The sequence below is a fragment of the Actinomadura sp. NPDC048955 genome (genome assembly GCF_040649435.1).
Classification (GTDB): domain Bacteria; phylum Actinomycetota; class Actinomycetes; order Streptosporangiales; family Streptosporangiaceae; genus Spirillospora; species Spirillospora luteofluorescens.
Genome location: NZ_JBEZJI010000003.1, coordinates 281,032 through 337,513, shown reverse-complemented (window position 1 = coordinate 337,513; position 56,482 = coordinate 281,032). Strand labels below are relative to the sequence as shown.

Below are 56,482 nucleotides of genomic sequence, written 5' to 3'. Positions count from 1 at the left end.
TGCCGGTGTCAGTGCCCGTAGTTGACGGACGCGCCGCCCTTGCAGTGAGCGCTCGCGCCGCCGAGGACGGCGACGGCGTTGCCGCAGACGTCCACCGGCACCGAGATCGGAGCGATCACCTGGGTCCCGTTCAGGATCCCGAAGTTCCCGCTGGTGCTGTTGTGGCTGAACCAGTCCTCGTCATGACCCTTGCCGTGGTGGCCCTTGTCATGGTGACCCTTGCCATGGTGGCCGTGGTCGTCCCCTCCGCCGCCGAGGGCGGCGGCGTACGCGGGCGTCGCGGCGAGGGCGGAGCCGGCGACGGCGAAGCCGAGGATGCCGGTGGCGGCAAGCTTCTTGAACACGAGAGTCCTCCCGTACGTGGGCTTAGCAGTGCCCGAAGATGACAGTGCCGACGTCGCCCGCTAAGACGGCGTCGCGTACGGTAGTTACCCGGCTACGTTAAGGAAGATCGAATGCGCGCCCCAGGATGGCGCCAAATGATGATCACGGAGTGATCAAGGCATTACGCGGATGAGCCGGTTTGACCGCTTTTCACCAGACCCGTCTCGTAAGCGAACACGACCGCCTGCACCCGGTCGCGCAGACCGAGCTTCATCAGGATCCGCCCCATATGGGTCTTCACCGTCGCCTCCGAGACGTAGAGCCGCCCGGCGATCTCCGCGTTCGACATCCCGCGCGCGACGAGCCGCAGCACCTCGTTCTCCCGGTCGGTCAGGCTCTCCAGCGCCCCGACCGCCTTCTGCTCGGCGTCCGGCAGATGCACCGCGAACCGGTCCAGCAGCCGCTTGGTCGTGCTCGGCGCCACCACCGCGTCCCCCGAGTGCACCGCCTTGATCGCCTCGATGAGCTGCGCCGGGCCCGCGTCCTTCAGCAGGAACCCGCCCGCGCCCGCCTTGATCGCGGCGAACGCGTACTCGTCCAGGTCGAACGTGGTCAGGATGACGACCTTCGGCCCGGACCTCGCCACCACCTGCCGCGTCGCCTCGATCCCGTCCATCCGCGGCATCCGGACGTCCATCAGCACCACGTCCGCCCGCGTGCCCCGCAGGAGCTCCAGCGCCTGGATCCCGTCCCCGGCCTCTCCGGCGACCTCGATGTCGGGCTGCGCGTCCAGCACCATCCTGAACCCGGCCCGCACCAGCTCCTGATCGTCCACGAGCACCACCCGGATGGGCGCCTCCACGTCCGTCATGCCACCTCCCTGTCCGCGAGCCCCCACGCGCCCGGCGAGGGGTGCCGCAAGCTCTGATCCCGCTCGCCGCGGCCGGTCACGCGGCGACCTCCTCGCGAACCGGCAGGCTCGCGACCACTTCGAACCCGCCGCCGGGACGCGGGCCGGAGACGACCGTCCCGCCGTAGACGGCGACGCGTTCGCGCATCCCCGCCAGCCCGTGGCCGCGACCGTCGTCGGGGGCCGCCGCACCTCGGCCGTCGTCGACCACCCGGATCTCCAGCGCGTCGTCCGAGTAGCACAGCCGCACCGACACGCTCACCCGCGGGCCACCATGCTTGAGCGTGTTGGTCAGCGCCTCCTGGACGATCCGGTAGACCGTGAGCTGGCGTCCCTCCGACATGGCCGCCGCGGTTCCGTCCATCTCGAACTCCACCGCCAGCCCGGCCGCGCGGACCTGTTCGACCAGCTCGTCCAGCTGCGCCACCCCCGGCTGCGGCGCGTACACCCCGGCGTCGTCGCTCTCGCGCAGCACGCCGAGGAGACGCCGCATCTCCGCCAGCGCCAGCCTCCCCGTCGAAGCGATCGTGTCGAGCGCCTGCCGGGCCCGCCCCACGTCGGTGTCGATGGCGTAGGACGCGCCGTCCGCCTGCACCACGATCACGCTGACGTTGTGGGCCACCACGTCGTGCAGCTCGCGGGCGATGCGGGCCCGCTCGGCCGCCATCGCCACCTTCACCTCGTTGTCGCGCTCGCGCTCCAGCCGCTCGGCCCGCTCCTCCACCGAACGCAGGTACGCCCGGCGCGTGCGCATGTGCAGACCGAGCACGTACACACCCGCCACCAGCACCGTCATCATGACGAACGTGAACTTCCGGTCGTTGGCCCCGGACGGGTAGCGGTAGGTCACCATGACCGAGCCCACCTCGCCGACCAGCGCCGCCGCGAGCCCCCAGCGGAACGTGCACCCGGCCGCGACCGTGTAGAGCCCCATCAGGACCGCCACGTTCGCCGGGACCGGGATCTCCCCCAGCACGCACTGGACGCAGGAGACCAGCGCGACGAAGGCGAAGACCGTCCGGGGGAACGTCCGGCGCAGCACCAGCGGCCCGGTCAGCGCGACGGTCAGCAGCACGTAGGGCCCCGGGCCGATCCCGCTCGGCCCCGCCAGCAGCGACGGCACCGAGAAGAACAGGACCGGCAGCGCGAAGAAGGCGTCGACGAGGGGCTTCTTGCCCCGCAGCCACTCCCATGCGCTCGCCACCATGCCGACAGCGTACGTAGCCGCTGGTCACTCCGGGATCAGCCGCAGGTCGGACCCGTGTCCGCCGCAGGGATGGCACGTCCAGGCCCGCCACCCACGGTAACGTCGCAGTCGTGGAGTCGCTGGTTTCCGGATGGCTGACGTGGCGCACCGCGATGGAGCGGGCCCTCTACGGGGAGGACGGTTTCTACCGGCGTGAACGCCCCGCCGAGCACTTCCGCACCTCGGTGCACGCCTCCCCGCGGTTCGCCGCCGCCATCGCCCGCCTGCTGGTCGAGGTCGACGCCCTGCTCGGCCATCCCGACCGGCTGGACGTGGTCGACATCGGCGCCGGGTCCGGCCGCCTGCTGGCCAACATCCTGGCCCGCGTACCGCCCGACCTGGACGCCCGGCTCGCCCCGACGGCGGTCGAGCTCGCGCCGCGCCCCGCCGACGTCCCGTCCCGGATCACCTGGCGCCCCGACCTGCCCGCCGCCATCACCGGCCTCGCCGTCGCGAACGAGTGGCTCGACAACGTGCCGCTGGACGTGGTGGAACGCACTCCCGAGGGCGTCCGGACCGTGCTGGTCGACCCGGTCAGCGGCACCGAGCGGCCGGGGCCGCCGCCGTCCGATGAAGACCACGGCTGGCTGGAGCAGTGGTGGCCGCTGTCCGAACCGGGCGACCGCGCCGAGATCGGGCATCCACGCTGCGCCGCCTGGGCCGCCGTGATCGGCCGCCTCTCCGCCGGCCTCGCGCTCGCCGTCGACTACTCGCACTCCCGGGAGTCCCGCCCCGTGTACGGGACGCTGACCGGCTACCGCGACGGCGCGACCGTCCCCGCCGTCCCGGACGGGTCGTGCGACGTCACCGCCCACGTAGCGCTCGACGCCTGCCTCGTCGCCGGACGCCGCGCCGGTGCGACGTCCAGCCTCCTGACGACCCAGCGCGACGCCCTGCGCGCCCTGGGCCTCTCAGGAACCCGCCCGCCCCTCGACCTGGCCCACCAAGACCCCCGCGCCTACGTGGCCGCCCTGTGCCACGCGGGCGAGGACGCCGAACTGACCGACCCCACAGGCCTGGGCGGCTTCGGCTGGCTGACCCAAACCGTCGCCCTCCCCCTCCCCACCTGCCTAACCCGAACGAACTAACGCCCCGACACCACCCAGCCAAGGCACCAGACGGTCCCAATCGCTCGTAGCGGAGCCAGTACGGCCAGACAACCCAAAGCGTCGATCAACCCACGACCACGCCGCCCAGCGCGCTATGCCGACCCGATCGCTCGGGACCGACCCGCAGCGCGGGGATCACATCAATGCCGTGATCGGGACCACTGGTCGGCCAGCGTTCTATGCCCGCCCGGTCGCCTGCGCGCGGGCCTGCAACGGAGGGATCGTGTGAAGGCGCGGATCAGCGCCTTGGTCGAGGTGAGTGGTTGGTCAGCGTTCTACTTGGAGGGCGGTTAGGCCGCGTAGGACGTAGCCGGGCTTCCATTCTGGTTCGGTGGTGAGGCGCAGGGCGGGGGCTGCGCGCAGGAGAGCGCCGAACGACTCGGTGAGTTCGATGCGGGCCAGGGGCGCGCCCAGGCAGTAGTGGATGCCGAGACCGAAGGTGATGTGGGGGTTCGGGTCGCGGCCCAGGTCGAGCCGGTTCGGGTCGGCGAACACCTCCGGGTCGCGGTTGGCGGACGCGAACTGGAGCGCCACCTCGGCGCCGCGGGGGATGTCGACGCCGGCGACCCTGATGTCCTCCAGCACCCAGCGTTCGAACATGGGCGCCGGGGTGTCGTAGCGCAGCAGTTCCTCGACGGCGGTGGGGACGAGCGACGGGTCGGAGCGGAGCCGCTCCAGCTGGCCGGGGTGGCGGAACAGCGTCCACCAGCCGTTGCCCGTCGCGTTCACCGTGGCCTCGTGGCCCGCGTTGAGGAGCAGGACGCAGGTGCCGATCAGCTCGTCCTCGGTGAGCCGGTCGCCCTCGTCCACGACGTGGGCCAGCGCGGTGATGAGGTCGTCACCCGGCTCGGCCCGCCGGGCGCGGGCCAGATCCCGCAGGTAGTCGGAGAACTCCACGGCCGCGCGGACGGCGGTCCGCTGGACCTCCTCGGGCGGGTTCAGCTCGTACATGCCGCAGATGTCGGCCGACCAGGGGCGCAGCAGGTGCCGGTCCTCGACGGGGACGCCCAGCATCTCGGCGATCACGTTCACCGGGAGCGGCTCGGCGATCTCGGCGAGCAGGTCGCCGCCGCCCCTGTCGGCGAGCCCCGACGCGAACTCCTCGGCGAGGCGCCGGATCGTCGGGCGCAGGCCCTCCACCATGCGCGCCGTGAACGCCTTGGACACCAGACGTCGCAACCGGGTGTGGGTGGGCGGTTCCACGTCGAGCATCCCGGCACGGATCAGGTCCCAGAACGGTCTGAGGAAGTCGGGCTCCGGTTCCTGCCCGAACTCCTCGTGGCTCGCGATGTGGAGGTAGGACCGCCCGAGGCGCCGGTCGCGCAGCAGCACGTCGACGTCCTCGTAGCGGCTGATCACCCACTGGCCGGTGGGTTCGTGGAAGAACACCGGACGCTCGGCGCGGAGCCGCTCGAACACCGGATACGGGTCCGCCACGAACGCGGTGGACCAGGGGTCGTAGGCCAGGTCGCTCATGCCCTGACGATATGCGCCCCTCACAGCCGGCCGGGAGCGGAGCCGAGCCGTCGAACCCGGCCGGCGGACTTCCACGGCGCGCGTCTGGGCTCAGCCCCCTACGGGTGCTCGCGGATCTCCGGCGAATCTGCGCGGTGACGCGGGCCCTCGCCCGGCAGGATCGTCTCGCCCCACATGACATCCCCATCGGCGATGCCTCCTTCCACCTGATCGCGTCCGTCCCTTGGCGGGGTCGGCCCGCCCTCCCCCCTCGGGCGGGCCGACGTGTTCCATCGTCGAGGGACGCCGAGGGGCGCGGAAGGAGAACGCGAACCTGTGGATAAGTCGTCAGCGGGCCCAGTGGGTGGGGTCGCCGCCGCCCGCGCGGCGGGCGGCGAGGGCTCGGCGGGCGGTGGACTCGACGATCGCGCGGGCCTCCCCCAGTTCGCGATCCGCCGCGGCCACCTGGACCGGCCCCGGAGGCGCGTCCACGTGGACGGTGGCCAGGCCCAGCAGCCGCTGGAAGGGGTTCGCGGTCAGCCTGACGCTCTGCGCGCGCGCGTGGGCGATGACGTCCGTGCGGCGGCAGGGCCATCCGTGCCGGGTCACGAAGACCACGTCGTCGGTGCCGGCGCCTTCCGCGTGCTCGATCGACACGGTCTTGGAGGACGCCGGGACGAGGGTGACGGCGTCCACCTGCGTCCCCGGGAAGACCTGCGAGACGAGGTGCATGGCGACGTGGCGGGGCGCGACGGGGAGCAGGGTCGACGAGAGCGCCTGGCGCTCGCCCGCGTATCCGGCGACGGTGACGTCGACGCGGGCCCAGCCCAGGCTGCGCCAGATCACCGGTTCGACGATGCTGACGGCCTGGACGCGGCCCGGCGGCAGCGTCTGCATCCGGGTCTCCAGGAGGCCGTAGCGCAGGCGGATCCCGTCCGGTGACATCGCGACCGTGAAGTTGGCGTACATGACCAGCGGCGCGATCACGGCCCGGATGAGGCCCAGAAGGACCGGGATGGTGACGGCCAGGATGCCGCCTTCCGCGTACATCACGAGGAAGATGAGGGACGCGAGGAAGAGCAGCGCCGTCCCCAGGACGGGGAGCCGCACGACGAGCGACCCGAGCAGAGAGCCGAACGGGACGCGCCACAGGTGCCGTTCGGGAGCTTCCGGGGTCTGGCCCGGGAGCCCGGCAGCGCGGGCGAGGAGTTCGGCACGCAACTGTTGCGCCGACTGCCGTCCCAGGTAGCGGAGGGAGATCTCGCTCTGCTCGCCCCCCGCCAGTTCCACGCGAACTTCGGAGAGCGCGAATACCCGCGTCACCAGCGGACGCACGACGTCGATCGCCTGGATCCGCGAGAGCGGGATGCGGCGAGCGTTCTTACGCAGGATGCCGGTTTCGACGACGAGATCGTCGTTGTCCACTCGGAAACGCACTGCGAGCCAAGCCCACAGGCCCGTTCCTACCGCGACCAGCCCCATGGGGATGGTCACGAGGATGAACCGCAGGATCACCTCCGGCGTGAGCGCCAAGGTGATGCCGCTGTCCGTCTGCGTCAGAAGCAGAGGGAAGCCGAGTAGGACGAAGTAGATGATGAGGAAGACGAACGCGCGGAGCGGAGCCGTCGCCCAGTGGAGCCGGTGCGTGCCCTCGGAAAACCGGACGGGCGGACGTTGCGGCTGCGGCGGCCCATACGCATACGGCGGCCGAGGCGGGCCGTACCCGGGACGCGACGGCGGGTAGGGCGGTCCCGCGGGGCGACCGTAAGGGCCCGGCTGACCGGGCGGACCTGGCGGCCCGGGCGGTCCAGGCGGTCCGGGTCGTCCCTGTGGGCCATACGGGCCGTAGGGACCGCTCATAGGCCCATGCTCCGTTCCTCGCCCTTCTGCGCGAGACGGTCACGCAGGAGCGCGGCCTCCGCAGTGGGCAGTCCCGGAATCGTCGCGTCCGTCGCCGCCGCGGCGGTATGCATCCGGACGGTGGCGACGCCCATCCATCGCTCAAGAAGCCCCGCAGTGACGTCCACGAACTGCATCCGCCCGTACGGAACCACGATGAGCCGCCGGACGAGGACGCCATGGGTCACGATGAGGTCGTCGCCACGCTCGACATAGCCGTAGGCCCTGCGGTCCAGCTCCGCGACCACCCAGGTGAGGATGACCCCGAGCACTACAGCGGCGACCCACATGGAGGCCGCGACCACGGTGCCGTTCCTCCAGACGATGAAAGCGCCCACTCCACCCACGGGAATCGCCCACAGGACAGCAGTGAGAAGCCTGTGCAGGGCATGGCGCTTGGAAATGGGCGACCAGCGAAGGCCGGCCCCAGGCGCGAAGGCCTGATCCGCCTGGTAGACGGGCGGCCCCTGCCGCGGCGGGTAGGGTGCCCCTACCTGTCCTTGACCAGGGTGCTGACCGCCGTGGCCCGGTCCGGACGGCGCGGGCGGACGCGCCGCGCCCTGCGGTCCAGGATGCGCGGCGGGATCGAACGGCGGTTCGCCGTGGCTCGCGTTCATTGCCCCCTAGTCAATCGGATAACGACTACCGCTCGCCATGGGACCATGAAGCAGTGATCGGAGTGGCGGAGGCGCGACCATGACCACCGAACGGATCGTCGGGATCGGTGCGGGCGCCAAGGAGCTCGCCACCGAGGACATGACCCTGAACATCGGCCCCCAGCACCCCTCCACGCACGGTGTGCTCCGGCTGAAGCTCACCTTGGACGGCGAACGCATCTCGGCGGCCGAGCCCATCGTCGGCTACATGCACCGGGGAGCGGAGAAGCTGTTCGAGGTCCGCGACTTCCGGCAGATCATCGTCCTGGCGAACCGGCACGACTGGCTGTCGGCGTTCTCCAGCGAACTCGGCGTCGTCCTCGCCGTCGAACGCATGCTCGGCATGGAGGTCCCCGTCCGCGCCGTGTGGGCGAGGACGCTCCTGGCAGAGCTGAACCGGGTTCTCAACCACCTGATGTTCCTCGGCTCCTACCCGCTGGAAGTGGGTGCCATCACCCCCATCTTCTACGCGTTCCGAGAGCGCGAGGTCCTGCAGCGGGTCATGGAGGAGATCTCCGGTGGACGCATGCACTACATGTTCAACCGAGTCGGCGGGCTGAAAGAGGAGCTCCCCGCCGGTTGGACGGCGCGCGCGCGGGCGGCGGTCTCCGAGGTCCGTGCCCGCATGAGTGACATCGACGACCTCATCATGGGAAACGAAATCTTCCGCGCCCGTACCAGGGGGGTCGGTGTCCTCACGCAGGAGCAGATCCTGCAGTACGGGGTGTCCGGCCCCATCGCGCGCGCATCGGGTTTGGATTTCGACCTGCGCCGGGACGAGCCCTACCTGGCCTACGGCGAGTTGGACGTCCGCGTCGTCACTCGTTCTGAGGGCGACTGCCTAGCCCGGTTCGAGTGTCTGCTCGACCAGGTGCACGCGTCCCTCGACCTGGCGGACGCCTGCCTCGACCACATCGCCGAGCTTCCGCCAGGCCCCATCAACCAGCGGCTGCCGAAGGTCCTGAAAGTCCCTGAGGGGCACACCTACGCCTGGACGGAGAACCCGCTGGGCCTCAACGGCTACTACCTGGTGTCGCGCGGCGAGAAGACCCCATGGCGGATGAAGCTGCGGTCCGCGTCGTACAACAACGTCCAGGTGCTCGCGGAGCTGCTCCCCGGCAACCTGGTCGCCGACATGATCGCCATTCTCGGCTCGATGTTCTTCGTCGTCGGCGACATCGACAAGTAGCCCGGCACCGCACGTCGCCCTACATCGGCCCGGCCTGGGCGGGCCCTCAGGCTCGGGACGCGCCAGGGTGGTCGCGGTGCTCGTCGTCCGGTCCCTTGGGCACCCGGCACGCGTACTCCAGGAAGAACGCCGCCGCCACCAGCACGACGGCAGCGAGGAACGTGCCGCCGCTCACGAAGAAGTCGTGCCGGGGGGTCGACTTCTCGAGCGAGGGGGCGAGGCTGACGGCGAACCCGCCGAAGACGCCCGCGATGACCGCCGCGGAATGCGCGCTGGCCTTCCCCAGAGCCGCCAGGCGCGCCACCGCCAAGGGATCCAGCGGTTTCTGCCCCGTCTTGCGGGAGGCGTCCGGCGCGCGTCCCTTGGAGGGCTTGCGGCGGATGCGGCGCAGCACGTTCAGCCCGGTGAACGCCTCACCGAGGGCGAGCAGCAGCAGCGTCGGCACCGCCGTCCACGGCAGCGGGGGCAGCGACAGGTAGGCAGAACGCAGTACCGCCCAGGTGATCACCCCTATGACGACCACGAGGGCGACGAGGAACAGGGGGCGGGACGGCTTCATGCAGGCTGCTGCAGAGCCAGGTCGTTACGCCGGCGGCAGGCCGACGCGCCGCCCTCCGCCTGTCTGGCCTCGGCCAGGTCTCCCACGCGGCCGTGCCCGGGCAGCAGGACGTCCGGCTCGATGTCGGACCACGGGACGAGGACGAACGCACGCTCGTGCGCGCGGGGGTGCGGGAGCGTCAGATCGGGGTCGTCGGACGTGATGTCCCCGAAAGTCACGATGTCGATGTCGAGGGTGCGGGGGCCCCAGCGGACCACGCGCTCGCGGCGCATCGAAGTCTCGATGTTCAGGACCCGCTCCAGCAGGTTCTCCGGTGGCAGGCGCGTGTCGGCGATGAGCACGATGTTCAGGAAGTCGCCTTGCTCGGGGATGCTCTCCCCGGGCGGCGCGAAGGGGGCGGTCTCATAGACGGGGGAGAACGCCACGAAGCTCAGTCCCGGTGCGTCGAACAGGGCGTCGACCGCCTCCTGGATGTTGTCCAGGCGGTCCCCGAGGTTGCTGCCGATCGAGAACACGACACGGTGCTGGACCAGCATGTGCCCCCCGGTGGCGGTGCGGTCGGGCATGCGGTCGGACGCTGTCATGGGCGACTCCTCGTGATTTTCACGGCGACGTCCGCGAAAGGGTGCGGGATCGGGGCGCTCGGCTTGTGGACGGTGATCTCGACCTCGGAGACCGTCCGATCTTCCAGACATATCTTCGCCAACCGGTCGGCCAGCGTTTCGAGGAGGTTCAGGGGCTCCCCCTCCACCGCGGCGACCAGCCGGCCGGCGAGCGTTCCGTAGTCGACGGTACGCGAAAGGTCATCGCCTTCCGCGGCGGGGCGCGTGTCGAGGCCGAGGACGGCGTCCACGACGAACTCCTGGCCAAGGTCACGCTCGGCGGGCAGGCATCCGTGGCGCCCCCGTGCCCGAAGCCCGCGCAACTCGATGCGATCGAGAGTCATTCTTCCTCTGCATCCACGACGTTGAGGACGGGGGAACCGTGGTGGAGCAGAAGCCGCCACTCCCCGCCGGTCCGTACGAACACGTTCGTCGCCACGATGCTTCCACCGGCGAGGAACCCTGCTTCGGTGTCCTCATCGGCGGTCAGGATGTTCTCCTTGCACGTCACCACAGCGTGGTCGCCGTACACGTCCGTTTCCACGTCGGTGAGCACGAACTGGATGTAGGACGTATTGGCCATGATGAGCGCCCACGAGCGCAGCACGGCCTCACGTCCCCGCAGCATCGTCCAGCCAGGATGGACGCAGGAAACACCCTCGGCGTACGGGCCGTCCGCCCAGACCGCCGACATGCGGTCGAAGTCACCGGCCTCGAACGCGGCATAGAACTCGGCATGGACCTCGTCCACGTCGGCGCGGTTCACGGCACGGCTCATAGGCGGAGACTCCCGTCGTCGTCGATTTCCTGGGTAACGCTGTCCTGGTCGACCGGACGGGCCGCGCGCATCGCGGCCGCCACCCGTACCGCGTCCGCGTTGGGCCGGACTCTGTGCACCCTTACGCACCATGCCCCGGCGGCCGCCACGAGAGACGTGATGGCCACGGTCGCGTCATCGCATTCGCCGAACGGACGCCGCGTCCCGTCCGGTTCCGCGAGGAGCCTCGTCAGAAACCCCTTGCGGGACGCCCCCACCAGGACGGGGTAACCGAGACCTGTGAACGCGTCCAGATGGGCGAGCAGCGACCAGTTGTGCCCCGTCTCGGGGTTCTTGGCGAAGCCCAGCCCAGGGTCGAGCACGATCATTGACGGGTCGACGCCCTCCCCCAGGACGGCGTCGACTCGGTGCAGCAGTTCGTCACGGACCTCACGCACCACGTCCGTGTAGACGGCGCGGTTGTACATGTCGTGGCTGTGGCCGCGCCAATGCATCACCACATAGGGCACGCCCGCGGCGGCCACCACGCGCGGCATGTCTGGGTCGGCCAGACCGCCGCTCACGTCGTTCACGAGTCGCGCGCCCGCGCCTACCGCGGCCTCGGCGACCTCGGCGCGCATGGTGTCGACGCTCACGGGAACGTTCTCGGCCACGAGCGCCTCGATGACGGGAACCACGCGGCGCAGTTCCTCTTCCTGGGACACACGCTGCGCGCCAGGGCGCGTCGACTCGCCGCCCACATCCACGATGTCGGCGCCCTCGCCCATGAGATCGAGCCCGTGGCGGACCGCCTTCTCCGGGTCGAACCAGGCGCCGCCGTCGGAGAAGGAATCGGGGGTCACGTTGACCACGCCCATGACGAGGCACCGCCCTGGCTCGGGCAGCCCCGGAACGGCGGCACTGGTCATGTCACCCAACCCTATGCCTTGGAGTCCACCCGCCGGAGCGGTGCTCCAACCGCCCCGTCCGTTCGGCATACCCTCTCCGGGAACAGCAGAACGGGCCTCAGCTTGACAGTGAGGCCCGTTCAGACGCTCGGTCGGGCCCCGGGGACCCAACGGCCTGTCAGCGGCCGAGAATCAGGCTCATCGCCTCGGACCGCGTCTCGGCGTGATCACGGAAGTCGCCGCGCACCGCCGACGTCACCGTCTTCGCGCCCGGCTTCCGCACGCCGCGCATCGTCATGCACAGGTGCTCCGCCTCGATGACCACGATGGCGCCGCGGGGCTCCAGCACCGTCATCATCGCGTCGGCGACCTGGCTCGTGAGGCGCTCCTGCACCTGCGGCCGGCGGGCGTACACGTCCACCAGCCGGGCCAGCTTCGACAGACCGGTGATCTGGCCCTTCTTGTTGGGCGTGTAACCCACGTGCGCGACCCCGTGGAAGGGCACCAGGTGGTGCTCGCAGACGGAGTACACCTCGATGTCCTTCACCAGGACCATTTCCTCATGGTCGGCGTCGAACACCGTGGTCAGCGCGTCCTCGGGCTTCTGGCGCAGACCCGCGAACTGCTCGGCGTACGCGCGCGCCACCCTGGCGGGGGTGTCGCGCAACCCGTCACGGTCAGGGTCCTCCCCGATGCCGATCAGGATCTCGCGAACGGCCTTCTCGATGCGCGCGTGGTCGAAACGCCCGCCGTGCAGTGTCTCGCCCGGCGGGTCGTTGTCGATCGGCGCCTCGTCGTACGGGATCGCCAAGGCCGTCAGCTCTCGCCCGGGGACGGGTCGACCGCCTCGGAGGTGACGCCGCTCTGGCCGTTGTTCTTGGTCAGGTCGGTGACGTCCTGAGGGCCGAGCAGAGCCAGCTCCTTCGGCGTGAGCACCGGCGGGCGGTCGGACGGGAGGCGCTTGCCGTAGCCGGTGTAGGAGTTCTGGTGCGGCCGCTTCTGGATCGGCGCGAAGATCTCCAGCACCTGGTTCTTGGAGAGCGTCTCCTTCTCCATCAGGTTGACGACGAGCTCGTCCAGGACGTCCCGGTACTCGACGAGGATCTCCCACGCGGTGTCGTGCGCGCCCTCGATGTAGCGCCGGACCTCGTCGTCGATCGCCGAGGCGATGTCCTCGGAGTAGTCGCGCTCATGGCCCATGTCGCGGCCGAGGAAGACCTCGCCCTGCCCGGTGCCGAACTTGCGGGCGCCGAGGCGCTCGCTCATGCCGTACTCGGTCACCATGTTGCGGGCGATGGAGCTGGCCTTCTCGATGTCGTTGGCCGCGCCGGTCGTCGGCTCGTGGAAGACCAGTTCCTCGGCGGTGCGCCCGCCCAGCAGCATGGCGAGCTGGTCGGTCATCTCCGACCGGGTCGTGAGGAACTTGTCCTCCATCGGGAGGGTCATGGTGTAGCCCAGAGCCCGCCCGCGCGGAAGGATCGTCACCTTGTGCACCGGGTCGGAGTTCGGCAGCGCGTGCGCCACCAGAGCGTGCCCGCCCTCGTGGTAGGCGATGATCTTCTTTTCCTTCTCCGACATCACCCGGGTCTTGCGCTCCGGCCCGGCCATGACGCGGTCGATGGACTCCTCCAGGGTGTCCATGTCGATCAGCTTGCGATCGAAGCGCGCGGTGAGCAGCGCCGCCTCGTTGATCACGTTGGCCAGGTCGGCGCCCGTGAAGCCCGGGGTCCGGCGCGCGATCACGTCGAGGTCGACGTCCTGCGCGAACGGCTTGCCGCGCCCGTGCACCCGCAGGATGCCCTTGCGGCCCTCCAGGTCGGGACGGTCAACGGTGACCTGGCGGTCGAAGCGGCCGGGGCGCAGCAGCGCCGGGTCGAGGATGTCCGGACGGTTCGTCGCGGCGATCAGGATCACGCCGCCCTTGACGTCGAATCCGTCCATCTCGACCAGCAGCTGGTTGAGGGTCTGCTCGCGCTCGTCGTGGCCGCCGCCGAGGCCCGCGCCGCGGTGCCGGCCGACGGCGTCGATCTCGTCGATGAAGATGATCGAGGGGGCGTTGGTCTTGGCCTGCTCGAACAGGTCGCGGACCCGGGACGCGCCCACGCCGACGAACATCTCGACGAAGTCGGAGCCGGAGATCGAGTAGAACGGCACGCCGGCCTCGCCGGCCACGGCGCGCGCCAGCAGCGTCTTGCCGGTGCCGGGCGGGCCGTACAGCAGCACGCCCTTGGGGATCTTGGCGCCGATGGACTGGAACTTCGCCGGGTTCTGCAGGAAGTCCTTGATCTCTTCGAGCTCCTCCAGGGCCTCGTCGGCCCCGGCCACGTCGGCGAAGGTGGTCTTCGGGGTGTCCTTGGTGATGAGCTTGGCCTTGGACTTGCCGAAGTTCATCACCCGCGAGCCGCCGCCCTGCATCTGGTTCATGATGAACAGGAAGATCAGCACGATGACCACGATGGGCAGCAGGCTGAACAGCAGGTTCAGGAAGAAGCTCTGCTTCGGGACATCAACGTTGTAGCCGCCGGACAGCTTGCCGGCGTTGGCCTGGTTCTGCAGTTGCTGCTGGAGTTGCAGGCCCTGGCCCTCGACCCAGGAGGCCTGCTGCTGCTTGCCGTTGGTGAGCGTCAGCTCGATCCGCTGGTCCTTGTCAATGATCTTCGCGGACTTCACCTGGCCCGCGTTGATCTCCTGGACGACCTTGGAGGTGTCAACCTTCTCGAACGAACGGCCGGGGTTGACGCCCCACATGACGAGGGCGACCAAGAGGCCGAACAGCAGGATCCACAGCAGCGGCCCGCGAAAATAGCGCTTCACGTCCATTTATCCGGTTACCCCGTAGGGGCCCGTCCCTCCTGACCAACGTCTGTGTGCGATCCTCGCCCGTCTCTGGGGACGGACGCCACTGCGACCAACAATGCGACCAACGGGAAGGCCCGTCGCCCGGGGCTCCGGTCCCACCGTGGCGGCTTCCCTCATATCGCGTCCCGAACCCGAGGTCCGGGACACCGACGGTACACCGCAGGCGCAGGAGACGCAGCCGACGCCGATCCCCCACATCCCTTGCCTATACCCGTCAACGACCTTTGCAACGATTCGTCACGGTCCCTTGTTCCCTGGGGGGCGTTGGCGCGCCTCCGACCAGTGTGAGCACGTCCGGGGCGATCAGGCCCTCCCTGCGGCCCTCCGGCCCCTCCAGGACGGCTCAGGCCCCGTTCCCGCCGTACACGTGCGGGGCCAGGGTCCCGACGAACGGCAGGTTCCTGTACCGCTCCGCATAGTCGAGCCCGTAGCCGATGACGAACTCGTTGGGGATGTCGAAGCCGATGTACTTCACGTCGATCTCGGTCTTGACGGCCTCCGGCTTGCGGAGCAGCGCGCAGATCTCCAGCGAGGCCGGGTTGCGGGAGAGCAGGTTGCTCACCAGCCACGACAGCGTCAGCCCCGAGTCGACGATGTCCTCCACGATCAGGACGTGCCGGTCGAGGATGTCGGTGTCGAGGTCCTTGAGGATGCGGACGACGCCGGACGACTTGGTGCCCGAACCGTAGGACGACACGGCCATCCAGTCCATGGAGGCGGGCGAGTGCAGCGACCGCGCCAGGTCGGCCATGATCATGACGGCGCCCTTGAGGACCCCGACGAGCAGCAGGTCCCTGCCCGCGTAGTCGGCGTCGATCTGCGCGGCGAGCTCGCGCACCTTGGCCTGCAGGTCGTCCTCGGGGATCAGCACCTTCGCCAGGTCGTTGCCCAGGTCCTTCTCGTCCACAACCCCACCTCATAGCTCAGACCTCGCCCGTCCGGTGGGACGGACGTCGGACGGACACCGCCGCGCGCCGTTCGGGCAGTGCGCGGCGGACGCGACACGTGACGATCCGCACACGCCGCGACGTCAAACCGGGCCGAACAGCAGCTTCCCAGACCTCCGGAAGGCGCGCAGCCCCCCTGGCAGATCCACGTGCCGCTGGCCGTGCCAGGCCGTGACCAGCCGATCCACTGCATCGATATGGACCGCCGCGAGCGTACCCGGTGGGCTGCCGGCCCTGACCGCCGCCATCCGCAGCACCCTCGTACGGACGGCTCTGGGCAGCCCTTCGAGCCCCTCCAGGCGGACGGCGACGTTGCAGCCGTCTTCGGAGGTCTCCAGGTCGGAGTAGGCGCGGGAAGCCATCTCGTCGAGGGCGTCGGCGTCGTCGCGCAGCATCCTGGCCGTCCGTGCCAGCGCTTGGGCCACTCCCGGGCCAAGGGCCTTCTCCAGGGCGGGAACGGCCTCGTGCCGGACGCGCACGCGCGCGTAGGCGGGGTCGATGTTGTGGGGGTCGTCCCAGGGGTCCAGCCCCATGGCCTTGCAGGCGCGGCGCGTAGTGACGCGATCCAGCTCCAGCAAAGGCCTCAAGTACCTGACTCCCTCGGAGCGCCTGAAAGTGGCGGGCATGCCAGACAACGAGCGGGCCCCGGAACCACGCGCCAGCCCTAGCAGGACGGTTTCGGCCTGGTCGTCTTGCGTGTGACCAAGCAGAACGGCGGTCGCCCCCATTTGATGGGCGGCACCGTCAAGGGCCGCGTATCGAGCGTCGCGGGCCGCGTTCTCCGGACCGCCGGCCCCGTCGACGGTCACCGCGATGGAACCAGCTGGGTCGAGACCGAGGTCGACCATTGTCCGGACCACCGCGTCGGCACGCTGGTCCGAGCCGCGTTGCAAGCCATGGTCGATGGTGATGCCTCCGGCCGAACGTCCTGCCCTGGGCGCTTCGAAGGCCAACGCCCCAGCGAGCGCCAGCGAATCGGCGCCCCCGCTGCACGCTGCCAGCACCATTCCCCCCTGCGGCAGGCCGGCGAGAACCCGGCGCACCGCAAGACGTACCGCCGCCACAGCCGGATCAGGGCCCATGGCAAACGTCTACCACCACACGGTGCCGTTCGCCCAAGGCAGGTCACGCCAAGGCAGGTACCGGCTCAAGTGCGCTGCGGCTCAGGCCTCGCTGGCCTTGGGCGGGGCGTCGATGGCGCGTGTGCCGACGACCCTGCTCATCCACAGGCTGGGCTCCTTGATCTCGTCGTGGGTCGGGAGCGTTTCCGGCGACTGCCAGACCTGGTTGAAGCCGCTCATGCCGGCCTCCGTGACGACCCTCCGCACGAACCGCGACCCCTCCGCGTACTGCTTCATCTTCAGGTCGATGCCGAGCAGGCGCCGGATCGTCTTGTCGAGCTTGGAGCCGCCCGAGCGCCGCCCCTGGAAACGCGACCGGATCTGCTGGACGGACGGCACGACCTCGGGGCCCACCGCGTCCATGACGTAGTCGCCGTGTCCTTCGACGAGCGTCATCACGGCGGTGAGGCGGTCGAGGATCTCCCGCTGCTCCGGCGTCTGGATCGCGTCGATGAGGTTGGAGTCACCGCCGCGCACGGCGTCGGCGACGGCCTCGGCAGCGTCCCGGATGCGGTCCAGCATCATGCCGGGGTCGAGGTCGGACGCGAGGAGGAACTTGGTCATCTGGTCCTGGACGTACTCGCGCAGCCAGGGGACTCCCGTGAACTGGGCGCGGTGCGTCTCCTCGTGCAAGCAGACCCAGAGGCGGAAGTCACGCGACTCCACACCGAGCTCCTGCTCCACATGGACGATGTTGGGCGCGACCAGAGTCAGCCGCCCTGTCGGCGCACGCCCGGACGGGTCCGGGGGCAGGAACAGCTCGTACTGGCCCAGAACACGGCTCGCCATATACGCCAGAATCGCGCCGACCTGCATGCCCGTGACGCGCGAACCGACCGCCTGGACGACAACGTTGCCCGCTCCACCGAGGGGGCCGCCGTTGCTCCGTTCGGACATCTGCTCCATGAGCGGCTCCAGCACCACCCGGAAACCGTCCACGTTGGCACGGATCCAGCCAGGCCTGTCCACGACAGTCGCTGGGTCCGGATCGAGCTCGGACGCCATGCCGGTGAAGTCCCGCACGTGCCCATGGGCGATCTTCGACAGGGCGCGCAGCTCCTTCACGACCTCACGGGCCTCGGCATGGGTGACCTGCGGCCCGGGCCTGACGAGCCGGGTGCCGGCCTGGACCGCCAGGTTCCAGTCGATCATTGAGGCGCTCATGTCACCACCGTACGTTCGGAACGCGGCGCCGGAGCGCCCTGCATGGTCGTTCAACGAACAACCGCTTTGGTTATCTCCCGTACGGCCTCCCCCACACCCGCGCCGCGGGTCGGGTGTCGGGCCTCAGATCAGCCGCAGCCGCAGGTGGCCACCGCTGCCGCGAGCTGGTCGAGCTTGCCGGGGTCGACCGGTCCCTTGCCGTCCCCCGCCATGAACGCGAAGGCGAGCAGACGTCCGTCCGCGTCGTAGGCGAGTCCGGCCAAGGTGCTGACTCCCGCCAAGGTGCCGGTCTTGGCTCGCACCATTCCCGCACCCCCCTGGCTGGCCGCGACGGTGTAGCGGGGCGGGCTCAACGTCCCGGAGAAACCTGCGATCGGCAGACCGGTGATGACCGGGCGCAGCTTCGGATGGTCCCCGCCCGCAGCGAGCGAGACGATACGGGCGAGCGCGATAGGCGAGATGCGGTTGAGCGGCGACAATCCACTGCCGTCGTTGACCGAGACCCCCTCGGCCACACCCAGCCCGGCGAGAACCTGCCGGACGGCCTGCGCGGCATCGGCGAACGTCGCGGGACGCCCCAGATTGATGGCCACCTGGCGGGCCACCGCCTCGGCCACGTCGTTGTCGCTGTCGGTCAGCAGATGCTCCACGAGCGCGGACAGCGGAGGCGACTGGACGGCACCGAGTTGCACGGCCTCCTTCAGCGCGACCGTCGAACGCCCGGCCCTGGCACTGACCCCGTTCTTGGCCAACAGACGCGCGAACTCCCTTGCCGCCGCGGAAGGAGGGTCCGAGACCCTTGTCCTCCTGGACGGGTCAGACGGCGCCACCCGTCCCTCGTCGACGGTCAAGGCACTGACAGGCGCCAGTTCGCCGTCGGGCAGGTAGTTGGGTTTCCAGCCCGCCGCCGTGCGGGGCCCCTGATAGGCGGACGCGTCGTAGTCCACGCGCACCTGGCCCGTACCGGAAGCCTTCAAGGCAGCAGCCGTCTGGCGGGCCAGGTCGGGGAGAGACGCATAGGGCGGGTGGCCGGCTCCAGGGCGCGGTGGAAGCGCCGTCAAGGTAGGATCCCCGCCTCCGACCAGAATGATCCCGTCGCCCGTGCCGCGCACGACCCGGGTGGTGATCCGGTGGGCCGGGCCGGCCGAGGCCAGCGCCGCCACCGACGTCGCCAGCTTCGTCGTCGAGGCCGGGGTGGCGGGCTGCCCGGCGCGCAGCTCGTACAGCGGCCGCCGGGACTCCGCGTCGACAACCACCGCGTTGATCTTCGCCTGCGGTCCCCCGATCAGCGCGGAGAGCCGTCCCGCCAGGGCGGACGGGTCGGGCGGACGGCCCGACCCGGGATCGGCGGCGGGGATCGCGGCGGACGACGGCGCGATCCGCACCAGGTCGCGCGCCGCCACGCTGGGCGGTTGCGGCGACAGGCGCCGGTCCGGTGTGAGTTTCACCACTGCCAGACCCGCGGCGACGGCGAAAACGTTAAGGAGGGACAGCGACAGGACTGCGAGGGCCCGGCCCCGTCCAGGCACGTGACCGCCCCTCTCCCACTCAGCACTCACCAACGTGCGACATCCTTATACAGGGGAACACTCACCTGTGGTGCCGGCCTCGCCCACAGGCTCCCGAAAGACTATTCACTGCGAGCGCGCAGGGAGCGGAGGAAATCTTGAATTTCGACGTCACGATTGAGATCCCCAAGGGCCAGCGGAACAAGTACGAGGTGGACCACGAGACCGGCCGCATCCGGCTCGACCGCATGCTCTTCACCTCCACGCAGTACCCGGCCGACTACGGGTTCGTCGAGGACACCCTCGGCGAGGACGGCGACCCCCTGGACGCCCTGGTCCTGCTCCAGGAGCCGACCTTCCCCGGCTGCCTCATCCGCTGCCGCGCCGTGGGCATGTTCCGCATGACCGACGAGGCCGGCGGTGACGACAAGGTCCTGTGCGTCCCCGCCACCGACCCCCGCATGGAGCACCTGCGCGACATACACCACGTCGCCGAGTTCGACCGGCTGGAGATCCAGCACTTCTTCGAGGTCTACAAAGACCTGGAGCCCGGAAAGTCCGTCGAGGGCGCCAGCTGGGTGGGACGCGTGGAGGCCGAGCAGGAGATCGAGCGTTCCTTCAAGCGCGCCTCCGACCAGGGCGGCCACTGAGCCGTCCCCGGCCCGTGCGGCCGGCCGGGCCGTTCGGAGTCGCAGACGGCGCCGACCCGCTCCCCGCCGCCCACGCGACACTCGTGGGGAACCCTTCTGTAGGACTCCTACAGAAGGGTTCTCGCTTTCTACGACTTCTTTCAGCCCGCAGGACGGGTGGCGCCGATCAGGTCCTGCCGGTGGATGCTGGCGATACGCACGTGCGCACCGGTGTAGGGCGCCTCCACCATGCGGCCGTCGCTGAGGTAGAGGCCGACGTGGTGGATCGTGGCCGGGTCAGACCGATTGGTCGCGAAGAAGACCAAGTCACCCGGGCGCAACTTGCTGATGGGGATGTGCGGTCCGGACGTCCACTGCGTGCCCGTCCAGTGGTCGAGCCGTACGCCCGCCTTGTTCCACGCGTACATGGTCAGGCCTGAGCAGTCGAAGCCGACCGTCCCGGCACCCTGAGCGATGCCGTATGTCGGCCCCTCCATGTCGCCCCCGCCCCAGGAGTAGGGCGTTCCGAGCCACTTGAGCGCCGCCTCGACCGCGATGGCACCGCGTGCGTCAGGCGGCACCTCCTTCGGGACGGGGAAATCCGAACGGAACTTGCGCGTCTGCGCCCTCTCCAGCGCACGTTCCCGCGCGCGCTTGACCTCCGCAGCCCTCGCCTGGGCTTTGCCAAGCTTGTGTTCTAGATGGCGCTTGTCAGTCTCGATGCGCTGGACGGCTGCTTGTTGGGTGGCCACGGCGCCTTGCGCGAGCCCTTTGGCCTCGTCGGCTCGCCTCGTCGCTGCGTCTTGCTCGTCCAGTGCGGTCTTCGCCTGGCGGCGGAACACGTCCGCGACCGTCTTCGAGGCTTCGACCCGGCGGAACATGGCGGCTCGGCGTTCGGCGAGCATCTTGACCATGCCGGCGCGGTCCATGAACCCCTGGGGCCCGCCTTCACCCGCGACGGCCGAGGACATCGGGTCGTAGCCGGTGTTGTCCCGATAGACCTGCGCGGCGAACGACGCCAGCTCGGCTCTGGCCGCCTCCACTCTCCGGTCCGCCTCGGTAAGCCTTCCTTGGATGTCCCTGTACGCCTCTTGCGCCCGCCGCAGCTGCACCAGTTCACCGTTGTAGCGCTCCACGGCGGCCTCTGCGGCGATGGCGAGCCTGTCGAGTTCGCCGTCCGCCTGGGCGAGCATGGCCTTCGTCCGCCCGACCTCGGCCGCCCGCTCCCTGACGTCGCGTTCGCTGCGTTCGACATCCTTCGCGCTGGGGCCGGGAGGGTCCGACGGGCGGGCGGACGCACCCGGCACCAGAACGCTCATGCCGATCGCGACGCCAGAGGTGAGAGCGACCAGCCGCAGCGCCCTGCTACTGGCGGGAGACGGGGTCACGCGACGGCGACGTAGCTCAGGTGCGCCAGGTGCCATGATCACGTCCTCCCCGCCCGCGGCCCTACCTAGCGCAAATGATCAGCTACGAAGCGTAGTTGACTCGGGAAATGGCAGGTACAAACGCCACGCGATGAAGGTAGGCGAACAGCCGCGCGCCAGGCGCCGGGTGTCAGGCGCTGAGCGTCGGACTGGCGCCGGACGGTGCGCTGCCAGAGCGGGGCGGGGCGGGCGCCTGTGGCGGAGGTGGGGTCGCCGCAGGGACAGGCGGCGAGTAAGCAGTATCCCCGTCGGCCGGTGGTGGGCCGGAAGGGCTCGACGCAGTGCTCACCTGCGCAGGGCTAGCTGGCCGGTGCGCTTCGGGCGGCGCGGTAGGAGCGGCCGTATCGGAACGCCATGTGACGTGGACCTGAGTCCCACCTGGCCGGAACGTGAGCGTGCTGTCTCCGTAGGGCTTTCGTTGCCGCGAGACGCGAACGTGCACGATCACGCTCTGCCCAGGGTCAAGGCTTCCGGAGGACGGACTGACTTTGAGAGAGCTTTGGCCCTTCGCCTGCCAGGTCACCGGCCCGCCCTCTGCCTTTAACTCTATGGAGCCGTCTGATCCTCCTGCCAGGTCAAGGAAGAGGGGGGAGACCGTCAGCACGCCCGTGGCCACAGACGTCGCGGCCCCATCAGAGAAGGCAAGCATCGGGGGCGTGTCTAAGAGAGCGGGCAGCGGCGCGGACGAAATCTGTGCACCCAGTGGGAACGTGGCCATGGGAAGGGCGTTAAGGGCACCGGGCGCCTGCGAAGGAACAGGCGACTTCCGCACGGGCCCAGGCCTCTGAGAGATGCCGGGTACGGCCGTCGGACGGGGGCCGGCCTGCTCGTCCTTGTCCTCGCGCTGGGCACCGACGACGTACATGGAGGCGACCCCGGACGCCGACAGGAGCGCCACAACCACGAGCGCGGCAGAAGCACGAATGACCTGTGCGTAGAGCTTGGCTGCTCCCCTTTCCTCCCTAGCCGCCTTACGCGGGCGGGTGAACCGCCAGCGCCGGCTCTGACGGGCTGCCCGCCCGGGGCGCCCGTAGGCGCTCTGGACGGGAAATCCATCGGACCTGAACTCCGTGACGCGAGTGGCCACGAAGAGCCTGTAGCCAACGAGTTCGGGATCCAGGAAGCAACTCATCACTCTGAGCCGCGTCTCCGGCGCGGGTACCGCGTCCGGCAGCAGTTCGTACACCTTGGCGGCCGACACGCTTCTGGGACGGAGGCTTCCGCAGGCGGAACACTCTCGCGCGTGCCCCATCAGCCGCTTGCTGAGGTCGTGGGTGAGATCGTCCTGCCGCTCACGCAGGAGGTGAGCGCGCTCAGGGCAACCGTAGGGCCCCTTGTTCGCGAGCATCTCCGCGGTCAACGCCGCTTCGAGCTCGCAATGCGCGCTGTCGAGCGCCGTTTGCGCGTCCCTCGGCGACAACCCGAACACGGCGGCGAGGTCGGGAACCGGCAACCGGCGCCTGACGTGCAGTTCCAGGAGCTCCCGGGAGAGGGGCGGCAACCCCAGCACGGCCTGCCACGCCGTGATGCGCTGGTCGACGTCCTCCTGGTCGTGGCTGGCGACCGGCACGTCCGGCACGAGGTGCCTGGGCGGCATGCGGCGGGCGCACTCCAGCCGTGCGATGGCGTAGAGCCATGGCTCGAACCGGTCGGGCTCGCGCAGCTTGCCGATGTGCGCCTCGGCCACGATGAAGGTGTCACGCAGGGCGACCTGCGCCGCGTCGCGCCCCCGCAGCTGAAACCAGCAGTACGCGTAGAGCTTCTCGGCATGGGCGTCGTAGACCGCGGCCGGGGCGCCGGGGTCGCGCTCGCGCAGCGTCTCCACCAGAAGATGGTCGCTCATGCCAGAAAAGGTAAAGGCTGCCGACGCTCTTTACCAGCAAATTCAAGGGATCACACTCCGACACCGAACATCATCGTTACCTCTCAATTAGGTCTTTTTGGACTGTGTCACACTTAATGGACTTTGGGGCGCTTCGACCGTAATAATGCAAGGTTCACCGCGTTCACATGACCAGCACGTCGCCCCGTTGAGCGATCACGTAGCTACCAAGAGTGACATAACAGGAATTTCGGGCGACAGTCGGCGATGACCATTCCATGTTCGGGGAGGCCGCACTTCCCACGACGGCCACAGAGGCCTAACCAAACGGTCACCCGGACAGCGAATACCGTCACCATGACGCCTCAAAGGGCAATTCGACGAGAACTTCGTTCACAGGTAGGCACCCCATAGCCCAAGGCGGCATTCGGCCATGGCGCCCGCCATCAGCCGGTCAGCGGCGTCGCTCCCCTGCGGCCCGCGCACCGAAAGCCCACGCGGTGACCAGAGAGGCTCTTGACGGGATCACCCTTCACCTGAATGAAGTTGACACTGTCATCGTGACAGTGTCATCATCGACCGCATGGACGATGACACCTGGACGATCGCCGAACTGGCGGACCGTGCCGGCGCGGCTCTCGCGGCGGACGGGTCCGCGCAGGTCAGCGGCCGGGTGCGCGACCTGCCCAACGAGCGGCTGATCCGCTGGTACACCACCATCGGCCTGATCGACCCGCCCCTCGGCCGCCGCGGCCGAACCGCGCTGTACGGGCCCCGCCATCTCCTCCAGCTCGTCGCGGTGAAGCGGCGCCAGGCCTCGGGCCGCTCCATCTCCGAGATACAGGTCGAGCTCGCCGCCGCGACCGATGCGGACCTCGCCCGCATCGCCGCCCTCCCCGGCCCGCCGGGCACCCGTTCAGCCGGCCTGCCGGACCCTGGCGCTCCACACGGCCGAACGACCAGGGCCCCTGCCTCGAACCCTCAGGCCACTCGGGACGCCGAGCAGGCTCCCCACGGCCACTCCCCCGCAAGCCCAGAGAGCCAAGGCGTGCCTCCAACGGCCCCCAAAGGCGCGGAGGGCAGCGAGAGAGGGAGCTTCTGGAGCACGCGACCCGATGTGTCGTTCCACCAGAACGTCGATGCCAGCGGCTATGGCGAAGACCGTCCCGCGATCGTCCAGGGCGTCCGGCTCGCTCCCGGCCTCACCGTGCTCCTTGAGGTCCCGAACCTGAACGGCGACGACCTCGCCGCCATCGAGGCGGCCGCTCGTCCACTGCTCGACGAACTGCGCCGCCGCGGCCTGCTCGCCCGCGTGGACACCCCCGCCGAAAGTCCCGACTTCCAGCCCGCCGCCCCACCTCGGAGGATTCAGTGACCGTGCGCATCCTGCCACTACCCGAGACCGCGCCACCGGTACCCGACCACGGGCTCGGCGCGCTCAGCACCGACAGGGGAAACCTGCCGCTCGACTCCGTGGACGTGCACGCGTCCATCACCGGCCTCGCCGCCGGCATCGAGGTCGTCCAGGGCTTCCGAAACCCGTTCGACGTGCCGCTGGAGGCCACCTACATCTTTCCCCTGCCCGACCGCGCCGCCGTCACCGCACTGCGCATGGAAGCCGCGGACAGGGTCATCGAAGGGAGGCTGAAAGAGCGCGGGCAGGCGCGGCAGGACTACGACACCGCCATCGCCGCGGGTCAACGCGCGGCCATCGCGGAAGAGGACCGCCCGGACGTGTTCACCATGCGGGTGGGCAACATCCTGCCGGGCGAGCGGATCACGATCAGGCTCTCCCTCGACCAGCCGCTTCCGCACGAGTCGGCGTCCAGCGCGACGTTCCGCTTCCCCCTCGTCGTCGCCCCCCGCTACATCCCCGGCGCCCCGCTCGACGGCGAGCGCTCAGGCTCCGGGGTGGCCGACGACACCAACGCCGTTCCGGACGCTTCCCGGATCAGCCCGCCCGTCCTGCTGCCCGGCTTCCCCAACCCGGTTCGGCTGGCCGTCACCGTCGACATCGATCCGTCCGGGCTTCCGCTCACCCAGATCCGGTCGGCGCTGCATGTGGTCGCCGAGGAGGGCGACGGCGAGCGGACCACCGTACGCCTGCAACCGGGCGAGCGCCTCGACCGCGACTTCATCCTCCGCCTCGACTTCGCCCCCCACGAAAGCGCGGCCCTCGCCCTCGTCCCGGACGAGTCCGGCGAGGAGGGGACGTTCAGCCTCACCGTCCTGCCGTCGGGAGAAGCGAGGCCCCGCCCGCGCGACGTGGTGCTCGTCCTCGACCGTTCCGGCAGCATGTACGGCTGGAAGATGGTCGCCGCCCGCCGCGCCGCCGCGCGCATCGTCGACACCTTCCGCGCCGAAGACCGGTTCGCCGTCCTGTCCTTCGACAACGTCATCGAGCGCCCGCGCGACCTCGGCTCCGGACTGGCCGACGGCACCGACCGCAACCGGTTCCGCGCCGTCGAGCACCTCGCGGCACTGGGCGCGCGGGGCGGCACCGAGATGCTCGCCCCGCTCGACGAGGGCTGCCGCCTGCTCACCGACCCCACCCGCGACCGGGTCCTCGTCCTCATCACCGACGGCCAGGTGGGCAACGAGGACCACCTCCTCGCCCACCTCGAACCGCGGCTGCACGGCGTCCGCGTGCACACGGTCGGCATCGACCAGGCCGTCAACGCCGGCTTCCTGAACCGCCTCGCCGCGATCGGCGGGGGCCGTTGCGAACTGGTGGAGTCCGAAGACCGCCTCGACGAGGCGATGGAGCACATCCACCACCGGATCGCCGCCCCGCTGGCCACCGGCCTCGACCTGCACGCCGACGGGCTGGAGATCGTCCCCGACACCGTGGCGCCCACCCGGCTGGGCGCCCTGTTCCCCGGTGTACCGCTCCAGATCGCGGGCCGATTCCGAGGCGCGCCGTCCGGCACCCTGACCGTCCGGGGGACGGCATCCGACGGCACGGCCTGGGAGCAGCACGCCGCCGGCATCGTCACCAAGAACCCGGCCACCCGATCCATCTGGGCCCGCGCGCACCTGCGCGACCTAGAGGACCGCTACACGGTCGGCGGCCCCGGCGACCTGGAACAGCGCATCATCTCGACCTCCCTCCGGTTCGGCGTCCTGTGCCGCTTCACGGCGTTCGTCGCGGTGGACAGCCGGGTCGCGACCGAGGGCGGGACGCCCCACAAGGTCGTCCAGCCGGTGGAGACGCCCCGAGGCTGGGCAGGCGCCGCGCCGATGGCCGAACCGCAGGTGTCTCCGGCGGCCTTCGCCATGGACATGGACGAGGACTTGGACATGTATATGGACATGGACTTGCAGAGGTCGGCCCCGCCGCCACGTGCGGCCCCCATGCCCCCTGCACCGATGCCGGCCGCCCCCTCCGGCCCACCCCCGATGCCGCAAGGCGCCCCTCCCGGTTACGGCGCGCCCCCTCCGGCCTCTGCCCGTCCCGCAGGCCGCCCCCTGGGCCGCGCCCGCAGGCCGGCAGGCCCCGCGCCCTCGTCCCGCCCCGCGCCCTCGCCCCTCGCCGGGTTCCAGCAGGAACTTGCTAACGTCCTGGGTCGCCTCCGCCAGGTCCCCGATACACGAGAAGAGCGCATCCAGCACCTGCTGAGCGAACTCCTCCCCATCCTGGAGTCGATCGTTCAGCGAATGCAGACCCTCTCCCTGGACACCAAGGTCCTCGCCGACCTGCGCGACGACCTGCACCGCCTCCGACCCACCGCCGACCAGCCCACCGTCAGCAACCAGTGGACCCAGGCGCTCCAGGTCCTCGCCGCCTTCACCGGCGAGGCCCCACCCCGCCGCCCCTTCTGGAAGCGCTCCAACTAGCCTGTGTTTCAAAGTCCCGGCCCACTTCGCTCGCCTGGCGGCTCGCTACGTGACCGGGCCTGGGCGAACGCGACATCGCTTCGCGATCTGCCCGGCTCCGCTCGCCTCCGGCCTCGCTCCACCGGGCAGGTCACGCGTTCGCGCGCTTGACCGGAGCCACTTCGAGACAGGCCCTAGCCCAAGGCGGGGGCGTCCCCGATACGGGACGCCCCCGCCACACCACGCGCTCCCTCTGGCGCCATGCAACAAAGCGTTCTGGAGCCACCCATGTCGGCAACGTCAGACACAGGCGGCCCCGACAGGCGGCGATGGCCGCCCGTGCCCTGCCAGAAACCAGAGCCCACCGGGCGCGAGCAAGAGCTCCTCCGATGACCGAGGAGCCCCTCGCAACCACCAAAGCATGCACCAACGGCAGAGAACCCCCGCATGGGCGGACGGGCCCGAAGCACGAGGGGTCCCCTCCCGCGCCGCCTGTGGCAGAAGCGTGGCCCGGCAGTCGGGGGACTCATGGACACCACGCACTCCAAGGACGGCACCCGCATCGCCCTCGACCGGACCAGCGAGGCCCCCGCCCTGATCCATGTCGCGCCGAGCACGACCTAGACCGAGAAGGCGAGAGGAAGTGGGGGCCCGATCGCTGGTAGGGCGCCGGGGGGGGAAAACAGGAGTCCGCCTGCGGGCCGAGGGCGCGGAACAAGGATGCAGGCCGAGGGGGCGGCAGAAGGATGCGGGCCGAGGGGCGGCAGAAAGATGCGAGCCGAGGTGGCGCGAGAAAGATGCAGGCCGACGGGGCGGGGGAAAGATGCGGGCCGACGGCGCCGGGGGACGGGAGTTCGGGTGCGGATTGGGCGTGAGGAGCGGCCATCTGGGCGGAGAGCCCATGGCACGGGCGTGGGCCGGCCGCGCGGCGGAGGCGCGGGCCGGCCCACGTTGGCGGGGGGCGGTGCGGGGACGGTCAGGTGTGCTTCGGGTTGTAGCGACGGAGAAGCGGGATCAGGTTCAGCGCCAGCCCGACCACAGCGACGGCGCTGACCAGGTTGACTCCGGGGTGGAACTCGGCGAAGCCGTCGCCGCCGGCGGCCGTCCCGCCCGCGACCAGCGCGGTGACCACGGCCAGGACCAGGGCGGCGCCGACCTGGCCGGAGGTCTGGACGAGGCCGGAGGCCAGGCCCTGCTCGGAGTCGTCGATCCCGTCCGTGGCCTGCGCCATGATCGAGCTGAAGCCGAACGCGAACCCGCCGCCCAGCAGCAGCATCGTGGGCAGGATCGTGAACACGTAGTGCGGGGCGTTCCCGGCCGTGGCGAGGAACCAGGCGTAGCCGAGGCTCAGGGAGGCCATCGAGCTGATGATCAGGCGAGGCGTTCCGTACCGGTCGATCAGGCGCCCGACGAACGGTGAGCCGAAGGCCACGAGAAGCCCGGCCGGCAGCAGGGCCATGGCCATCTTCAGCGGCGACCAGCGCAGCACGTCCTGCAGGTAGAGCGTCATCATGAACTGGAAGCTCAGGTAGGAGCCGAACAGCGCGACGATGCTCAGGTTGGCCCGGACGATCGAGCCGATCCGCAGGATGCCGAGGCGGATGAGCGGGTGGCGCACCTTGTTCTCGGTGACGAAGAACGCGATCAGCAGGGCCGCCGCGACCACGACGGAGCCCAGGGTGACCGGGTCCAGCCAGCCGCGCTCGGGCGCCGAGACCACCGTGTAGACGGCGAGCAGCATGCCGCCGGTGAGCGTCACGGCACCGAGGATGTCGTGCCCTCCCTCGGCCGCCGACCGGTCCCGCGGGATCAGCGCGATGCCGGCGACAAGGGCGAGCACGGCGAGCGGCACGGGCGTCAGGAACGTCCAGCGCCACCCGAAGCTGGTCAGCAGCCCGCCGAGGATCAAACCGGACGAGTAGCCACTGGCCCCGAAAACGGAGAACACCGACAGCGCCCGGTTGCGCGCCGGCCCCTCGTGGAAGGTGGTGGTCAGGATGGACAGCGCGGTCGGTGCGGTGAACGCGGCCGCCAGCCCCTTCACGAACCGTGTGGCGATCAGCAGCGTGCCGTCGTTGACGAGACCGCCCACCAGCGACGCAACGGCGAACACGGCGAGGGCGGCGAGGAACACGCGGCGGCGGCCGAGGAGGTCCGCGGTGCGACCGCCGAGCAGCAGCAGTCCGCCGTAACCGAGGACGTAGCCGTTGACGATCCACTGCAGTGACGTGGTCGAAAGGCCCAGCTCAGCGCCGATCGACGGCAGCGCGACGCCCACCATGGAGACGTCGAGTCCGTCGAGGAACAACACGGCGCACAGGACGGCGAGGACTCCCCACAGCCGGGGGGTCCAGGTCTGTTCGGCCGGCGCGCGCACGGCACCCGGCGCGCGGACGGCGGAGTCGAGAGAGGTCTCGGTGATAGTCACGTCGAGGGACAGTACATGCACACGCATCAAATGTCCACGCACAAAGTTCCGCAGAATTTAATGCTTGTGCATCTGATGTGCGTGCATGGTAAGATGCGCGGCATGGAGGCGGAGTCTGCTCTGGTCGACCGCTGGCGCAAGCTGGCGACCTGCTACAACACGGTCGCGTGCGCGCTGGACCGCGCACTGCAGGACGTCCACGGCCTGAGCATGAGCGAGTACGAGACGCTCGATCGCCTCGTGGATCAGGACTGTGAAAAGCGTCGCATGCAGGACATCGCCGCGGCCATGTACCTCAGCCAGAGCGCTCTGTCCCGGACGGTCGCCCGCCTGGAGAAGCACGGGTACGTCCAGCGCGGGCTCTGCGAGGCCGACCGCCGCGGCGTCTTCGTGGAGATCACCGACTCCGGCCGCCGCTGCCACGCCGAGGCCCGCGACACCCACCTGAAGATCCTCGCCGAGAACCTGACCGACTGATCCGAGTCCGGTGGGCGCAGCCGATACGACGGGACGTGCCCGGCCAGTGGAGACAAGCCGCCCCAGGGCTTGTGGCCGTACTTTTGGATGACCGGTTGCGATCGTGGACGAGTCGGAGCGCGCACCTTCTACGGGCTGTGTCCATCGACGGCTACTCGCCGGTCGTCCCGTCCAGCAGTTGGCGGGCGATGTCGAGGTGACCGACGTGGCGCGCGTACTCCTGGAGCAGGTGGAAGAGGATCCTGCCGAGAGAGGGAGCTTGGTCGGACGTCCGGAAACGACCGCCCAGGCGGGCCCGGTCGTTCAGCGAGGCGTCCGCCACCAGTGCCCGCGCCCTCGCGACCTCCGAGCGGTAGGCGGCCATGACCTGCGCAGTGGACAGGTCAACAGGGACGGTCCATTCGGACTCATCGCCCCCGGGCGGATAGGCGAGAACATCTTCGGCAGCGAATCCCCAGCGCATCCAGCGGCGTTCGACCCAACCGAGGTGCTGCACCAACCCGAGTGGCGACCACCCCAACGGCTCGACCGGCTCGCGGAGTTCGTCGTCGGACAACCCAGCGAGCTTGCGCATCAGTGCCTCGCGATACCAGTCCAAGTATCCGAGGAGAAGTTCACGACCGTCTGTCACCTCGACGCCTGGGCCATCGAGAAGCGCGGGAACCTGATCCGAAGAGCTCTGCATCCGCCGAACAGTAGTGCGGTGCCAGCCTCGACAGTCGGGCCTGGCCACGCCGCCGCCGACGGACTCCGTGCGCTTCGGCATCCGGAGCGCCAGCCCACCCTCTGAGTAGACGTACCGAACAGACTGCCTCCGCACCCCAATGCGAAACGGGATGTGGCCGTCGGTTCGCGCGGACGGCGAGACCAAGACGAAGAAGTCCAGACGCAGCCGGCGCTGCCCAAGCAATGCGTGGAGGCTCTGCGTATTCACCGCCAGTTGCAGGCCGAGCAGGGCCAGGCGGCTGACACGGCCTGGGCAGGAGTGCGGCCTGGTCTTCGCGTCGGCCGTGGGCACAGAGCGGAACGCCAACAACGTCCCCCAGTCCTTCCGGGCGGTCACGGCGAAGACGGACCTGAACCCAGACGAGTGTGACAGACCGTTCTGCGCGAACAAGCATCCCGACTAGCGGGAGCTTGGGGCTGCGAAGCCCCGCTCCAGGCACGCCTTATCAACCGCTCTTGGCATAGCATCGGTTTTCGCAACAAGGTGAGGTGCTCATGCCGGCTGAGCGGCCAAGTGCGCAGAATCTTGCCCTCATCGGGCTTGGCGCAATCCTGCCCGTGGGCTTGATCACCAAGATGGCAATCGATGCCGGAACCATGTCCTTTGCCCTTCAACTTGCCGCATTCTTCCTCAGCGCTGGTGGGATGATGCTGATGTTCCACCGGTGGCGGCGGCACAGTGACACGCGTGCACGGGCATTGGTCTTGGCAGCTTTCGCGGTGTGGGCCCTGTCAGTCGGCGTCGCTTCAGTCACCGACTCGGGAGTGAGCCTCGGTGGCCCTGGCTCCTGGCTCGCGGGTCTTGCCCTACTGATCGGCTTCGGTGGTGGTGCGATCACTCTGTGGAGCATGTACCGCAATCGGCCGAAGAACGATGACCTTCTCCCGCCGGCCGCCTAGATCGCGGGCGACTGCTATTGAGTTCTCAGGCCTTATGGTCTGCCGCTGAGCGTGGCTGGCGGTCGAGCGACGTGGCGCAGCGGGACGGGACGGGACAGGCCGCATGCCCACCGCGCCGGAGCGGGCGCCCTTGCCCTGGACGCGAAGTAGATCACTATCAGTGGGTCAACGCGGGTGTCGTCACCGGCGAGCGGATCGAGGAGGCGACCAAGGGCGGCCGGTCTCGGGTGGTGAGCATCGATGACGAGACCGTGACGGTCCTACGGGAGCACAAGAAGGCCCAGGCGGCCGGCAAGCTCCTCGTCGTCGAGAAGTGGTGGGGCGCGGAAGACGGCTACGTGTTCGCTACTGGGTGGGGTGACCCGATCCATCGGGCGACCCAATCCATCCGCACTCGGTCGGCGCGCTGATGAGCAAGAGCATCCGGACGTACAACAGACACAAGGGGGGCGGCGTCCTGCAGAGCCGCTCCTCCATGCTTGGGTTCACGACTTGCGCCGCATCCACGCGACGCCTCTTCTCCTGGCGGGGTCCCCGTCCGCATCGTCGCCGCTCGGCTCGGGCACGCTGACCCGGCCATCACGCTTCGGGTCTACGCGCACGTGGTTCGGTCGGCCGAGGTGGCTGCGGCGGATGTGTTCGCGCGGGTCATGAACGGAGCGGCCTAGACACCGCTGTCAGCGCAGAGGCCCCTTCCAGGATCGGAAGGGGCCTCTGAGGTGGAGCCGCCTATCGGAATCGAACCGATGACCTATTCATTACGAGTGAATCGCTCTGCCGACTGAGCTAAGGCGGCGCGCCATGCGGGGCACGGCGGGATGAAGTCTACCGGGTGTCGGGGGGTGGGTGTGCACTGGTTATTCAGCGGCAGGTGGTCCCGTTCTTGGGCGGGTCGGCGTTGATCAGGTAGTCGTCGGTGGCCTTGGTGATGCAGGTGTTCCCCTGGAGGTAGGCCGTGTGGCCGTCGCCGTCGAAGGTGAGGAGGACGCCGCTGGAGAGCTGGCCGGCCAGGCTCTGGGCCCACTTGTAGGGAGTGGCGGGGTCGCGGATGGTTCCGATGACGACGATGGGGGCGGCGCCCTTGGCGGTGATGGGCTTGGGTGCCTGTTCGGTCTGGGCGGGCCAGTAGACGCACGGGAGGCCGCCCCAGACGACGAACGGTCCGAAGCGGGGGGCGACCTTCTTGGCCTGCTCGGCGGCCTTGCCGTAGGCGGCGAGGTTCGGCGGGTTGGGCTTGTCGACGCAGTTGACGGCCATGTTGGCGTCGGTCTGGTTGCTGTAGGTGCCGTTGGCCTTGCGTTCGACCATCTCGTCCGCGAGAGCTATGAGGAGGGTGCCGTCGCCCTTCTGCATCGCCTGGGTGAGGGCCTGGCGCAGGACGGGCCAGTACTCCTTGACGTAGAGGGCCCGGGCGATGCCCATGACGGCTAGGGATTCCGTGACCTTGCGGGAGTCGCGCGTGTTGGTGAGAGGCTTCTTGTCCGTGGACGTGAGGAAGGCGGAGACCCTGTCGACGACCGCGTCCGAGGTGCTGCCGAAGGGGCAGCCACCCGACTTCACGCAGTCGTCGGCGAAGGCGCGCAGGGCGGTCTCGAAGCCCTTCGCCTGCTCGATCAGGAGGTCGGTGGACGACAGCTTCGGGTCGACGGCGCCGTCCAGGACGAGGGCTCGGACGTTTTTGGGGAACTGCTCGGCGTAAAAGGCGCCAAGGTACGTGCCGTAGGAGGCGCCGTAGTAGGTGAGCTTCTGGTCGCCCAAGGCAGCGCGTAGGACGTCCATGTCGCGGGCGGCGTTGACCGTGCCCACGTAGAGCAGCTCCGCGTCGGCCTTGGCCTTGCAACGTTGTGCGAAGGCCTTGCTTTCGCTGCCCAGCTTGTTGGTCTCGTTCGGGTCGTCTGGGGAGGCGTCGGTGGCGAAGAACTCGTCCAGTTGGGGTCCGGTGTTGCAGGTGACGGGGGCGCTGGACGCCACCCCGCGCGGGTCGAAGCCGACGATGTCGAAGCGGCGGCGCAGGTCGTTCCCGAAGGTGCGGGCCGCCTGGCGGACGAAGTCGACTCCGGAACCGCCGGGCCCCCCAGGGTTGGTGAGCAGGGAGCCGATCCGTTCGGACTTGTCTTCGGCCGGGAGCCGGATGAGCGAGATGCCGACCTTCTCGCCGGACGGCTTGGTGTAGTCCAAGGGGACCTGTACGGTCGCGCACTCGAACCCGCTGCGACAGCCCTTCCAGGACGGTTTCTGACCGTAGAACTGCCCGAGGCCCGTGGGGACGCTCGCGGCCTGGCTCGTGCCCTTTTCACCGCTGTCGCAGCCGGTGGCCGTCGCCAGGACCAGCACAGTAGCCACGCTGATGAGTCTCGCTGCCCGCACCCGGTCCCCGTCTCGTCGTAGCGGCACGTACGCCGCCGCCTACGCTACGTCGACATGATGGTCGAGGGCTACTTCCCTCGGTATTCGTGTTCGATGCCGTCCAGCAGCCACTTGAGCCCGAGGTCGAAGCTGTCGTTGCGGTAGAAGCTCGTCTCCAAGAAGGGCTTGAGGTGGGGAAGCTCGCCTCGTTCCACCAGTAGCTGTACGTACGACTGTTCCAAGGGGGTCGTCTGTACGCGCTGCGGGCCGGCGTCGGCAGCCTGCCGCTCCATCGTGATGAAGCCCAGCATGTAGTGATCGACCGTCTTGACGATGGCCAGCATGCCTTCCGGGTCGTCGGTGAGCCGGGCGGCGGCGGCCATGGACTGCTCTATGTGGCGCAGGCCGTTGGGCCCGATGCGCATGGAACGCCCTGCGACTTGCAGCATCCACGGGTGCCTGAGCCCTGCCTCGCGCTCCTTTCGGGCGATCTCCATCATCGCCTCGCGCCAGTCGTCCGGCAGCGTTCCCTGGACCAGCACCTCTGCGGCGACCTCGTCGTACATGAGGTCGAGGAGGTCTTCCTTCGCGTCGATATGGGTGTAGAGGCTCATCGCCCGGACGCCCAGTTCGCTCGCGATGCGGCGGATGGACACCGCGTCCAGGCCCTCCGCGTCCGCCAGCTTGATCGCCGCTTCCACGATCGCCTCGCGTGTCAGCTTCGGCCGGCGTCCGCCGCGCTGACGCGTCCAAACATCGCCTGACCTCGGTGTTGCCGCCACATCAGAGATCGTACGCGAGACGCCGTATCGATACGGTGTACGGATGGGGCGCTACGCTGTATGGTGTTGCCGATACGGCGTACGGAAACCGAAGGAGACGGGATGACCACGGCAGGCACCGCACCGCCCGTCCAGAAGGCGCCCATCGATCCGCACCTGCGCAATCTCGCGGTCGTCGTGGTACTCGGCGCGATCATGACGGTCCTCGACAGCACGATCGTCAACGTCGCGATCACCGCCCTCGGCCGGGACTTCGGCACCTCGCTCTCGACCATCCAGTGGGTCGTGACCGGCTACACCCTCGCCCTCTCGATGGCGATCCCGCTGACCGCGTGGTCGGTGCGGCGGTTCGGGGCCCGGACGATGTGGCTCGTCTCGCTCGGGCTGTTCATCGGCGGGTCACTGCTGTGCGGGCTCGCCTGGTCGGTGCCCTCACTGATCGCGTTCCGCGTCCTGCAGGGGTTCGGCGGCGGCATGCTGATGCCCGTCGGGCAGACGATGCTCGTCCGGGAGGCCGGCCCCGAGCGGATGGGGCGCGTGATGAGCATCGTCTCGGTGCCCGCGATGCTGGCGCCAGTCCTGGGCCCGCTGCTCGGCGGCGTGATCGTCGACAACCTGAGCTGGCGGTGGATGTTCTTCGTGAACGTCCCGTTCTGCGCGCTCGCGCTGCTCGCCGCCCTGCGAATGCTGCCGCGCGACGACGAGCGCAGTACTGACGCCCGGCTGGACGTCATCGGCATGCTGCTCTTGTCCCCGGGCCTGGCGGCTCTGGTGTACGCGCTGTCGGAGGCCGGCAACGGGAGGCAGCTGACCAGCGGACGCTTCCTCATCACCGTGATCGCCGGCGGCGTCCTCGTCGCGGCCTTCGCGGCGCACGCGTTCCGCAAGGGCGACGGCGCCCTCGTCGACCTCCGCCGCCTCAGCACCCGGGCCTTCACCGCCGCGACCGGCGGGTTCTTCCTCTACAGCGCCGCGATGTTCGGCCTGATGATCCTCGTTCCGCTGTTCGCGGGGATCGTCCGCGGGGAGTCCGCCCTGGACGCGGGCTGGCTGCTGGCCCCGATGGGGCTCGGCGCGATGGCCACCATGACGGTATCGGGACGGCTCGGCGACCGCTTCGGCGGACGGTGGCTCGTGATAGGCGGCATCCTCTGCGTCCTCGCCGGGACCGTAGCCCTCACCAGCCTCTCCCCAGACACGGGCCGCACCACGATCATGGGCGCGATGCTCGTCGTCGGGCTCGGCCACGGCATGATCGCACCGCCCCTGATGGCGATGGCCTACCAGGGCCTGCCCCGCGAAGCGGTGCCGGCCGCGACCACCGGCGCGAACATCCTGGTCCGCATCGGCAGTTCGTTCGGCACGGCGGTGACGGCGGTCATCCTGCAGATCGGGATCCGCAACGAGATCCCCGGCGCATCCGGCAGCCTGGACGAGGCGGCTGCACACCGCACGGCGGAAACACCGTCCCTCCTGGCGAACGCCTTCACCAACACCTTCTGGTGGACGGCCGTGCTCCTGGGGGTCGCCCTGGTTCCCGTCTTCGCCGTCCCACGCAAACCCAAACAAGCCCCACCCACCCCAGCCTGAGCCTGCCTTCGATTGAGCGAGCGCAACACACCGCCTTGAGGTCGACCAGCTAGAACTCGTCGCCCTGCAGAAACAGGATGTGAAGATCAATTCTTCGGCCGCCCAGCTGGAGGTGATCGGGCCCTTTGGGGCCGGGGAGGCGCAGGCCTATATGGTCTTGAGCTCTGCCGTGGCTCTCGTGGGGTCGTTGGTCGAGGCGCCGGAGGCGGCAGGCGGTCAGGGGCTTCGTTGGCTCTTGGGGGATGTGGGGTCAGCCAGGGCGCCGAATCAGACCTTGGCGGGAGGTGCTCGCCTGCTCGGCTCGCGTGGGGTGTGGTTCGGGCCTTAGCGGGAGGTGCTCGCCTGCATCACCTCTGTCAGTTGCTGCTGGGCTCGTGTGGGGGTGTGGTTCGGGCCTGGCCGGGGGCGCGCTGGGGGGCTAGGGAGGCACAAGTCTGCATGGCTTTCTGCTCTGCTGCGGACCTTGTGGGGCGATTGCTGGGGGCGCCGGAGGGGCGGCTGCCGGTCGGAGGGCCGCTTGGTCGGCCAGTGGGGCGTCCGGCTCCTGGGCCGCCGCTTGGACGGGTTGTCGGGGCGTCGGTCGGGCGGTTCGACGGGCGGCCAGATGGTGGTGCGCCGCCCGGGGCGTTGCCCTGCGGGAGATCGACGCCCTGCTTCTTGAGGCAGGCGCGGAACGAGGCCATGGGGTCGGCCCTGGCGGTCTTGTCCGGGCCTGCGGCGGCGCTGTCACCGTTTCCGCAGGCCGTGCTCAGGAGGACCACCCCTCCGATGGTCAGGAGGCCGAGCATCCGGAACGCGCGTGTGTTGCCCATTGAGGTGTTTCTCCTTCTTCGATCTGTCGACGGCGCGGGGGTGAACGATCAGCGGCCGGAGCCTTCGTTCACGCTGGTCGCGGTCAGGGCGCCGTCCTGGCCCGTGGAGCCTTGGACCACGACGGTCGCGCCGGCCCCGAGGTCGCGCAGCTTGCCGTCCTCGACAATGCGGATCTTGGTCGTGCCGGTGGTCTTGACCTTCACGGTCTCGCCGGAGGCGGTGCGCAGGTACAGGGTGCTGCCGACGACCTTGGTCACCGTCCCAGCGGTTCTCGCACCGCTGCCCGGGCCGTTCCCCGGGCCGTTCCCCGGGCCGTTGGCCGCCCCGCCCGATCCGCCGCCCGGCGCCCCGCCAGGTTCGCCGTTCGCGCCGTAACCTCCTTGGGGCGCCGAGGCACCGGATGGACCGCCGTAACCGTTGGTCCGGGTGCGTCCTCGCTCCTGTCCTCCGGCAAGGCCGCCAGCGGACGGGCCGGAGGACCCGTCCGAGGACCACTTGTGTGCCTGGACGCCGCCAAGGAAACCGGCGACCAGGATGACCCCGGCCGCGAGGTAGAGCGTCGGCCCTGGTCGAGACCTCTGTGACGGACGCGCCGCCAGCTCGGCGTCTAGATCATCATCGAAGGGCGAGCTCGCCAGCAGCTCCGCGTCCCCCCTCGGATTCTCAGGCATATCCCGCCTCCGACTCACAACACACCTTCACGCCGCACACCGCATTCCCTTTTGGTCTGCCTGTCTTGTTCGGTCTGCCTTGCCCTTCCGGTCTGCCTTGGCCTTTCGGTCTGCCTTGGCCTTTCGGTCCGCCTGGCCCGCCCGGTTAGCTCAGCCCGGCCCGCTCGGCCCGCCCGGCCCGCTCGGCCCGCTCGGCCCGCTCGGCCCGCCCGACCCGTTCGGTCTGCCCGGCCTGCCGGTCCCCCGCCGGTCTCGCCTCCCTGTCCTGTCCATCCCGCATTGCCTGTCCTGTCCTGCCTGCCTGGCCCGCACTGCCCCTGCCCGTCTCCACTGCCCGTCCTCCCGGTCCCGTCCTGCCGGTCCCGTCTCTCCTGTCCATCCCGCTTTATCTGTCCTGCTCTGCCCGCCTGGCCTGCCCGCCTGGCCTGCGCCCCTCTTCCCGCACCGCCCGCACTGCCGGTCCCGCCGGGCCCGCCGTCCCGCGCTGGCGGTCCTGCTTGTCTTGCCTCGTCCGTACGCCTGGCCTGCCCGTCTGGCCTGCGCCGCCCGTGCCGCGCCGCCCGCACTGCCAGTCCTGCCGGTGCCGCCGTTCCGCGCTGGCGGTCCTGCCTGTCTTGCCTGGTCCGTACGCCTGGCCTGTGCTGTGTGTTCTGCTTGTGGTGCTGGTGGCTGTTTTGTTTGGGGCGTTCGTGAGGGTGGGGTGGGCGAGACGGGTGGACGGCGGCGTACTCGGGGGTTGGCCAGGGGAGGGCGGGGCGCCTTGCTGGTGGATTGGGGTGGGTGCGGGGGGCGGTTTCTCTCTTGGGGGAGTGCGGGGCTTTTGGTGTTCGGGTGTTGCACGGGGTCCAATGGGGGGTCCTTGGTCAGTTGTGGCGTAGGGCGTCTATGGGGCGGAGCTTGGCGGCGCGGTTGGCGGGGTAGCTGCCGAAGAACAGGCCGATCGCCACGGAGACGGCCAGGGCCAGGACGATCGATGAGGGCACCAGGACGGGTTTGACGCCGGCGATGGTGAAGAGGCTGCCGATGACGCCGGCGAGGACGCCGAGGAGGCCGCCGGTGAGGCTGAGGACGGTGGCCTCCGCGATGAACTGGCCGAGGATCGCGCCGCGCGGGGCGCCGATGGCCTTGCGGATGCCGATCTCGCGGGTCCGTTCGGTGACGGTGACCAGCATGATGTTGGTGATGCCGATGCCGCCGACCAGGAGGCTGATCGCCGCGACGGCGCCGAGGAGGACGGTGAAGGTCCGGCTCGACTCGCTGACGGCCGACTGGACGCTCGCCTGGCTGGAGACCGTGAAGTCGGCGGTACCCGACGAGGCCGTGTCGTGGCGCTGGCCGAGGATCTGGGTGACCTCGGCCTCGGCGGTGCCGACCGTGTCGCTGCCGGTGGCCTGGACGATGATCTGGTCGAGCGCGCCGTAACCGGTGAGGGTCTCCTGGACGGCCGGGAGCGGCGCGACGGCGATGCTGTCCGGGTCGGAGAAGGTGGACGAGGAGGAGCCCGTCGCCCTGAGGACGCCCGTGACGGTGAAGCGGATCCCGCCCACGTCGATCTTCTTGCCGATCGGGTTCACCCGTCCGAACAGGTCGGACGCCACCGTGCTGCCGAGCACGACCGTCTTGCGTGCGGCGGCGACGTCGTCGGCGGTGAACGCCGTGCCGGACGCAAGGGTCTTGTTCGCCGCCGCGAAGTAGGACGGGCTCGTCCCGACGAACTGGCCGATGGTCGCGCTCGTGCCGGCGTACCCCGCGGTGACGGACTGGCTGGTCACGACGGGTGAGGCGCTCCTGACCGACGGGGCCTGGCCGGTGGCGGTGAGGGCCTCGGCGTCTTCCGAGGTGAGGTTGCGGGCCTGGGTGCGGGGGCCCGAGGTCTGGTCCGCCGTCCCGAAGCCGCCCGGGCCGCCGCGGCCCGTGGTGGACGGCGTGACGGTGAGGGAGTCGGCGCCGAGCCGCTGGATGCTCTTCTTGATCTGCTCGGACGAGCCGTTGCCGACCGCGACGAGCAGGATGACGGCGCCGACGCCGATCAGGATGCCCAGCGTGGTGAGGGAGCTGCGCAGCTTGTTGGCCGACAGGCCACGGACGGCGAAGCGCAGGATCTCCAGGGCGCTCACCCGGCCTCCCTCGGGGACGGGGCGATTCGAAGGCCGGTGAGGTTCACCTGACCACCTCCCGGCGGACGTCCTCGACGACGCGGCCGTCGACGAGGCGGACGATCCGCTTGGCGTGCGCGGCGACGTCGTCCTCGTGGGTGATCACGACGATGGTGCGGCCGGTGCCGCTGAGCCGGTCGAAGACGCCGAGGATGTCGGCGGTGGAGGCGCTGTCGAGCGCGCCGGTCGGCTCGTCCGCGAGGAGCAGCGTCGGCGCGGTGACCAGGGCGCGGGCGACGGCGACGCGCTGCTGCTGGCCGCCCGACAGCTCGTTCGGCTCGTGCCGGGTGCGGTCGGCGAGGCCCACCTCGCGGAGGGCGGCGAGGGCGCGGCGCCGCCGGTCGGCGCCCTTGAGCCCGCCGTAGGCGAGGGGCAGTTCGACGTTGGCCTGCGCGGTCATCCGCGGGATCAGGTTGAACGACTGGAAGACGAACCCGATGCGGCGGTTGCGCAGGGTCGCGAGGCCGCGCTCGCCGAGGCCGACGACGTCGATGCCGTCGAGGAGGCAGCGGCCGGCGCTCGGCACGTCCAGGCAGCCGATGATGTTCATCAGCGTCGACTTGCCCGAGCCCGACGCGCCCATGATCGCCACGTAGTCGCCGCGTTCCACGGTCAGCGAGACGCCCCGCAGGGCGTGGACGGCCGTGTCGCCCGTCCCGTACACCTTGGTCACGTCCCGGATGTCGAGGACGGGCGGGACGCGGGCGGGCACCGGCGCGGTCATCGGCGACCACCGCCGCCCGGGGCGCCGCCGAGCCCGGGTCCGCCGCCGCCCGGGAAGCCGTGCTGGCCGGTGTTGCCGCTGGTGGACGTGGAGGTCACGGCGACCTCGTCGCCCTCCTTCAGACCCGAGCTGATCTCGGTGCCCTGGTCGCCCTTGACGCCGGTCTCGACCGTGGTGGGGACCTGCCTGCCGTCGCGGACGACCGTGACCGTGCTCTGCCCGCCGGCCGTCCTGACCGCCGCGCTCGGCACGTACAGGACGTTCTCCGCCCGCGCCACGGTGATCTCCACCGTGGCGGTCTGGCCGAGCCGGACCCCGGACGGGACGTCCTCCAGCGCGATCACGGCCGGGAACTTCACGACGTTGTCGGTGGTCGTCGGCGCCGCGCCGATGGTGGTGATCTTGCCGGTGGCGGTCGTGCCGGTGAGCGCGTCGAACGTGACCGTGGCGGCCTGGCCCGCCTTCAGCTTGGTGGTGTCGGCCTCGGTGAACTCGCCCTCGACCTGGAGGTGCGCGGTGTCGGCGAGCTCGATGAAGCCCGAGCCCGACGACGACGAAGAGGTGGGGGTGGTGGAGGACGAGGACGACCCGGCGCCGGAGCCCGCACCCGAAGAGGATGAGGACGAACCGCTCGAACTACCGCCTACCGTCCCGTTGACAGCGGTCACCGTCCCGGCGAACGGGGCCTTGAGGACGGTCCCCTGGTACGCGCGCAGAGCGGAGTTGTAGGAGTTCTTCGCCTGGACGTAGCCGGCGTACCCCTTCTCGGACGAAGTGTCCCCGCCGGCGGAGACGGCCAGGTTCGCCTTGGCCGCGTCGACGTTCTCGATCGCCTCGGTCTGGTCGAGGCGGGCCAGGACGTCGCCCGCCTTCACCTTCCGTCCCGCCCTGACGTAGATCTTGGCGACCGTCCCCGAGGCGCCGAAGGACAGCGAGCGGCTGCGGGCGCTCTCCACCGAGCCGGACGCCGACACCGACGAGACGACCGTCCCGCGCGCGACGCGGGAGAGGCGGGTGGACGCGGCGGCGCCGCCGTCTCCGTCGACGAGGGCGAGGTAGGCGGTTCCGGCCCCGGCGACGAGCAGCACGCCCAGCGCGCCGTTGACCAGGAGTGTCCGATTCATGCGGATGAGGCTCGTGAGGGCTCATGTGGCGTTCGTGAGGCAAGGGTGAGAATTAGATGAAATAGGTCCCGATCCGGTCGGGTTGCCCAGGACATGGGCACATCGCGGAAGACCGGCCTCCGGATCGAGGAGAGCGGCAAGCGCGTCAGGGCATACCTCGGCGGCCATCTGGTGGCCGACTCGACACGACCGTCCCTGGTCTGGGAGATCCCCTACTACCCGACCTACTACTTCCCCGAGGGGGACGTGCGGGCCGAACTCGTCGAGGACGGTCCGGGCACGCGTTCGCCGAGCAGGGGCGAAGCGACCGCCTACACGGTGAAGGTCGACGGCGCGCAGGCTCCGGGCGCCGCGCTCCGCTACAGCGAACTGCCCGGCTTCGTCCGGCTCGACTGGGGTGCGATGGACGCCTGGTTCGAGGAGGACGAGGAGGTCTTCGTCCACCCCCGCGACCCGTACACGCGCGTGGACGTTCTGGCGTCGTCGCGGCACGTCCGGGTCGAGGTGGACGGGGTCACGGTCGCGGAGTCGTCCAGCCCGCGGCTGCTGTTCGAGACGGGCCTGCCGGTGCGGTACTACCTGCCGAAGCCGCATGTCCGCATGGACCTGCTCGAACCCACCGACACCGTCTCGCACTGCCCGTACAAGGGCACCGCGGAGTACTGGTCGGTGCGGGCGAACGGCGTTTCGCACCAGGATCTGGCCTGGTCGTACCGGACGCCGCTGGAAGAGAGCCGCAAGGTCGCCGGACTGGTCTGCTTCTACAACGAGAAGGTCGACATCTTCGTCGACGGGGTTCTGCAGGAGCGGCCGAAGACCAAGTTCTGAGGACGGGCCGCTCGTTCGACCGGGACGGCTCCTCATCGGCCGGGCGCGAAACACTCGTGCCCGGCCGATAGTTTTCCCACCTTCTTTTATCAGCGAGCATCACATCAACCAATGGAACATCCTGTAATGGTGTGATGCCTATCGCTTTGGCGTCCGAGGCCTTGAATCCTCCGCGATTCCTACGCGACCGTAGGTTACGCGAGCGTAAGTTAGCGCGCCCTCGGGGAGGAAACCTTGACCATCGCACCGAGCCGCTCAGGCCGCTCAGGCCGCTCCGCCGCGGGACGGCGGATCGCGGCGGCAGCCCGGCTCCTCACGACGCCGCTCCTGCCGGAGGACTACCTCGGCCTGGTCAACCCGCTGTGGTCCACGGCCGAGCCGCGCGGACGGGTCGAGGCCGTCCGGCACGAGGCCCCGTCCGCCGCGACCCTGGTGATCAGGCCGGGGCAGGCGTGGAACGGCCACCGTCCGGGCCAGTGGGTCAGGGTCGGGGTGGATGTCGGCGGCGTCCTGCACTGGCGGACGTTCTCGCTGTCGTCGCCGCCGCGCCGGGACGGCCGCATCACGATCACCGTGAAGGCGGCGCGCGACGGGTTCGTCTCGGCGCACCTGGTCAACGAGATCCGTCCCGGAACGGTCGTCCGCCTGTCGCCGCCCGAGGGCGGGTTCACGCTGCCCTCGCCCGTCCCCCGCAAGCTGCTGTTCGTGACGGCCGGGAGCGGGATCACGCCGGTCATGGCGATGCTGCGGCATCTCGACGGAGCGTCCGACGCCGTGCTCGTCCACTCGGACCGGACGGCCGGGGACGTCATCTTCGGCGAGGAACTCCGCCGGATGCCGGGGGTACGGCTGCACGAACGGCACACGACCCCCGACGGCCGCCTGAAGCCGTCCGACATAGCCGATATCTGCCCCGACTGGGCGGAGCGCGAGGCGTGGGCGTGCGGGCCGGGCGGCCTGCTCGACGACCTCGCCGCGCACTGGCGGGCCGCCGGCGTCGGGGAGAGGCTGCGCGTCGAGCGCTTCCGCACCGCCCTTGCCGGCGGCGGAGGCGAGGGCGGGCGCGTCACGTTCACCAGGAGCGGCGTCACGGCCGACGCGGACGGGGGTACGCCCCTCCTGGTGGCGGGCGAGGACGCCGGCGCGCTGCTGCCGAGCGGGTGCCGGATGGGCATCTGCCGCGGCTGCGTCGGGCGGCTGGCGTCCGGCAGGGTCCGCGACCTGCGCACCGGCGAGGTGCACGGGGACGAGGGCGAGATCGTCCAGACCTGCGTCTCGGCGGCCGCCGGGCCCGTGGAGATCGAACTGTGAGGGGAGCGGCATGACCGACCATCTGACGGCCGAGGACTACGAGACCATCGCCGCCGAGCTGGACGCGCTGCGCGAGGAGATCATGTCCGGTCTCGGCGAGCGCGACGCGTCCTACATCCGGCGGGTGATCCGCTGGCAGCGCGGGCTGGAGATCGGCGGCCGGGCGATGCTGCTCGCCTCCGCGCTGCCGCCCGCCTGGATCGCCGGGACCGCGACGCTGGCCGTCGCGAAGATCCTGGAGAACATGGAGATCGGGCACAACGTCATGCACGGCCAGTGGGACTGGATGCGCGACCCGAAGATCCATTCCACGACCTGGGAGTGGGACAACGTCTCGCCGGCCGAGCAGTGGAAGCACTCGCACAACTTCGTCCACCACACGTTCACGAACGTGCTCGGCAGGGACAACGACGTCGGCTACGGCATCCTGCGCGTCGCCCCCGAGCAGGAGTGGTCGCCGGCGCACCTCGCGCAGCCGCTCTACAACCTGCTGCTGGCGCTCTTCTTCGAATACGGGGTGGCCCTGCACGACCTGGAGATCGAAAAGATCCGGGACGGGACGGCCGACGAGGCGGTGACGAGGGAGAAGCTGCGCGCGATCGGCCGCAAGATCCGGCGCCAGTGGGGCAAGGACTACCTGGCGTTCCCGCTGCTCAGCGGCCCGCAGTTCCTGTCCACGCTGGCCGCGAACGCCACCGCGAACGCGGTCCGCAACGTCTGGGCGCACATGATCATCTTCTGCGGGCACTTCCCCGGCGACGTGGAGGTGTTCGAGGAGGAGCGGCTGGACGGCGAGACGAGGGGCGAGTGGTACGTGCGGCAGCTGTGCGGCTCGGCGAACATCACCGGCGGTGAGCTGTTCCACCTGATGACCGGCAACCTCAGCCACCAGATCGAGCACCATCTGTTTCCGGACATGCCGAGCAACCGGTACGGCGAGATCGCCCCGCGCGTCCGCGCACTGTGCGACAAGTACGACATCCCGTATCACACGGGCACGCTGTCGAAGCAGGTCACCGGCACCTGGAAGAAGATCGTCCGTTATGCGCTGCCCGGCGGGAGGCCGTCCGCGGCGGGGCCGGAGGCCCGCTGAGGTCAGCCGAGGGCCTGCGCCACGGGAAGGTGGAGGCGGGACGGGTCGTTCGCGACGGGCGCGCCGTACTCCATGACCGTGGTGGTGAACGCGGGCGCCAGGCCGTGCCGCCGCGCCCAGTCGACCAGTTCCGGATGCCGGTGGTCGATGTCCAGGCGGATCGGCCCCGCAGGAACGATCTCTTCGACGAGCGCGAGCGCCGTCTCGCCGTCCTGAGCGGTGACCGGGCCGACGACGGCCCGGTCATCGTTCCACCACACGCCCCCGAAACCCCTGAGGCCGGACTCGTCCCGGACGACATGGAACGTCTCGCAGAACGACGGCAGTCCGTCGACCAGCCGTGAACGGTCGGCCCCGAAGACCTCGGTGTCGAGTGCATGGACGGCGGGCATGTCGTCCGCCTCAGCAGGCACGGATACGCCCCGCCCCGAAGGCCCCTCGCCCGTGCCCGTATACGTCGTGCAGAACCCGACGGAGCGATACCCCAGACGCTCATACAGCGGACGCCCGTATTCGGTAGCCGTCAGGCAGAAGCTCTTCGTTTCGGTGTTGTCCATCGCGTGCCGCATGATGCGGCCGCCCAGACCACGCCGTTCGTAGCGTTTCGCCACCAGCACCATGCTGATGGCGGCGACGTCCCTGCCGTATGGGGTCGACACCGTCACCGCGGCGAGTTCGCCCTCACCATCGTCGATGCCGTAGACGTCGCCGACCGAGAACAGGAACCGCCACTTGCGGTCTTCGCGCCCCCAGTCGCGGTCTTCAGCGAGCCGCTGGCAGGCGGCCAGATCGTCGATCCCGAGCCGCCGTGCGGGCCTGTCCCAATCCATGGGACGGGACGCTAGATCGCGCGCCGCCGGCAGCACAACCGAATTACGCCTCATTACCCCACAGGTCATCGCCTTCACGACCTCCCCAGCGAGATCGTCTAGGCGCGGATAACGACGACCTGAGGAGAACCATGTCGCACACGGCGACTCCAGTGGCGGGACGGCACCCGCGCGAGGCCGCGCCCTCGCCCACCGCGTCCATCGGCGCCCTGCTCGTCCTGCTCACCGGCGTCTTCATCACCACGCTCGACTTCTTCATCGTGAACGTGGCGATCCCCGACATCCAGACCGGCCTGGGCGCGGGCGCGACGGCGATCCAGTGGGTCGTCGCCGGGTTCGGGCTCGCGCTCGGCAGCGGGCTGATCACCGGTGGCCGCCTCGGCGACCTGGCCGGACGCCGCCGGATGTACGCGCTCGGTCTCGCGGTGTTCACGGCCGCCTCGCTCGCGTGCGGGCTCGCCCCGTCCCCCGCCACGCTGATCGGCGCCAGGGTGGTGCAGGGGATCGCGGCGGCGCTCCTGATGCCGCAGGTCCTCGGGATCATCAACGGCGTGTTCACCGGGGAGGCGCGCGCCAAGGCGTTCACCGCCTACGGCCTGGCGATGGGCTTGGGCGGCGTGTTCGGGCAGCTCATCGGGGGCGCGCTGATCCAGGCGAACCTGTTCGGCACCGGATGGCGCAGCATCTTCCTGATCAATGTCCCGGTCGGGGTCGTCACGCTGGCGCTGGTCCGCCGGACCGTCCCGTCCCAGCCGCGCACCACCGGAACCCGCCTGGACGTCACGGGGACCGTCCTGGTCACCCTCGGCCTCATCGCGCTCGTCCTGCCCCTGATCGAGGGGCGCCGCCTCGGCTGGCCCGCCTGGACGTGGGCGTCGCTCGCCGCGTCGGCCGTCCTGCTCGCCGCGTTCGCCCTCTCCCAGCACCGCGGCAGCGCACCGCTCGTCGCACCCGCTCTCTTCCGTCAGCCCGCGTTCCGCGTCGGCAGCGGCCTGGCGCTCGTCTACACCCTGGCGATGGCGTCCTTCTTCCTCTACCTCGCCCTGTACCTCCAGCAGGGACGCGGCCTCAGCGCCCTGGAGTCGGGCCTGCTCTTCGTCGCCCTGGGCGCGGGCTACTTCGCCGCGTCCACCCGCGCCACGGCCATCGCCGCCCGCCTGGGACGGCAGGTCCTCGCCCTGGGGGCCGCGGTGCAGGCGGCCGGCTGCGTCCTCCTGCTCGCCGCGATCGGGCACGCCATCGGCTGGCTCATCCCGGGCCTGGCCCTCGTGGGAGCCGGCATGGGATTCGTCCTGGCACCGCTGTCGGCGCTCGTCCTGTCCGGCGTGACGGACCGGCACGCCGCCTCGGCCGCCGGCGTCCTGTCCACCGCCCAGCAGGTCGGCAACGCCCTCGGCGTCGCGCTCGTCGGGATCGTCTTCTACGGCGCGCTGGGCGAGGTCGCCGACGCCTTCCGGGCGTCGCTCCTCCCGGTCATGGCCTTCTGCGGCGTCACCGCGGCGCTCGCCCAGCTCCTCCCCAAGCGCTAGTACACGCTGACGCCGAAGGCACTGAGCACCGGAGAGATCGGCTGGAAGTAGGACGATCCGCCGCTGGCGCAGTCCCCCACTCCGCCGATCCCCAGCCCGACCGCGGTGGTGCCCGAGAAGTACGGAGCCCCGGGACTGTCCCCGGGCTCCGTGCACACGGTCGTCCTCGCGAGCCCGGTGATCGTCCCCTCGGGGAAGTTCACGGTCACGTTGATGGCCGTCACGCTGCCGCAGCGCACGCCCGTGGTGGGCCCGCTGCGGCAGACGCGTTGGCCGACGACCGGCCGGCCCGCCGTCGTGATGTCCTGCGACCCCGGGTAGAGGTGGACGCTGCCGGGCCGCTCCACGGAAGGCTCCACGTACCGGACGAGCGCGACGGCGAGGTTCGTCACCGAGACGACCGTCCCGAGCTGGACGGTCAGCCCCGGATCGGCGTACAGGACCATGCCGACCTGAGCGCAACCGCCCGCGGTGAGGAAGTAGTACGTGCCGTTCTGCCGCACGTTGAACCCCAGGGTGCAGCGCACACCGGGCCCATAGATCGCCTGTCCCCCTTCCGCGCCCGGCGCCGCAGCGGGACGGACGTCCCTCGGCGCCGCGGACGCGCCGGGGCTGACGGCGGCCAGGACGGCGACGATGCTCGCGAGCAAGGTCGCGACGCGCAGTTTCACGGAATGCCTCCTGCGGGGGGAATGGCGGCTTTCCGGAATGGTGCGAAAACCCGGGGCCTCCGGCAAGGGGAGGAAGGTGCCAAGGTTGCCCGCGACCGTATATCAACATCACGACGAACCCCCACGAAGACCCAGGTCGGCGGTGAGTACGGCAGGCCGCGCCATCTAGGTACGGGAGCTCATCCGCCGCGATTCCCGGCGGCGCAGGATGAGTCGACCGTTTCAGGATGGAGGGCGTATGAGAATTCGTTTGCCGAAAACCGGCGCCGCCGCGGCGCTGCTCGCCCTCGCGGGGTGCGGGACGCCGGCCGTCGAGTCGGCGCCGTGGAGGACGGGGACCGGCGTCGCCCGGTGGCGGGTGGAGGTCGCGGACGCGTCGCTGCGCGTCGATCCCCAGATCGTCCCGCTGGGGCCGAAGGACGTGTGGGCGTTCGGCGGGCGCGGCCCGGACGACAAGGTGTGGCGGCCGACGGCCATGCACTGGAACGGCCACGACTGGACCAAGGTCGCCCTTCCGGGCGGACGGATCGGCGCGGTCAAGGCGGCGGGGGCGTCCGCGGCGTCCGACGTCTGGGCGGTCGCCCTCGGCGGGTCGGACTCGACCGTCCTCCACTGGAACGGCGAACGCTGGACGATCGACCGCCGGCTCCCGGGGTTCACCGTCACGGCGATGGACGTGTTCTCCCCGCAGGACGTCCGGGTCTACGGAACGGGGTCGCGCGCCACAGGAGCGGCCTGGACCCGTTCGGCGGACGGATGGTCCGAGACCGGCCTGCCGTTCCGGATCGCCCGCACCAGCGCCCGTTCCGCCCGGGACATCTGGGCGCTCACCTTCGAGAACAGGCTGTACCACCAGGACGGCGCCGGCTGGAGGCCCGTCCCGCTGGACGACGTCCTGCCATCTGAGAAGAGAGCCGGCCACCAGGACACGAGGTACCGGCTCGGCACGATCACCGCCACGGCCGCCGGCGTCTGGATCACGGCCGAGGGCGCCGGAGGCGTCCCGGCCGGTGAGACGGACGGGACCCGCACCGAGCCGATGGGCCCGGACGATCTCCGCCTGTCGTCCCTTCTCCTGCACGGCGACGCCGACGGACGCCGCTGGACTTCCGAAAGCCTCATGGAGAAGACGGGAAGGCTCAGCCCGTTCGGCGCCCCGATCATCGACGCGGACGGCGGTATCTGGCTCATCGGCTCGACCGACGTCAACGCCTACGAATCGGCCCTCGCCCACCGGACCGCCAAGGGCACCTGGACCAGCGCCAAAATCCGGGCGTCCGGCTTCAGCTACTTCGAGGCCCGCACCATAGCCCGTATCCCGGGCACCCCCCGATTCCTCGCAGCAGGCATGACCGACGAGAAAGGCGCACTCCTCTCCACCCCGTAAACCGCACCGGAACGCCGGCTCAGGTCGGTAGCGCTGGGGTGTAGTGGCCGAGGGGTGCAGGTCAGCCCAGGATGCGAGCTGGGTCGCTTCCAGGGGCGAAGCCGGCCAAAGCGCTCGGGTCCCGCTCGCTTCCCATGTCCTCCACCCAGCCGAAGGCATGCGCCACGACGTAGTCGCGGTCGTTCCCCGTCTCCAGAATCAGGCAGTGGACTCCGGCGCCCGGCTCGACATTGCTGCTCTCCGCGTGGATCCGCGCGGCTTCCTCTTGATCCGCGCATCGGATGACGAGGCCGTCCCCGTACTCGGTCCTGACCTTCATGGCCAGGACCGGCTTGAAGACCACATCTATCCGAGTCGGCCTGACCCCGTCCCGCGACGTCGTCCGCGTGCGCAGAAGCAACTGACTGTGGCTGATGGTGTACGCCCACACCGTGAACGACCTGTCCGAGCGGAACAACTCGGCGCCGGGGACGAACTGGTCGCTCTCATTCAGCCAAACCCGCGTGCTCATGCCGTGGATCCTGCCACCCACACCGCTTGCCCAGCGTTGTCGACGTCGTCGAAACCTCTGCCGGGAGGTCGCGAACGAGAGCCGGCCTCCGTCCAGGGACGGAGGCCGGCGGCTGTCGATATGGGTGGAGGACGTGCCCGCGTGCGCGGCCGGATCACGTCCTCGTGTGATCAGCGGCCCGTGAGCGCCCTCAGGTGGCCGTACAGTTCGAGCCCGCGAAGTCCCCGCCGATGAGCGTCGAGCACCTCGTCGGGGTTCACCTGGTTCTCCTGCGCCTCCACGTAGCAGAGCAGGTCGGCTCCGCGGAGACCCTGGTCGTACGCCTCCAGCAGCTTGGCGATGCCGAGGCGGCTTTCGAGCGCCCGCTGAGTGATCTGCGGGTGGACGTCCTTGTCGTGCAGGTCGATGAGTTCGTCGTGCGTCCCGCCCATGTTCAGCAGGTCGGTGTAGCCGGATCCGCCGATGCCCCAGGCGTAGCCCGGATCCGCGGCGACCTGCTTGCGGTGCGCCTCCATGATCTGAGCGGGGGTGGCGTCCGCCTCCAGCGCCCTGACGAACAGCCAGGGCAGGATGCCGGCGGCCACGGCGGCGAGGATGTCCTCGTGGGAAGCGCCCGCCTCCAGCGCGGCGACGTAGTGGCCCAGATCGATGCCCCTGGCCTCGGCGGCACGAAGGTCATCGCGGGTGGCGCCCTTCTGCTGCGCTCGTGCGAGGAGATCGTCGCGACGTTCCCAGCCCCCTGAAAAACGCTTGTAGACGTCTTCCATTGGAAGCTCCTTTCTGAGGATCTGGTTTGTAGGTACGCCTCCGACCGTCCGCCGCTTCCGAGGGTCGGCACATTCGACGTTCCGGTCCTCGGCCGAACGCGTTCCGAGTCCGAGCCCGCCCCGTGCGCTTCTCAGCCGGGGTCGCTGTCGTCCGAGGGGGCGTAGTGGGCGTCGTGCTGCTTGCGGGGGGAGCAGACGGAGGCCGAGGGGCAGGAGCAGCGGCCGCCGCTGTTGAGGCGGACGGTGACCTTGTCGGAGGGGACGTTGCGCCCCACGACCTGGCCCGGGCCGTTCGGCGTCTCTACGCGCGATCCCAGGGCCGGCATGCTGTCGTGCGCCTTGACGTACAGCGGGTGCTCGTACTTGAGGCAGCACATCAGGCGGCCGCAGGCGCCGGCGATGCGGAGGGGGTTGACCGGGAGGTCCTGCTCCTTCGCCATGCGGACGGAGACGGGTTCGAAGTCCTTGAGGAAGGTGGCGCAGCACAGGTCGCGGCCGCAGGGGCCGATGCCGCCCTGGAGGCGGGCCTCGTCGCGGGGGCCGACCTGGCGCAGCTCGACGCGGGCCTTGATGCCGCGGGCCAGGTCGCGGACGAGGGCCCGGAAGTCGACGCGGTGCGGGGCGGTGAAGTAGATCTTGAAGACGTTGTCGGCGTCGAGGTAGTCGACGCCGATGACCTTCATCGGGAGGTCGTGCTTGCGGATGAGGCGCTTGGCGATGAGGCGGCCCTCGGCGCGGCGGCGGCGGTTGGCCTCGTCGCGGGCGAGGTGCTCGTCGGTGGCGGGGCCGGCGCACTCGGGAAGGCCGTCGACGTCCTCGGAGACCCACTGCGGCGCCCACACGCACTCGGCGACCTCCGGGCCCGAGTCGGTGGGGACGAGGACCTTGTCGCCGACCTGGGGGCTGTGCGGGCCCGGATCCAGGTAGAACAGGCGGCCGTAACGGGTGAAGCTGACGGCCATCATCATGCCCACGTTCGCTCCGTTCGCCCGGTTTCGTGCGACCCACTCTAGGTCTCACCAGGCGGCGTCGGCGAGATCTCCTGCCGGGACGGTCGGGACGCCCTGCGCGTAGAGGTCGCCCGCGGTCGCGATGACGCTGTGACCGGTGTGGGCGATGTCGAGGCCGGTGGGGACGCCCTTCACCTTCTGGGTCCACAGGGTCTTGGTGGGGCTTCCCTGCAGCGTGAAAGTCTGGAGGGTCAGTTCGGAGTTCTTCGCTATGGCCGCGATAAGGGAGGTGCCGTCCCGGCTCATGACGGCGTTGGTGCTGCCCTTGGGCAGCGGCATGACGGCCTTGCTGGTCCTGAGGTCGCCTGCGGCGCCGTTGGTGTCGAGCGTGCGGACCTGGTGCTTGGCCGAGCCGACCGGGCTCCAGACGAAGGACAGCGTGGTGCCGGACCAGGAGAGGCTTCCGACGCGGGCCCGCAGCTTGGTCGCCCACACCTTGTGGGCGCCGGTCTCCGCCGTGACGACGTCCACGCGGGCGCTCGCACCCTTGTAGGTGACGTAGGCGAGTTGCGCGCCGTCGGGGCTCGCGGCGAGGTCCGACCATGCGGTGGAGACGCCGGGGACGACGGCCTTGGGGATGGGCTTGAGGTCCTTGGGACGTCCGTCGTCCAGGCGGAGGCGCTGGAAGGTGATGTCGCGGGCCCCGGGGGTCGCGACGATGTAGGAGCCGTCCTTGAGCGCGGCGACGCGGTGGAAGCGGCGGCCCTGCGGGGCGGCGATGGGCAGCCCGACGTTCGCCCCGGTGCGCACGTCCCGGACGAGGAGGGACGCGCCCTTCGCCGTGACGCCGACGATGTACGGCGGTTCGGTCTTCTCGGCCTTGGCGGCGGGCTTGGCCTCGTGCTCCTTGTCGGCGGCGCGCTGGTGGCGGTGGACCATGTCCACGCCCCCTCCGATGAGCAGCGCGGCGGTCGCGGCCACGCCGAGAGGAACCAGACCCTTCCAAGAGCCGAGCCGGGTACTCGGGTCCCCGCGCCTGCCGTCGTCCATGGGGTTGCCTACCTCACCTTCCTGCCGGATCGCCCGTCGTTTCTACCGCATCTGGATCGCGACAAAAACCCATGAAGGCGGAGTTACCAAGTCGTGAGACGCTCAGCCGAGGGACGCACGGGCCGCCTCGACCAGGGACGCCCGGTACGACCCGCCGAACAGTGCCACATGGACGAGCAGCGGGTGCAGCTGGTGCAGGGGGACGCGGGAGCGCCATCCGTCCGCCAGGGGCGCGACCTCATCGTAGGCGCCGAGGACGGTGTCGAGGTGCGGTGTCCCGAACAGCGCCATCATGGCGAGATCGGTCTCGCGGTGCCCGCCGTGCGCGGCCGGGTCGATGAGCAGCGCCCGCTCGCCCGTCCACAGGACGTTCCCCGACCACAGGTCGCCGTGGACGCGGGACGGCGGCTCCGGCGGTCCGGCGAGTGACTCGATGTCCGCCATGACGCGCTCCACCAGGCGGACGTCGCCGGACGAGAGATGCGTGGCCCCGAGGCGAAGGAACGGTTCGAGGCGGCGTTCCGCGTACCAGGCGGGCCAGGGGCGGTCGTCCAGCGTGTTGTCCAAGGGGAGGTCGGCGATGAAGCCGTCCCAGGGCGCACCGTAGGCGTCAGGACGGTTCCCGGTGTGCAGGGCGGCCAGTTCCCGTCCGAGACGTTCGGCGGCCTCGCGGGACGGTGGCGCCGAGTGCAGCCACGGCAGGACGAGCATGCGGTCGTCGGACGCGACGACGTCGGGGACGGGTGTCCCAGGGCCCGCCTCCCCCAGCCAGCGCAGCCCTGCCGCCTCCGCCGCGAACACGCCCGCCTGGTCCTGTGCCGCCTTCACGAACACGTCGCGGCCGTCGGTCAGGGAGGCCCTGTGCAAGGTCCACGAATGACTGGAACCGAGGTCGTTCACCTTCTCGACCCCGGTTCCGAGCAGCCTCTCCAGCCGCGGCCGCAGCCGCTCAGCCGTCATCGAGCACCGAACGGATCTCCTTCAGCAGGCCGGGCATCGCCGCCTCCACCTGCCACAGAACGAGGTCGAAGTCGTCACGGCCGCCGTAGTAGGGGTCGGGGACGTCGAGGTCGCCGCCCGCGTCCGGGTCGAACTCGCGCAGCCGCCGGATGCTCCCGCGCGCCTGCCAGCTCGGCGCCATCGAGCGCAGCGCCTTCTCGTGGCCCGCGTCCATCGCGATGATCATGTCGTACTCGTCGAACCAGGCGGCGTCGAACTGCCGCGCGATGTGCGCCGACCGGTAGCCGGCGCGCTCCAGCGCCGCGACCGTCCGCTCGTCGGCCCCGTCGCCGACGTGCCAGCCGCCGGTGCCGGAGCTGTCCACCTCGACGTCCAGGCCCTCCTGCTCGACGTGGTGACGCAGGATCCATTCGGCCATCGGGGAGCGGCAGATGTTGCCCGTGCAGACGAAGGTGACTCGGAACGGCATGCCTCCATCATGCACGAGGGGTCCGCGAGCCGACGAGGCGAAAAGAACGCGACCCCCGGCGGGTGCCGGGGGTCGCGTCCTGGGGTGGTCCAGGCGGGGTCAGCGCGAGACGGCGTTGAGCGCGTCCACGATGCCGCTGCCGAAGAACCCGTTCTGGCCCTTCGAGCCTTCACAGGTCTGGGTGGAGGTGTGCTTCACCCACTGGTCGTTCGACTTGGTGTACCAGACGTACTCGACCGTCGCCGGGCTCGGGCACGCCTTGGGGGTCGCGGTGCCGCGCAGAACCCGCTCGACGAGGCGCGGGTCCATGGTCAGGCCGCTGCGGTCCCGGTGCCCGTACTTGCTGACGATGAGCGCCGCGACGCCGACCGCGTGCGGGGACGCCATCGAGGTGCCCTGAATCGACTGGTAGTAGGCGCACTTGTCGCCCTTGCAGCTGCGGATGATGTACGACACGTTCGGCGTGCCGTCGGCGTTCAGCTCGCCGCGCTCCTTGGCGAGCCGCTCCGGGTAGGCGGCCCAGATGCCGCCCTTGTCGTCCGGACGCTGGTCGGCGTTGTCGACCTTGTCGCCGCCGGGCGCCGCCACCGCGACGTAGCCGTTGCCGAAGCTGCTGTAGTACGACTTGCGGCCGCTCGGGCCGGTGGCCGAGATCGGGATGACGTTCTCGCCCTCGGACGGCATCGACACGCAGCTCGCCGGGACGGTGCGGTCGTGCGGCTCCTCGCCCGGGGTGGACGGGAAGTCGGGGCTGCTGTCGTCGGTGTTCGTCTTGGTGTAGTCGACGAGGTCGTTGCCGGCCGCGGAGATCAGCGTGACGCCGCGGTTGTGCGCGAAGTCCAGGGCGCGCTGCGCCGCCTTGATGATGGTGCGCTGCTCCAGCTGGTCCTCGGGGCTGTCGGCGGGGTTGTTGCCGCAGTTCCACAGCCACGGGTCGATGTAGTACGACATGTTGACGACGTCGATGCCGTTCTTCGCCGCGTAGGTCAGGCCGTCGACGGTCGGCTGGAGGAAGAAGTAGCCGGAGTCCTGGCCGACGCGCAGGTTCACGATCGACACGTTCGGCGCGACGCCCGCCATGCCGAGGCCGTTGCGGGGCGAGGCGATCGTGGACGCGACGTGCGTGCCGTGGTCGTTGTCGTCCCAGTCGTTGGGGTCGACGCAGGACGTGAACTCGCAGGGCCCGTCGACCTCGTTGCCGTTGGCGTCGGCCGGGATGTCGTGGGTGAAGTTGCGGCTGAGCTTGCGGTTGAAGTTCGGTGCGATGTCCGGGTGGTCGCCGTCCACGCCGGTGTCGAGGACGCCGACCAGCACGCGCCGGTCACCCGGCTCCTTCTTGTAGGAGCCGTCCGCCGTGGCGTGCATCTGCTTCATGTCCCACTGCAGGTCCGCCAAGGGCTCGGTGTCCTTGGACGGCTTGCCCGCGGGGGCGGCCTTGTTCGCGGCGCCGTGGAGGGTCCCGTTGAGCTTCTCGACCTTCGGCGCCTTCTTCTTGGCCTTGGGCGCCTCGCCGATGATCCGGTTGTGCGCGACGCCGTCGAGCGCCCGCTGGTTCATCACGGCGTGGATGAACTCCGGGTTCTGGGACGTGACGGTCGCGACGCCCACGTCGCGGTTCTCGTGCACGACCTTGCCGCCGGCCGCCGAGACGGCCCGGTGAGCCTGTCCGAGGGACGCGCCCTCCTTGTAAAGGACGACGTACTCCGACACCTCGCCCTTCGCCTGTGCCGGGCCGGGAGCTGCGGATGCTGGGAACGCGAGGGCCGTCACGGTGGTGACGGCGCACGCGGCGGAAATCAAGGCTCGCCGCAAGGCAGACCTCCTGGCTGTGGGGGTTAACCAACCGGATTTCGGTCGATCAGCCAGCGAACGTTACGGGGGCGCTCATTGAGAGTCGCGTACGGAAATGTAACGAATGGGGACAAGTTGTGTAAGCCCCACCCGTATCACCCGTGCCGCAACGCCAAGGTCAGCGCCTCGAAGGCCAGCTGCGGATTGACGTTCGCCGCCAACCGCTCCCTGCAGTCCATGATCGCATCGAGGCGCCGGAGGGTGTCCTCCGGGCGCCCGTCCCCCGCGGCCGACCGCAGCTCGGGACCGAGCTCGATGTTGACCAGCTCGCTGCCCGCCCCCAGTTGCAGCGTCAGCACGTCCCGGTAGTAGGACGCGAGGTCGAGCAGCGTCCGGTCCAGGGCGTCGCGCAGGATCCGCGTCGCCCGCGACTTCTGCCGGTCCTCCAGCTCCTTGAGGGCGCCCGCCGTCCCGCGCGGCATCCGCCCCTTCTCGCTCTCGCCGAGCGCCTTGCGCAGGGCGGAGGTCTCCACGTCGTTCAGCTCGGCGGTCTGCGCGTCCCGCTCCGCCTTCGCCGCGCTCACGAGCGTCTCCGCCGCGGCGACCGCAGCGCTCACCCCCGTCAGCCGGCGCGGCACCGCCACCACCTGCTCGCGCACCCGCCGCATCCGCGGATCCGAGGCGAGCCGGC

Annotated in this window: 52 protein-coding genes and 1 tRNA gene (1 of these 53 cut by a window edge); 14 read left to right on the top strand and 39 right to left on the bottom strand. The window is 70.0% G+C overall.

Features of this window, described 5'->3' with window-relative positions; translation table 11 throughout:
- Window positions 1-8: 8 nt before the first annotated feature.
- The 3 genes from AB0C84_RS05345 to AB0C84_RS05335 form a co-directional block, all read right to left on the bottom strand.
- Complete coding sequence (locus tag AB0C84_RS05345) at window positions 9-344, bottom strand: chaplin family protein (protein ID WP_361061329.1); 336 nt, start codon at window positions 342-344, stop codon at window positions 9-11.
- A gap of 161 nt (window positions 345-505) precedes the next feature.
- The gene (locus AB0C84_RS05340) at window positions 506-1,195 is read right to left on the bottom strand and encodes a response regulator transcription factor (RefSeq protein WP_179845751.1); all 690 of its coding nucleotides are present in this window, start codon (window positions 1,193-1,195) and stop codon (window positions 506-508) included.
- 76 nt (window positions 1,196-1,271) lie between these two features.
- Window positions 1,272-2,441 (bottom strand): sensor histidine kinase, encoded by a 1,170-nt coding sequence (locus AB0C84_RS05335; RefSeq protein WP_361061326.1) that lies wholly within the window; start codon window positions 2,439-2,441, stop codon window positions 1,272-1,274.
- A gap of 110 nt (window positions 2,442-2,551) precedes the next feature.
- Here AB0C84_RS05335 and AB0C84_RS05330 point away from each other — a divergent pair, with 110 nt between their 5' ends.
- A complete protein-coding gene (locus AB0C84_RS05330; protein ID WP_361061324.1) occupies window positions 2,552-3,568 on the top strand; it encodes an SAM-dependent methyltransferase in 1,017 nt (338 codons plus the stop codon).
- Between the two features lie 288 nt (window positions 3,569-3,856).
- Here the strand turns inward: AB0C84_RS05330 and AB0C84_RS05325 are convergent, their stop codons facing one another.
- The 3 genes from AB0C84_RS05325 to AB0C84_RS05315 form a co-directional block, all read right to left on the bottom strand.
- Window positions 3,857-5,065 (bottom strand): cytochrome P450, encoded by a 1,209-nt coding sequence (locus AB0C84_RS05325; protein ID WP_361061321.1) that lies wholly within the window; start codon window positions 5,063-5,065, stop codon window positions 3,857-3,859.
- 327 nt (window positions 5,066-5,392) lie between these two features.
- Window positions 5,393-6,577, bottom strand: a complete 1,185-nt coding sequence (locus tag AB0C84_RS05320; RefSeq protein WP_258945561.1) for a PH domain-containing protein — start codon at window positions 6,575-6,577, stop codon at window positions 5,393-5,395.
- A gap of 323 nt (window positions 6,578-6,900) precedes the next feature.
- The gene (locus AB0C84_RS05315) at window positions 6,901-7,281 is read right to left on the bottom strand and encodes a PH domain-containing protein (RefSeq protein WP_312879382.1); all 381 of its coding nucleotides are present in this window, start codon (window positions 7,279-7,281) and stop codon (window positions 6,901-6,903) included.
- A gap of 358 nt (window positions 7,282-7,639) precedes the next feature.
- Here AB0C84_RS05315 and AB0C84_RS05310 point away from each other — a divergent pair, with 358 nt between their 5' ends.
- Window positions 7,640-8,788 (top strand): NADH-quinone oxidoreductase subunit D, encoded by a 1,149-nt coding sequence (locus AB0C84_RS05310; protein WP_361061319.1) that lies wholly within the window; start codon window positions 7,640-7,642, stop codon window positions 8,786-8,788.
- Window positions 8,789-8,834: 46 nt separating this feature from the next.
- Here the strand turns inward: AB0C84_RS05310 and AB0C84_RS05305 are convergent, their stop codons facing one another.
- The 11 genes from AB0C84_RS05305 to dacB all read right to left on the bottom strand — a co-directional run bounded on the left by AB0C84_RS05305 (window position 8,835) and on the right by dacB (window position 19,234).
- Window positions 8,835-9,347 carry a DUF3180 domain-containing protein gene (locus tag AB0C84_RS05305; RefSeq protein ID WP_361061317.1) on the bottom strand — a complete coding sequence of 171 codons (513 nt, stop codon included), beginning with the start codon at window positions 9,345-9,347 and terminating at the stop codon, window positions 8,835-8,837.
- On the bottom strand, window positions 9,344-9,931 hold the full coding sequence (gene folK, locus AB0C84_RS05300) for a 2-amino-4-hydroxy-6-hydroxymethyldihydropteridine diphosphokinase (RefSeq protein ID WP_179845744.1): 588 nt from the start codon (window positions 9,929-9,931) through the stop codon (window positions 9,344-9,346). The genes AB0C84_RS05305 and folK overlap by 4 nt, the downstream gene beginning before the upstream one ends.
- Window positions 9,928-10,293 carry a dihydroneopterin aldolase gene (folB, locus tag AB0C84_RS05295; protein ID WP_179845743.1) on the bottom strand — a complete coding sequence of 122 codons (366 nt, stop codon included), beginning with the start codon at window positions 10,291-10,293 and terminating at the stop codon, window positions 9,928-9,930. Before folB ends, folK begins: the two co-directional genes overlap by 4 nt.
- Window positions 10,290-10,727: a nuclear transport factor 2 family protein gene (locus tag AB0C84_RS05290; protein ID WP_179845742.1), complete on the bottom strand. Its 438-nt coding sequence runs from the start codon at window positions 10,725-10,727 to the stop codon at window positions 10,290-10,292. Before AB0C84_RS05290 ends, folB begins: the two co-directional genes overlap by 4 nt.
- Window positions 10,724-11,584, bottom strand: coding sequence for a dihydropteroate synthase (gene folP, locus AB0C84_RS05285; protein ID WP_361061314.1), 861 nt, complete (start codon window positions 11,582-11,584; stop codon window positions 10,724-10,726). The genes AB0C84_RS05290 and folP overlap by 4 nt, the downstream gene beginning before the upstream one ends.
- A gap of 208 nt (window positions 11,585-11,792) precedes the next feature.
- Window positions 11,793-12,398, bottom strand: a complete 606-nt coding sequence (gene folE / locus AB0C84_RS05280; RefSeq protein WP_179849592.1) for a GTP cyclohydrolase I FolE — start codon at window positions 12,396-12,398, stop codon at window positions 11,793-11,795.
- A 32-nt stretch (window positions 12,399-12,430) separates the two neighbouring features.
- Entirely contained in the window at window positions 12,431-14,434 is a 2,004-nt protein-coding gene (gene ftsH / locus AB0C84_RS05275) for an ATP-dependent zinc metalloprotease FtsH (RefSeq protein ID WP_179845741.1), read from the bottom strand.
- A gap of 382 nt (window positions 14,435-14,816) precedes the next feature.
- Window positions 14,817-15,380 carry a hypoxanthine phosphoribosyltransferase gene (hpt, locus tag AB0C84_RS05270; RefSeq protein ID WP_361061311.1) on the bottom strand — a complete coding sequence of 188 codons (564 nt, stop codon included), beginning with the start codon at window positions 15,378-15,380 and terminating at the stop codon, window positions 14,817-14,819.
- Window positions 15,381-15,503: 123 nt separating this feature from the next.
- Window positions 15,504-16,502: a tRNA lysidine(34) synthetase TilS gene (gene tilS / locus AB0C84_RS05265; RefSeq protein ID WP_361061309.1), complete on the bottom strand. Its 999-nt coding sequence runs from the start codon at window positions 16,500-16,502 to the stop codon at window positions 15,504-15,506.
- Window positions 16,503-16,583: 81 nt separating this feature from the next.
- Window positions 16,584-17,693: a zinc-dependent metalloprotease gene (locus AB0C84_RS05260; protein ID WP_179849591.1), complete on the bottom strand. Its 1,110-nt coding sequence runs from the start codon at window positions 17,691-17,693 to the stop codon at window positions 16,584-16,586.
- 140 nt (window positions 17,694-17,833) lie between these two features.
- A complete protein-coding gene (gene dacB / locus AB0C84_RS05255) occupies window positions 17,834-19,234 on the bottom strand; it encodes a D-alanyl-D-alanine carboxypeptidase/D-alanyl-D-alanine-endopeptidase (protein WP_361061307.1) in 1,401 nt (466 codons plus the stop codon).
- A gap of 137 nt (window positions 19,235-19,371) precedes the next feature.
- Here dacB and AB0C84_RS05250 point away from each other — a divergent pair, with 137 nt between their 5' ends.
- Window positions 19,372-19,863: an inorganic diphosphatase gene (locus tag AB0C84_RS05250; protein WP_339155591.1), complete on the top strand. Its 492-nt coding sequence runs from the start codon at window positions 19,372-19,374 to the stop codon at window positions 19,861-19,863.
- Window positions 19,864-20,003: 140 nt separating this feature from the next.
- Here AB0C84_RS05250 and AB0C84_RS05245 read toward each other — a convergent pair whose 3' ends face one another.
- On the bottom strand, window positions 20,004-21,161 hold the full coding sequence (locus AB0C84_RS05245) for an NlpC/P60 family protein (RefSeq protein ID WP_361061305.1): 1,158 nt from the start codon (window positions 21,159-21,161) through the stop codon (window positions 20,004-20,006).
- 238 nt (window positions 21,162-21,399) lie between these two features.
- The gene (locus AB0C84_RS05240) at window positions 21,400-23,112 is read right to left on the bottom strand and encodes a hypothetical protein (RefSeq protein ID WP_361061303.1); all 1,713 of its coding nucleotides are present in this window, start codon (window positions 23,110-23,112) and stop codon (window positions 21,400-21,402) included.
- 562 nt (window positions 23,113-23,674) lie between these two features.
- On the opposite strand from AB0C84_RS05240, the gene AB0C84_RS05235 reads away from it, so the two are divergent.
- Both AB0C84_RS05235 and AB0C84_RS05230 read left to right on the top strand, forming a co-directional pair.
- Window positions 23,675-24,466 (top strand): MerR family transcriptional regulator, encoded by a 792-nt coding sequence (locus tag AB0C84_RS05235; RefSeq protein WP_361061301.1) that lies wholly within the window; start codon window positions 23,675-23,677, stop codon window positions 24,464-24,466.
- A complete protein-coding gene (locus AB0C84_RS05230) occupies window positions 24,463-26,928 on the top strand; it encodes a VIT domain-containing protein (RefSeq protein WP_361061299.1) in 2,466 nt (821 codons plus the stop codon). The genes AB0C84_RS05235 and AB0C84_RS05230 overlap by 4 nt, the downstream gene beginning before the upstream one ends.
- 955 nt (window positions 26,929-27,883) lie before the next feature.
- Here the strand turns inward: AB0C84_RS05230 and AB0C84_RS05225 are convergent.
- Window positions 27,884-29,335 carry an MFS transporter gene (locus tag AB0C84_RS05225; RefSeq protein WP_258945082.1) on the bottom strand — a complete coding sequence of 484 codons (1,452 nt, stop codon included), beginning with the start codon at window positions 29,333-29,335 and terminating at the stop codon, window positions 27,884-27,886.
- 102 nt (window positions 29,336-29,437) lie between these two features.
- Here AB0C84_RS05225 and AB0C84_RS05220 point away from each other — a divergent pair, with 102 nt between their 5' ends.
- Complete coding sequence (locus tag AB0C84_RS05220) at window positions 29,438-29,812, top strand: MarR family transcriptional regulator (protein WP_179845732.1); 375 nt, start codon at window positions 29,438-29,440, stop codon at window positions 29,810-29,812.
- A 151-nt stretch (window positions 29,813-29,963) separates the two neighbouring features.
- On the opposite strand, the gene AB0C84_RS05215 is transcribed toward AB0C84_RS05220, so the two are convergent.
- Window positions 29,964-30,875, bottom strand: a complete 912-nt coding sequence (locus AB0C84_RS05215; RefSeq protein ID WP_361061296.1) for a DinB family protein — start codon at window positions 30,873-30,875, stop codon at window positions 29,964-29,966.
- Between the two features lie 158 nt (window positions 30,876-31,033).
- Here AB0C84_RS05215 and AB0C84_RS05210 point away from each other — a divergent pair, with 158 nt between their 5' ends.
- The gene (locus AB0C84_RS05210; protein WP_361061294.1) at window positions 31,034-31,438 is read left to right on the top strand and encodes a hypothetical protein; all 405 of its coding nucleotides are present in this window, start codon (window positions 31,034-31,036) and stop codon (window positions 31,436-31,438) included.
- Window positions 31,439-31,668: 230 nt separating this feature from the next.
- Entirely contained in the window at window positions 31,669-31,848 is a 180-nt protein-coding gene (locus AB0C84_RS05205; RefSeq protein ID WP_361061292.1) for a hypothetical protein, read from the top strand.
- A 310-nt stretch (window positions 31,849-32,158) separates the two neighbouring features.
- Here the strand turns inward: AB0C84_RS05205 and AB0C84_RS05200 are convergent.
- The 3 genes from AB0C84_RS05200 to AB0C84_RS05190 form a co-directional block, all read right to left on the bottom strand.
- Window positions 32,159-32,234: transfer RNA gene (locus tag AB0C84_RS05200), tRNA-Thr, on the bottom strand.
- A 65-nt stretch (window positions 32,235-32,299) separates the two neighbouring features.
- On the bottom strand, window positions 32,300-33,781 hold the full coding sequence (locus AB0C84_RS05195; protein WP_361061290.1) for an alpha/beta hydrolase: 1,482 nt from the start codon (window positions 33,779-33,781) through the stop codon (window positions 32,300-32,302).
- 92 nt (window positions 33,782-33,873) lie between these two features.
- A complete protein-coding gene (locus AB0C84_RS05190; RefSeq protein WP_361061288.1) occupies window positions 33,874-34,566 on the bottom strand; it encodes a TetR/AcrR family transcriptional regulator in 693 nt (230 codons plus the stop codon).
- Between the two features lie 102 nt (window positions 34,567-34,668).
- Between AB0C84_RS05190 and AB0C84_RS05185 the strand changes: the two genes are divergently transcribed.
- Window positions 34,669-36,156: an MDR family MFS transporter gene (locus AB0C84_RS05185; RefSeq protein ID WP_361061286.1), complete on the top strand. Its 1,488-nt coding sequence runs from the start codon at window positions 34,669-34,671 to the stop codon at window positions 36,154-36,156.
- Window positions 36,157-37,016: 860 nt separating this feature from the next.
- On the opposite strand, the gene AB0C84_RS05180 is transcribed toward AB0C84_RS05185, so the two are convergent.
- The 5 genes from AB0C84_RS05180 to AB0C84_RS05160 all read right to left on the bottom strand — a co-directional run bounded on the left by AB0C84_RS05180 (window position 37,017) and on the right by AB0C84_RS05160 (window position 41,644).
- Window positions 37,017-37,226, bottom strand: a complete 210-nt coding sequence (locus tag AB0C84_RS05180) for a hypothetical protein (protein WP_179845726.1) — start codon at window positions 37,224-37,226, stop codon at window positions 37,017-37,019.
- Between the two features lie 559 nt (window positions 37,227-37,785).
- Complete coding sequence (locus AB0C84_RS05175) at window positions 37,786-37,920, bottom strand: hypothetical protein (protein ID WP_361061283.1); 135 nt, start codon at window positions 37,918-37,920, stop codon at window positions 37,786-37,788.
- Window positions 37,921-38,503: 583 nt separating this feature from the next.
- Window positions 38,504-39,757 (bottom strand): ABC transporter permease, encoded by a 1,254-nt coding sequence (locus tag AB0C84_RS05170; protein WP_361061281.1) that lies wholly within the window; start codon window positions 39,755-39,757, stop codon window positions 38,504-38,506.
- A 43-nt stretch (window positions 39,758-39,800) separates the two neighbouring features.
- Entirely contained in the window at window positions 39,801-40,520 is a 720-nt protein-coding gene (locus AB0C84_RS05165) for an ABC transporter ATP-binding protein (protein ID WP_361061279.1), read from the bottom strand.
- Entirely contained in the window at window positions 40,517-41,644 is a 1,128-nt protein-coding gene (locus tag AB0C84_RS05160; RefSeq protein ID WP_361061277.1) for an HlyD family efflux transporter periplasmic adaptor subunit, read from the bottom strand. The genes AB0C84_RS05165 and AB0C84_RS05160 overlap by 4 nt, the downstream gene beginning before the upstream one ends.
- Window positions 41,645-41,737: 93 nt before the next feature.
- Here AB0C84_RS05160 and AB0C84_RS05155 point away from each other — a divergent pair, with 93 nt between their 5' ends.
- The 3 genes from AB0C84_RS05155 to AB0C84_RS05145 all read left to right on the top strand — a co-directional run bounded on the left by AB0C84_RS05155 (window position 41,738) and on the right by AB0C84_RS05145 (window position 44,876).
- Window positions 41,738-42,472, top strand: a complete 735-nt coding sequence (locus AB0C84_RS05155) for a DUF427 domain-containing protein (RefSeq protein ID WP_361061275.1) — start codon at window positions 41,738-41,740, stop codon at window positions 42,470-42,472.
- Window positions 42,473-42,706: 234 nt separating this feature from the next.
- Window positions 42,707-43,783 (top strand): ferredoxin reductase, encoded by a 1,077-nt coding sequence (locus tag AB0C84_RS05150; protein WP_361061273.1) that lies wholly within the window; start codon window positions 42,707-42,709, stop codon window positions 43,781-43,783.
- 10 nt (window positions 43,784-43,793) lie between these two features.
- Window positions 43,794-44,876 carry an acyl-CoA desaturase gene (locus AB0C84_RS05145; protein WP_361061271.1) on the top strand — a complete coding sequence of 361 codons (1,083 nt, stop codon included), beginning with the start codon at window positions 43,794-43,796 and terminating at the stop codon, window positions 44,874-44,876.
- A gap of 2 nt (window positions 44,877-44,878) precedes the next feature.
- On the opposite strand, the gene AB0C84_RS05140 is transcribed toward AB0C84_RS05145, so the two are convergent.
- Entirely contained in the window at window positions 44,879-45,706 is an 828-nt protein-coding gene (locus AB0C84_RS05140) for a GNAT family N-acetyltransferase (protein ID WP_361061269.1), read from the bottom strand.
- Window positions 45,707-45,837: 131 nt separating this feature from the next.
- Here AB0C84_RS05140 and AB0C84_RS05135 point away from each other — a divergent pair, with 131 nt between their 5' ends.
- Window positions 45,838-47,235 (top strand): MFS transporter, encoded by a 1,398-nt coding sequence (locus AB0C84_RS05135; protein ID WP_361061267.1) that lies wholly within the window; start codon window positions 45,838-45,840, stop codon window positions 47,233-47,235.
- Here the strand turns inward: AB0C84_RS05135 and AB0C84_RS05130 are convergent.
- A complete protein-coding gene (locus AB0C84_RS05130) occupies window positions 47,232-47,906 on the bottom strand; it encodes a S1 family peptidase (protein WP_258945093.1) in 675 nt (224 codons plus the stop codon). The two genes, AB0C84_RS05135 and AB0C84_RS05130, sit on opposite strands and share 4 nt — an antisense overlap.
- A 238-nt stretch (window positions 47,907-48,144) precedes the next feature.
- On the opposite strand from AB0C84_RS05130, the gene AB0C84_RS05125 reads away from it, so the two are divergent.
- Window positions 48,145-49,293: a hypothetical protein gene (locus AB0C84_RS05125; protein ID WP_361061265.1), complete on the top strand. Its 1,149-nt coding sequence runs from the start codon at window positions 48,145-48,147 to the stop codon at window positions 49,291-49,293.
- A 61-nt stretch (window positions 49,294-49,354) separates the two neighbouring features.
- Here the strand turns inward: AB0C84_RS05125 and AB0C84_RS05120 are convergent, their stop codons facing one another.
- The 8 genes from AB0C84_RS05120 to AB0C84_RS05085 form a co-directional block, all read right to left on the bottom strand.
- Window positions 49,355-49,804 carry a hypothetical protein gene (locus tag AB0C84_RS05120; protein ID WP_361061263.1) on the bottom strand — a complete coding sequence of 150 codons (450 nt, stop codon included), beginning with the start codon at window positions 49,802-49,804 and terminating at the stop codon, window positions 49,355-49,357.
- A gap of 170 nt (window positions 49,805-49,974) precedes the next feature.
- A complete protein-coding gene (locus AB0C84_RS05115; protein ID WP_361061261.1) occupies window positions 49,975-50,571 on the bottom strand; it encodes a hypothetical protein in 597 nt (198 codons plus the stop codon).
- Window positions 50,572-50,702: 131 nt separating this feature from the next.
- Window positions 50,703-51,539 (bottom strand): regulatory iron-sulfur-containing complex subunit RicT, encoded by an 837-nt coding sequence (gene ricT / locus AB0C84_RS05110; protein ID WP_361061370.1) that lies wholly within the window; start codon window positions 51,537-51,539, stop codon window positions 50,703-50,705.
- 48 nt (window positions 51,540-51,587) lie between these two features.
- Window positions 51,588-52,502, bottom strand: a complete 915-nt coding sequence (locus AB0C84_RS05105; RefSeq protein WP_361061259.1) for a hypothetical protein — start codon at window positions 52,500-52,502, stop codon at window positions 51,588-51,590.
- 171 nt (window positions 52,503-52,673) lie between these two features.
- Window positions 52,674-53,531: a fructosamine kinase family protein gene (locus AB0C84_RS05100; protein WP_361061257.1), complete on the bottom strand. Its 858-nt coding sequence runs from the start codon at window positions 53,529-53,531 to the stop codon at window positions 52,674-52,676.
- Window positions 53,521-54,000 (bottom strand): low molecular weight protein-tyrosine-phosphatase, encoded by a 480-nt coding sequence (locus AB0C84_RS05095; protein ID WP_361061255.1) that lies wholly within the window; start codon window positions 53,998-54,000, stop codon window positions 53,521-53,523. Before AB0C84_RS05095 ends, AB0C84_RS05100 begins: the two co-directional genes overlap by 11 nt.
- 99 nt (window positions 54,001-54,099) lie before the next feature.
- A complete protein-coding gene (locus AB0C84_RS05090; protein ID WP_361061253.1) occupies window positions 54,100-55,812 on the bottom strand; it encodes a S8 family serine peptidase in 1,713 nt (570 codons plus the stop codon).
- 134 nt (window positions 55,813-55,946) lie between these two features.
- Window positions 55,947-56,482, bottom strand: the 3' portion of a protein-coding gene (locus tag AB0C84_RS05085) for a DNA polymerase III subunit delta' (RefSeq protein WP_339155609.1). 604 nt of this gene lie beyond the right edge of the window; the window shows 536 of its 1,140 coding nt (coding positions 605-1,140); the start codon falls outside the window, past its right edge; the stop codon is at window positions 55,947-55,949.

Excerpts from the sequence above, each read along its gene's own strand:
- tilS (WP_361061309.1), bottom strand. The coding sequence starts at position 16,502 with ATGGGCCCTGATCCGGCTGTGGCGGCGGTACGTCTTGCGGTGCGCCGG.
- AB0C84_RS05340 (WP_179845751.1), bottom strand. The coding sequence starts at position 1,195 with ATGACGGACGTGGAGGCGCCCATCCGGGTGGTGCTCGTGGACGATCAG.
- AB0C84_RS05120 (WP_361061263.1), bottom strand. The coding sequence starts at position 49,804 with ATGAGCACGCGGGTTTGGCTGAATGAGAGCGACCAGTTCGTCCCCGGC.
- AB0C84_RS05185 (WP_361061286.1), top strand. The coding sequence starts at position 34,669 with ATGACCACGGCAGGCACCGCACCGCCCGTCCAGAAGGCGCCCATCGAT.
- AB0C84_RS05160 (WP_361061277.1), bottom strand. The coding sequence starts at position 41,644 with ATGAATCGGACACTCCTGGTCAACGGCGCGCTGGGCGTGCTGCTCGTC.
- ftsH (WP_179845741.1), bottom strand. The coding sequence starts at position 14,434 with ATGGACGTGAAGCGCTATTTTCGCGGGCCGCTGCTGTGGATCCTGCTG.
- AB0C84_RS05155 (WP_361061275.1), top strand. The coding sequence starts at position 41,738 with ATGGGCACATCGCGGAAGACCGGCCTCCGGATCGAGGAGAGCGGCAAG.
- AB0C84_RS05145 (WP_361061271.1), top strand. The coding sequence starts at position 43,794 with ATGACCGACCATCTGACGGCCGAGGACTACGAGACCATCGCCGCCGAG.
- AB0C84_RS05140 (WP_361061269.1), bottom strand. The coding sequence starts at position 45,706 with ATGGATTGGGACAGGCCCGCACGGCGGCTCGGGATCGACGATCTGGCC.
- folP (WP_361061314.1), bottom strand. The coding sequence starts at position 11,584 with ATGGGCGTGGTCAACGTGACCCCCGATTCCTTCTCCGACGGCGGCGCC.
- AB0C84_RS05305 (WP_361061317.1), bottom strand. The coding sequence starts at position 9,347 with ATGAAGCCGTCCCGCCCCCTGTTCCTCGTCGCCCTCGTGGTCGTCATA.
- AB0C84_RS05175 (WP_361061283.1), bottom strand. The coding sequence starts at position 37,920 with ATGCGGGATGGACAGGACAGGGAGGCGAGACCGGCGGGGGACCGGCAG.
- AB0C84_RS05245 (WP_361061305.1), bottom strand. The coding sequence starts at position 21,161 with ATGAGCGTTCTGGTGCCGGGTGCGTCCGCCCGCCCGTCGGACCCTCCC.
- folB (WP_179845743.1), bottom strand. The coding sequence starts at position 10,293 with ATGACTCTCGATCGCATCGAGTTGCGCGGGCTTCGGGCACGGGGGCGC.
- AB0C84_RS05100 (WP_361061257.1), bottom strand. The coding sequence starts at position 53,531 with ATGACGGCTGAGCGGCTGCGGCCGCGGCTGGAGAGGCTGCTCGGAACC.
- AB0C84_RS05260 (WP_179849591.1), bottom strand. The coding sequence starts at position 17,693 with ATGATCGACTGGAACCTGGCGGTCCAGGCCGGCACCCGGCTCGTCAGG.
- folK (WP_179845744.1), bottom strand. The coding sequence starts at position 9,931 with ATGACAGCGTCCGACCGCATGCCCGACCGCACCGCCACCGGGGGGCAC.
- ricT (WP_361061370.1), bottom strand. The coding sequence starts at position 51,539 with ATGATGATGGCCGTCAGCTTCACCCGTTACGGCCGCCTGTTCTACCTG.
- AB0C84_RS05240 (WP_361061303.1), bottom strand. The coding sequence starts at position 23,112 with ATGAGCGACCATCTTCTGGTGGAGACGCTGCGCGAGCGCGACCCCGGC.
- AB0C84_RS05290 (WP_179845742.1), bottom strand. The coding sequence starts at position 10,727 with ATGAGCCGTGCCGTGAACCGCGCCGACGTGGACGAGGTCCATGCCGAG.
- AB0C84_RS05095 (WP_361061255.1), bottom strand. The coding sequence starts at position 54,000 with ATGCCGTTCCGAGTCACCTTCGTCTGCACGGGCAACATCTGCCGCTCC.
- AB0C84_RS05125 (WP_361061265.1), top strand. The coding sequence starts at position 48,145 with ATGAGAATTCGTTTGCCGAAAACCGGCGCCGCCGCGGCGCTGCTCGCC.
- AB0C84_RS05235 (WP_361061301.1), top strand. The coding sequence starts at position 23,675 with ATGGACGATGACACCTGGACGATCGCCGAACTGGCGGACCGTGCCGGC.
- AB0C84_RS05310 (WP_361061319.1), top strand. The coding sequence starts at position 7,640 with ATGACCACCGAACGGATCGTCGGGATCGGTGCGGGCGCCAAGGAGCTC.
- AB0C84_RS05210 (WP_361061294.1), top strand. The coding sequence starts at position 31,034 with ATGCCGGCTGAGCGGCCAAGTGCGCAGAATCTTGCCCTCATCGGGCTT.
- AB0C84_RS05135 (WP_361061267.1), top strand. The coding sequence starts at position 45,838 with ATGTCGCACACGGCGACTCCAGTGGCGGGACGGCACCCGCGCGAGGCC.
- AB0C84_RS05115 (WP_361061261.1), bottom strand. The coding sequence starts at position 50,571 with ATGGAAGACGTCTACAAGCGTTTTTCAGGGGGCTGGGAACGTCGCGAC.
- AB0C84_RS05220 (WP_179845732.1), top strand. The coding sequence starts at position 29,438 with ATGGAGGCGGAGTCTGCTCTGGTCGACCGCTGGCGCAAGCTGGCGACC.
- AB0C84_RS05325 (WP_361061321.1), bottom strand. The coding sequence starts at position 5,065 with ATGAGCGACCTGGCCTACGACCCCTGGTCCACCGCGTTCGTGGCGGAC.
- AB0C84_RS05165 (WP_361061279.1), bottom strand. The coding sequence starts at position 40,520 with ATGACCGCGCCGGTGCCCGCCCGCGTCCCGCCCGTCCTCGACATCCGG.
- AB0C84_RS05335 (WP_361061326.1), bottom strand. The coding sequence starts at position 2,441 with ATGGTGGCGAGCGCATGGGAGTGGCTGCGGGGCAAGAAGCCCCTCGTC.